Origin of the sequence: Kosakonia sp. R1.Fl (assembly GCF_023516815.1) — a bacterium.
In the GTDB taxonomy this organism is placed as follows: Bacteria; Pseudomonadota; Gammaproteobacteria; order Enterobacterales; family Enterobacteriaceae; genus Kosakonia.
Genome location: NZ_JAMGSQ010000001.1, coordinates 341830 through 399321, shown reverse-complemented (window position 1 = coordinate 399321; position 57492 = coordinate 341830). Strand labels below are relative to the sequence as shown.

Genomic DNA, 57492 nt, shown 5'->3' with positions numbered 1-57492 from the left:
CTGAACGTGCCGGTTAAAGATGGCAAAGTGACCAGCGACGCGCGTATTCGTGCTTCTCTGCCGACCATTGAACTGGCGCTGAAGCAGGGTGCGAAAGTAATGGTGACTTCCCACCTGGGTCGTCCGACCGAAGGCGAGTACAACGAAGAATTCTCTCTGCTGCCGGTTGTTAACTATCTGAAAGACAAACTGTCCAACCCGGTTCGCCTGGTTAAAGATTACCTGGACGGCGTAGAAGTTGCTGCGGGTGAGCTGGTCGTTCTGGAAAACGTTCGCTTTAACAAAGGTGAGAAGAAAGACGACGAAGCACTATCTAAAAAATATGCTGCACTGTGCGACGTGTTCGTGATGGACGCATTCGGTACTGCGCACCGCGCTCAGGCGTCTACGCATGGTATCGGTAAATTTGCTGATGTCGCTTGCGCAGGCCCGCTGCTGGCAGACGAACTGGAAGCGCTGGGTAAAGCGCTGAAAGAACCGGCTCGTCCGATGGTTGCTATCGTTGGTGGTTCTAAAGTTTCCACTAAACTGACCGTTCTGGATTCTCTGTCCAAAATCGCTGACCAACTGATTGTTGGCGGCGGCATTGCTAACACCTTCGTTGCTGCGCAAGGCCACAACGTTGGTAAATCCCTCTATGAAGCCGACCTGGTTGATGAAGCCAAACGCCTGCTCGGTACTTGCGATATCCCGGTCCCGACAGATGTTCGCGTTGCGACTGAGTTCTCTGAAACCGCAACTGCGACCCTGAAATCTGTTTCTGACATCAAAGATGATGAGCAAATTCTGGATCTGGGCGACGTTTCTGCACAAAAACTGGCTGAAATCCTGAAAAACGCCAAAACTATTTTGTGGAACGGTCCGGTTGGCGTGTTTGAATTCCCGAACTTCCGTAAAGGTACCGAAATTGTGGCTAACGCGATTGCAGACAGCGACGCGTTCTCCATCGCAGGCGGCGGTGACACTCTGGCGGCGATTGACCTGTTTGGTATCTCTGACAAGATTTCCTACATCTCCACTGGCGGTGGCGCGTTCCTCGAATTTGTGGAAGGCAAAGTACTGCCGGCAGTAGCCATGCTCGAAGAGCGCGCTAAGAAGTAAGACATTCAAGGGCAGGGAAACCTGCCCTGTTTTCAGCGCGCTTTCGGGCTCGCTTTAATTCTCTACACAAAATCATTCAAGTTGCATCAAGGCGGCAACGGAGTGAATCATCAGGAACTGAATGCAATAAGTCTCTGATGTAAGCGAAGGCAGCCAGCGCCGAGTCAGCTTGAAGGATGATGTGTACAACGGCCGAAGATACAGGACTACGTAACATGTCTAAAATTTTTGATTTCGTAAAACCTGGCGTGATCACTGGTGATGACGTTCAGAAAGTGTTCCAGGTAGCTAAAGAAAACAACTTCGCTCTGCCTGCGGTTAACTGCGTGGGTACTGACTCCATCAACGCCGTTCTGGAAGCTGCAGCGAAAGTTAAAGCGCCTGTTATCGTTCAGTTCTCTAACGGCGGCGCAGCGTTCATCGCGGGTAAAGGCGTGAAAACTGACGTTCCTCAGGGCGCGGCAATTCTGGGTGCTATCTCTGGTGCGCATCACGTACACCAGATGGCAGAGCACTACGGCGTGCCGGTTATCCTGCACACCGACCACTGCGCGAAAAAACTGCTGCCGTGGATCGACGGACTGCTGGACGCGGGTGAAAAACACTTCGCAGCTACCGGTAAACCGCTGTTCTCTTCTCACATGATTGACCTGTCTGAAGAGTCTCTGGAAGAGAACATCGCGATCAGCTCCAAATACCTGGCGCGTATGGCCAAAATGGGCATGACGCTGGAAATCGAACTGGGTTGCACCGGTGGTGAAGAAGACGGCGTAGACAACAGCCATATGGACGCGTCTGCACTGTACACCCAGCCGGAAGACGTTGATTACGCATACACCGAGCTGAACAAAATCAGCCCGCGTTTCACCATCGCCGCTTCCTTCGGTAACGTACACGGCGTGTACAAACCGGGTAACGTGAAACTGACTCCGACTATCCTGCGCGACTCTCAGGAATATGTTTCCAAAAAACATAACCTGCCGCACAACAGCCTGAACTTCGTATTCCACGGTGGTTCCGGTTCTTCCGCTCAGGAAATCAAAGACTCCGTAAGCTACGGCGTTATCAAAATGAACATCGATACCGACACCCAATGGGCAACCTGGGAAGGTATTCTGAAGTACTACAAAGAAAACGAAGGCTACCTGCAGGGCCAGTTGGGCAATCCGAAAGGCGCAGACCAGCCGAACAAAAAATACTACGATCCGCGTGTATGGCTGCGTGCTGCGCAGACCAGCATGGTGACTCGTCTGGAGCAGGCTTTCAAAGAGCTGAACGCGGTAGACGTTCTGTAATTTGTACTGCTTTTGTCTGAAAAGGCCCGCTAAATGCGGGCCTTTTTTATTGCGAATTCAACGGAATGCCTACGATCACAAAACGTGATCGACTTGGCGAAATGGCGGCTTTTTGTTTACCCTTTAGGGATCTCTCCTTACTGGAAGGGGTGGTTTTCCCGTTTTGGAACAATATAAGGAAGCTCGAATGGAAGATCTTGACGTTGTCGACAGCATTAATAATGCAGGTTCATGGCTGGTAAACAACCAGGCGCTGCTATTGAGCTATGTCGTTAATATCGTGGCCGCTATCGCTATCATCATTGTCGGGATGATTGTGGCGCGTATTGTCTCGAATACCGTTAATCGCCTGATGGTGGCGCGACACATCGATGCTACGGTGGCGGATTTTCTTTCCGCGCTGGTGCGCTACGGTATTATCGCGTTTACGCTGATTGCTGCGCTGGGGCGCGTTGGCGTGCAAACCGCCTCGGTGATCGCGGTTCTTGGTGCCGCCGGTCTGGCTATCGGTCTGGCGCTGCAAGGCTCGCTCTCTAACCTTGCTGCTGGCGTGCTGCTGGTAACTTTCCGCCCGTTCCGCTCAGGCGAGTATGTTGATCTGGGTGGTGTGGCCGGTACGGTATTGCAGGTGCAGATTTTCTCCACCACCATGCGCACTGTCGATGGGCGTATTGTGGTTATTCCGAACGGCAAAATCATCGCCGGGAATATTGTTAACTTCTCCCGTGAACCGGTGCGGCGCAACGAGTTTATTATTGGCGTGGCGTATGATTCAGATATTGATGAGGTGAAACGCATCCTGACTGAAATTATTCAGGCTGACGAACGCATTATCAAAGATCGCGAAATGACGGTACGCCTCAATGAATTAGGACCTTCATCGATCAATTTTGTAGTCCGCGTCTGGAGCAAGAGCAGCGATCTGCAAAACGTTTATTGGGATGTACTGGAACTTATCAAACGCCGTTTTGACGAACACGGTATCAGTTTCCCGTATCCACAGATGGACGTGAATTTCAAACGCGTGAAAAAATCCACAGAGCAGTAAATATCAAGGCCGGGGTTCCGGCCTTATTTGTGCTCTTCGTTATTAGGAAAGCTTATTAACGATTAGTATTATCCATTTCATCTAATGATTGTCCCGCGCTATAGTCAGTGTTCGAAACAACTCTGATGGAATCACCTCGTGCTATCTTATTATTTTCAAGGCCTTATGCTTGGGGCTGCGTTGATCCTGCCGCTTGGGCCACAAAATGCTTTTGTTATGAATCAGGGCATCCGCAGGCAGTTCCATATCATGACCGCAGCGCTTTGCACGCTCAGCGACGTATTACTGATTTGCGCGGGTATTTTCGGTGGGAGCGCATTGCTGATGCAGTCGCCGTGGCTGCTGGCACTGGTGACGTGGGGTGGCGTGGCGTTTCTGTTGTGGTACGGCTTTGGTGCACTGAAAACGGCGTTCGGTAGCACTATTGAACTGGCGAGTACTGAAGCAATGCGCCAGGGGCGCTGGCGCATAATCGCCACCATGCTGGCGGTTACCTGGTTGAACCCCCACGTTTACCTCGATACGTTTGTGGTACTCGGCAGTCTTGGCGGTCAGCTCGATGCGGAGCCAAAACGCTGGTTTGCACTGGGCACGGTGAGCGCCTCCTTCCTGTGGTTTTTTAGCCTTGCTTTACTTGCGGCCTGGCTTGCTCCTCGTTTGCGCACGGTGCAAGCACAGCGGGTGATTAACACCCTGGTGGGGTTGGTGATGTGGTTTATCGCTTTCCAGTTGGCGCGCGAAGGGGTACACCATATGCAGGGATTATTCAGTTAAGGTAAGTCCGATGGACAATTCACGCTTAGCCGCTAAGCTTGCTGCCAGGCGTCCTGCAATTCTGGGCGTAACAAAAGCACCATGGAGGAGCAACTGTGAAATTTAAAGTGATGGCCCTGGCGGCAATGGTTGGTTTCAGCGGGATGGTGGTACAGGCGAGCGAATTGCCGGATGGCCCGCATATTGTCACCTCGGGTACGGCAAGCGTGGACGCGACCCCGGACATCGCCACGCTGGCGATTGAGGTCAATGTCGCCGCGAAAGACGCTGCCTCAGCCAAAAAACAGGCCGATGACCGTGTTGCGCAATATCTTAGCTTTCTTGAGCAAAACGGCATTGCCCGGAAAGACATTAATTCCGCGAACTTACGCACACAACCTGATTATGACTACCAGAACGGCAAAAGCATCCTGAAAGGCTACCGTGCAGTGCGTACTGTGGAAGTCACGCTGCGTGAGCTGGATAAACTTAATTCACTGCTGGATGGCGCACTGAAAGCGGGGCTGAACGAAATTCGTTCTGTATCGTTGGGCGTTGCGCAACCAGAGTCATTCAAAGATAAAGCGCGCAAAGCGGCTATTGATGATGCAACGCACCAGGCGCAGCAGCTAGCGGCGGGCTTTAACGCTAAACTCGGCCCGATCTACAGCGTGCGCTACCATGTTTCCAATTATCAGCCGAGCCCGATGGTACGCATGATGAAAACGGATGCGCCAGAAGCCGCTTCTGCGCAGGAAACCTATGAGCAACCGTCGATTCAGTTTGCTGATCAGGTAGATGTTGTGTTCCAGCTGGAACCGACTCAGAGCCAGCCGCAGACTGCGGCACCGGCGAAGTAATCTTTTTCGCCCTCTCCCGGCCGGGAAGAGGGCGTTTTATTAATCCTGCCTTAACACCCGATGCCCATATTCCAGCAGCGCGTCCGTGACGTTGCGCATCATCCGGCTTTCCGGCGCAAAACGGTGCCAGTACAGCATCCGGCGCTGCAGCAAACCGGGCGTCAGGTCGATCAGATCGCCGCTGTTCAGCTCTTTTTCGATTTGCAGATGCGGGATCATGCAGCAGGTCGTCCCCTGACGCGCCAGTTGTACAAACGCTTCGGAAGAGTTGACGATATGGCAAGGCACGCTACCCGGCGGTAAGTCGAAATACTGCTGTAAAAAAGCCTGATGCATATCATCGAGATGATCAAACGCGACCGCCGGTGCTTTGAGCAATGCGGAGCGCGTGACGCCGTTCGGGAAATAGCGCTCGGCGAACGCTTTCGAACCGACGAACAGGTAATCCAGCGCGCCAAGTTGGTCGACCAGGCAACTGGGCAGCGCCTGTGGCTGAATACTCACCGCGCCAACGACCTCACCGCGACGCAAACGCTCCTGAGTGCGGGTTTCGTCTTCCACCTGCAGATTCAGGCGAATTGGTGAGTCGGCCAGTACCGGGGCTAATGCAGGCAGCAGCCAGGTCGCCAGGCTGTCGGCGTTGACCGCCAGCGATAATAACAACGGCGTGGAGCCGGTTTGTTCGTCGCCAAGCCACTCCTCTTCCAGCAGTTCGACCTGGCGCAGTAATGCCAGCAGTTTTTGCCCCTGCTCAGTGGGACGAGGTGGAACGGTACGCACCAGTAGCGGCTGACCAAACATATTTTCCAGTTGCTTAATGCGCTGCGACACGGCGGACTGGGTAATACACAGCTTTTGTGCGGCACGTTCAAATCCGCGCTCACGAATAACCGCATCAAGCGCCTGTAATGTTCTGTAGTCCGGACGTTTCATTGCTCGGGCATTCTCCTGAAAAAATCGTACTCAGCACTATGACATAATTTTTTGTTCGGTACAGACGAAATTGGACGTCGCGTAATGTGACACTGGTCACAGGGACATTTAGGGTAACGCTGGTCTATAATGCGCCTGAAATTTCACACCACAGGCAAACGACCATGACGCAGGATGAACTCAAAAAAGCAGTGGGCTGGGCAGCGCTGAAGTATGTAGAACCTGGCACCATTGTAGGGGTTGGCACCGGTTCTACCGCTGCACATTTTATTGACGCGCTGGGCACGATGAAAGGCCAGATTGAAGGCGCGGTTTCCAGCTCGGACGCGTCCACCGAGAAACTGAAAAGCCTTGGCATTACCGTGTTCGATCTCAACGAGGTGGACCGGCTTGGCATTTATGTGGACGGCGCGGATGAGATTAACGGCCAGATGCAGATGATCAAAGGCGGCGGCGCGGCGCTGACGCGTGAAAAAGTTATCGCCTCGGTGGCGGATAAATTCATCTGTATCGCGGATGCTTCCAAGCAGGTTGATATCCTCGGTAAATTCCCACTGCCGGTGGAAGTGATTCCGATGGCGCGTAGCGCTGTTGCTCGCGAGCTGGTCAAGCTGGGCGGTCGTCCGGAATATCGCCAGAACGTGGTGACGGATAATGGCAACGTCATCCTGGATGTTTATGGTCTTGAGATCATCGACCCGATCGCACTGGAAAACAGCATCAATGCGTTGCCAGGCGTAGTGACTGTGGGGTTATTTGCTAATCGTGGCGCGGATGTGGCGCTGATCGGCACCGCTGACGGCGTGAAAACTATCGTGAAATGATCTGACAGGGAGGCGTATGCCTCCCTGTAAAAAATCTGCAATGGGCAAATTTGGTGATATCTGTCACGTTTTCGCCCTCGTCATGCGTTACCTGCCGCTTGCGTCTTGTTTTTTAGCATTTTTCTCTGCCATTTCCCGCTGTATGACATTTCTTCAGATACCTGACGCAAACGTTCATATTGCCGCGATAGTTTTTTTTGATATGTTGACTAACGCGGATTGCAATCTGCACAACATCACAGTCAAGACAAAAAACAGGGTCGGGTAAATGGCAAAGGTATCACTGGAGAAAGACAAGATTAAATTTCTGCTCGTCGAAGGGGTGCACCAGAAAGCTCTGGATAGCCTTCGCGCTGCAGGTTACACCAACATTGAGTTTCACAAAGGCGCGCTGGATAGCGAGCAACTGAAAGAGTCCATCCGTGATGCCCACTTTATCGGCCTGCGATCCCGTACTCAACTGACTGAAGATATCATCGCTGCGGCGGAAAAACTGGTGGCTATCGGCTGTTTCTGTATCGGTACCAACCAGGTGAATCTGGATGCAGCGGCGAAGCGCGGTATTCCGGTATTCAACGCGCCGTTTTCCAACACCCGTTCGGTGGCGGAGTTAGTGATTGGCGAACTACTGCTGCTGATGCGCGGTATCCCTGAAGCGAACGCCAAAGCCCATCGCGGTATCTGGAACAAGCTGGCAGTAGGTTCGTATGAAGCGCGCGGTAAAAAACTCGGTATCATCGGTTACGGCCATATTGGCACGCAGCTCGGTATTCTGGCGGAATCGCTGGGGATGCACGTCTATTTCTATGATATCGAAAGCAAATTGCCACTCGGCAATGCAACGCAGGTGCAACATCTCTCCGACTTGCTGAATATGAGCGATGTCGTGAGCCTGCATGTGCCGGAAAACGCTTCTACAAAAGATATGATTGGGCCGGAAGAACTGGCGCTGATGAAACCGGGCGCACTGCTGATCAACGCCGCACGCGGTACGGTGGTGGATATTCCGGCACTGTGCGATGCGCTGAAGCGTAAACATCTGGCGGGCGCGGCAATCGACGTGTTCCCGACTGAACCGGCGACCAACAGCGATCCGTTCGACTCTCCGCTGTGTGAATTCGATAACGTCCTGCTGACGCCGCACATTGGCGGTTCCACGCAGGAAGCGCAGGAAAACATCGGTCTGGAAGTGGCCGGTAAACTGATTAAGTACTCCGACAACGGTTCGACGCTTTCTGCGGTGAATTTCCCGGAGGTCTCTTTGCCGCTGCACGGGGGCCGTCGTTTACTGCACATCCACGAAAACCGCCCTGGTGTGCTGACCGCGCTCAACCAGATTTTCGCCAGCCAGAATATCAACATTGCAGCGCAGTACCTGCAAACCACGCCGTATATGGGGTATGTGGTTATTGATATTGAAGCGGATGAAGATGTGGCGCAGAAAGCGTTGCAGAGCATGAAAGCAATTCCGGGCACCATTCGTTCCCGTCTGCTGTTCTAAACGTTGCGCTTTCCTCTCCCGCAAGGGAGGGGAAAGTTACCACTGCCATATTCTGGATGGCGTAACCACCGCAGGCAGCGGGATATCCCACTCTTCCACTGGCAGCTTCTCCACACCCTGGCAGTCATGCGCGTAACCCACCGGTTGCAGGCTATATTCGCGCCAGTTTTGTAACGTGCGATCGTAAAAACCACCGCCCATTCCCAGGCGCTGCCCTTGTTCATCAAAGGCGACCAGCGGCGTAATCAGCACGTCGAGTTGGCTGAGCGGCAACACATCGCGCACATCCAGCTTCGGTTCCTGAATTTTCAGACGGTTAACAACCAGCTCGCTGTGCGGATGGTAATGCAGAAACAGCAAATTACCGGGGCTAAAGGGATGCAACACCGGCAGGTAAACGCGTTTACCGCTACGCCAGAGTTGCTCAATCAACGGTTGGGTATCCAGCTCGCCATCAAAAGAGAGAAACAACGCTACGCTATGTGCCATCACAACTGGCGCATACGCCATCATGCGTGCCGCAGCCTGCTGGGCGAAGTGCGTTTGTTGTTCAGGAGTGAGTTCACGCCGGCGCTGGCGAATAACTTTGCGGATTTCTTGTCGTGACGAAGGAAAATCAGGAAGTTGCGTCATGATGGTTGTAAAAAAGAAGGGAATCTCCGAGATGCCGCCGCTGGCTGTAACCCTTGAACCCTTGGTTCAAGGTGAATGCGTCGTCATAGCTTTAAGGCTTCTCGGACGGACCGAGCATGCTCACCAACCATGGATCGCCACATTCTTGTGGTATGAAATATCGGCTCAGGGGACTGGCCCGCTTGCAAACATCTCAGAGATATTTTTTGGCTTCACGATCACTCTAACACAGATGACCCTGAAGCGTTATTCAAACTTTGGTCCCGGTCTTTCTGTTATGCGACCTTGATCAAGCAATGCCTGTTCGATGGTCTGCTGTAACATCCGAATACGCTGTTCCATGCTGGCGGCGTATTCGCGGGTCTTTGCTTTTTCCTGAGTCAGCTCGTAACTAATGTTCAACGCGGCGATAAACACCAACTGCTCAGTATTTGTGACTCTAGTGCGAACCTTCAGATCTTGCAACCGCTGATTCAGATCCTCCGCGGCCTGATTCAGAGCATCTCTCTGTTCAGGCGGGCAATTCACTCGCAGTGAACGGCCAAAAATTTGGATATCGACGGGTTGTGCAGACATGCCACCTTCCTGCTGTTTGACTGCGCTCTGCCTTCGCATCCGAGCCCTGGGCTGCGAAGGGGCGACACTATAAGCTACCCTGGCGCGCGCTTTCAAGCTTTTTGCGTCTATACCTTAATGATTCGGTGTGCATGCAAACGCATGGAACGTGAAGCATCACGGGTATATCACCAGGGGCCAAAGTGGTAGCATATCATGAATATTCCCCCCAACGACGACGAATGCGCATGTCTATACAGAACGAAATACCTGGTTACAACGATGTAGCCCAGCTACTCAACCAACAGGGCGTGGGATTACTTCCTGCTGAAATGCACGGGCTTATCGCGGGGATCCTCTGCGGCGGTAACAACGATAGTTCCTGGCAGCCGTTGCTGCATGATTTAACCAACGACGGTCTGGCATTCGGTCACGAGCTGGCGCAAGCGCTGCGCAGCATGCATTCAGCCACCAGCGACTCGCTGGAAGATGACGGTTTCTTGTTCCAGCTCTATCTGCCGGATGGCGACGACGTTAGCGTTTTCGACCGCGCCGACGCGCTGGCGGGCTGGGTGAACCATTTTCTGCTGGGGCTGGGCGTCACCCAGCCGAAACTCGATAAAGTGACGGGTGAAACCGGCGAAGCGATTGACGATCTGCGCAATATTGCGCAGCTGGGTTATGACGAAGACGAAGATCAGGAAGAGCTGGAAATGTCGCTCGAAGAGATCGTCGAGTACGTCCGTGTCGCGGCGCTACTGTGCCACGACACGTTCACGCGCCCGCAGCCTACCGCACCGGAAGTGCGTAAGCCCACGTTACATTAATTCACCTTGTAGGGAGTCGGTGTCATGACACAGCTTGAATTTCTCCGTCGCCGCCAGGCATTACTGGCGCAGATGGTTCCGGGCAGCGCAGCGCTAATTTTCGCCGCACCGGAAGCCACTCGCAGCGCAGACAGTGAATACCCGTACCGCCAGCACAGCGATTTCTGGTATTTCACCGGTTTTAACGAGCCGGAAGCGGTGCTGGTGCTGATCAAAAGTGATGACACCCACAACCACAGCGTGCTGTTCAACCGCGTGCGCGACAAAACCGCCGAGATCTGGTTTGGTCGTCGCCTGGGTCAGGAAGCCGCGCCGGAAAAGCTGGGCGTCGATCGCGCACTGGCTTTCCCGGAAATCAACGAACATCTTTATCAATTGCTTAACGGTCTTGATGCCGTGTACCACGCGCAGGGTGAATTCGACTATGCCGACACCATTGTGTTCACTGCGCTGGATAAGTTGCGCAAAGGTTCGCGTCAGAATCTGCTTGCGCCGCCAACGTTAACCGACTGGCGACCAATGGTGCATGAAATGCGCCTGTTTAAATCTGCCGAAGAGATAGACGTGATGCGTCGCGCCGGGGAGATCTCCGCGCTGGCGCATACCCGTGCGATGCAGGTTTGCCGTCCGGGGATGTTTGAATATCAGCTTGAAGGTGAGATTCAGCACGAGTTTAACCGCCACGGCGCGCGTTTTCCCTCCTATAACACCATTGTGGGTTCCGGCGTCAACGGCTGCATTCTGCACTACACGGAAAATGAGAGCCAGATGCGTGACGGCGATCTGGTGTTGATTGATGCCGGTTGTGAATACAAAGGATATGCCGGTGATATCACCCGTACCTTCCCGGTAAACGGCAAATTCAGCCCGGCGCAGCGCGACATCTACGATATCGTGCTGGCCTCGCTGGAACGAGCCCTTGCGCTTTTCCGCCCAGGCACGTCTATTCAGGAAGTGACCAGCGAAGTGGTGCGCATCATGATTACCGGGCTGGTGAAGCTCGGCATCCTGAAAGGTGAAGTCGATGAACTGGTGGAAAAAAACGCCCACCGCCCGTTTTTTATGCACGGCTTAAGCCACTGGCTCGGGTTGGATGTGCACGATGTCGGTGTCTATGGCAAAGATCGCTCGCGTGAGCTGGCACCAGGCATGGTGCTGACGGTTGAGCCAGGTCTTTACATCGCGCCGGATGCCGATGTGCCGGAGCAGTATCGCGGTATTGGTATTCGTATTGAAGATGACATCGTCATCACTGAAGACGGCAACGAAAATCTGACCGCCAGCGTCGTGAAAACCGCGGACGAGATTGAAGCGCTGATGGCGGCATCACGTTCATGAGTGTGATTATCGTTGGCGGTGGCATGGCTGGCGCAACGCTTGCGCTGGCGATTTCTCATCTTACTCACGGCAAATTACCTGTTCATCTGGTAGAAGCCAGTGTTCCCGGTGCATCCGCGCATCCGGGGTTTGACGCCCGCGCCATTGCGTTAGCGGCAGGCACGTGCCAGCAGCTGGCGCGTATCGGCATCTGGCAAGCCATCGCTTCCTGCGCAACGCCAATTTCAACGGTTCATGTCAGCGATCGCGGCCATGCAGGCTTTGTCACGCTGGATGCACAGGATTACCACATCGATGCGCTTGGCTACGTTGTCGAACTGCACGACGTTGGGCAGCGGCTGTTCACGCTACTGCAAAACGCGCCCGGCGTGACACTGCATTGCCCGGCGAAAGTCAGCGCGGTTGCCCGTGATGAAGGGCAGGTGAGCGTAACGCTGGAAAGGGGGGAATCGATTACTGGTCAGTTATTGGTAGCGGCAGACGGCTCCCGTTCACGCATTGGTGAGCAACTGGGTGTGGACTGGCAGCAAGCGCCTTATCACCAGGCGGCGGTCATCGCCAACGTCACCACCTCTGTGGCGCATCAGGGGCGGGCGTTTGAGCGTTTTACCCAACATGGCCCGCTGGCAATGTTGCCGATGTCACAAGGTCGCTGTTCGCTGGTGTGGTGTCATCCGCTGGAAAAACAGCAGCAGATTGCCGCCTGGTCTGACGAACGTTTCTGCCACGAGTTACAAAAAGCCTTTGGCTGGCGGCTTGGGCGCATCCTGCACGTGGGCAAACGCAGCGTTTACCCGCTGACGCTGACCGCGGCCTCTTCGCCTGTCTCGCACCGCGCGGTGCTGGTCGGCAATGCCGCGCAAACGCTGCATCCTATCGCCGGACAGGGTTTTAACCTCGGCATGCGCGATGTGATGACGCTGGCGGAAACGCTGGCTGAGGCGTGGGCGGCGCAGCGAGATGTTGGCTACTATCCCGTGTTGACGGGCTATCGCGATCGCCGCCATGCGGACAAAAAAGCCACTATCGGCGTCACCGATGGGCTGGTGCATCTGTTTGCCAATCACTGGATGCCATTGGTCGTTGGGCGGAATGCTGGGCTGATGGCGATGGAATTATTTACTCCGGCGCGCGATGCGCTGGCGCAGCGTACCCTCGGTTGGGTTGCCCGTTAAAGACAAAAGGAGCGAAGAGTGCAGAGTGTTGATGTTGCGATTGTCGGCGGCGGTATGGTCGGGCTGGCGCTGGCCTGTGGTTTACAGGGCAGTGGGTTGCGCGTGGCGGTGCTGGAGCAGAATGAACCGACACCGCTGGCGGAAGATGCGCCTCCGGCGCTGCGCGTGTCAGCGATCAATGCTGCCAGCGAAAAGTTACTGACGCACCTTGGCGTCTGGTCAAACATTATTGCCCAACGTGCCGGGCGCTATCACGGCATGGAAGTGTGGGACAAAGACAGTTTTGGCCGCATAGAGTTTGACGATCAGAGCATGGGCTACAGCCATCTTGGTTACATTATCGAAAACGCGGTGATCCACCAGGCGCTGTGGGATAAAGCCCGCCAATGCAAGGATGTCACCCTGATGGCTCCGGCTGAGTTGCAGCAGGTGGCGTGGGGCGAAAACGACGCGTTTCTGACCTTAAAAGATGGCACCATGCTTACTGCACGGCTGGTGGTTGGCGCAGATGGCGCGAACTCCTGGCTGCGCAACAAGGCCGATATTCCGTTGACGTTCTGGGATTACCATCATCATGCGCTCGTGGCGACCATTCGCACCGATGAGCCGCATCAGGCGGTAGCGCGCCAGGTGTTTCACGCCGACGGCATTCTCGCGTTTTTGCCGCTTAACGATCCGCATTTGTGCTCAATTGTCTGGTCGCTGCCGCCTGAGCAGGCGAAAGCTATGCAGCAGGCGAGCGATGAAGCATTCAACCAGGCGCTGTGTGTGGCGTTCGATAATCGCCTTGGACTGTGCCGTGTTGAGAGCGAACGTCAGGTCTATCCGCTCACCGGACGTTATGCACGCCAGTTTGCCGGGCACCGCCTGGCACTGGTTGGCGATGCTGCGCATACCATTCACCCGCTGGCGGGGCAGGGTGTGAATCTCGGGTTTATGGATGTCGCTGAGTTGATCACTGAACTGAAGCGTCTGAGCCGCGAAGGTAAAGACATTGGTCAACATCTCTATTTGCGCCGCTATGAGCGCAGCCGTAAACACAGCGCGGCGCTGATGCTGGCCGGGATGCAGGGCTTTCGCGAACTCTTCTCAGGTGCAAACCCGGCTAAGAAACTGCTGCGTGATATCGGCCTGAAACTGGCAGATACCCTTCCCGGTGTGAAAACGCGATTGTTACGCCAGGCGATGGGTCTTAACGATCTGCCTGAGTGGTTACGTTAACTGCGTCACACTTTCCCTTCCCGGCTCCGGGAAGGGATGCCTCCTCCTCATTTGAAATATTCTAATTTCACCGCATTTTTCGGATTAGATTTTCTCATGTCGCGTTTTTTTCTTTTCGGGAAAATTCACTCTTTTGCAGAGTGAAATGCTGCACTCTTTTCTGGTTTGTCGTTGATAATGATTTTTTATGAAGGGTGAATCGTTATTCACCAGAATAATGCTCTGATGGCATTTTGTGCGTGACGGGTCATAAGCTAATGTGATGGACCATTTTTCTTTATGGTTAAGCACTGCTTTCGGTGATAAGTTCAGGCCAAAGAGAACGTTTGCGTCGACGCCGTAAAACGGTGTCGGCACCAGTTGTTTTGGCGCAAATCACGCCGCCGAAAAACGTGATGGCTCAGCTTATTCGACGAGGAAAAGATGGCTCAGCAGACCCCTTTATACGAACAACACACGCTAAACGGCGCCCGCATGGTGGACTTCCATGGCTGGATGATGCCGCTGCATTACGGCTCGCAAATTGACGAGCACCACGCGGTGCGCACCGATGCCGGAATGTTTGATGTGTCGCACATGACCATCGTCGATCTCAAAGGCAGCCGTACCCGGGAGTTTCTGCGTTATTTGCTGGCAAACGACGTCGCTAAACTCACCAAGCCCGGTAAAGCGCTCTATACCGGTATGCTAAATGCTTCGGGCGGCGTGATTGATGACTTAATCGTCTATTACTTTACCGAAGATTTTTTCCGCCTCGTTGTAAACTCCGCCACCCGCGAAAAAGACCTCTCCTGGATTTCCCAACACGCTGAACCTTATGCCATCGACATCACCGTCCGTGATGATTTGTCGTTGATCGCGGTACAAGGCCCGAACGCGCAGGCGAAAGCCGCCAGCCTGTTTACTGACGAGCAGAGCCGCGCCGTTGAAGGTATGAAACCGTTCTTTGGCGTTGAAGCCGGTGATCTGTTCATTGCGACCACCGGTTATACCGGTGAAGCAGGGTATGAAATTGCGCTGCCTAACGAAAAAGCGCCCAGCTTCTGGCAGGCGCTGGTTAATGCAGGCGTGAAACCTTGCGGCCTGGGCGCGCGCGACACGCTGCGTCTGGAAGCGGGTATGAACCTGTACGGTCAGGAGATGGATGAAGGTATCTCTCCGCTGGCCGCCAACATGGGCTGGACGATTGCCTGGGAGCCGCAGGAGCGAGACTTTATTGGCCGCGACGCGCTGGAACTGCAGCGTGAAAAAGGCACTGAACAGCTGGTTGGCCTGGTGATGACGGAAAAAGGCGTTTTGCGTAATGAGCTGCCGGTGCACTTCACCGATGCGCATGGCAATGTGCAAAAAGGCGTGATCACCAGTGGTACGTTCTCGCCTACGCTCGGCTACAGTATTGCACTGGCGCGTGTTCCGGCGGGGATCGGCGAAAATGCCGTTGTACAGATCCGCAACCGTGAAATGCCGGTCAAAGTCACTAAACCTGTTTTTGTACGCGCTGGCAAAGCTGTCGCGTAACCTTTTTATCTGGAGAGAATGAAATGAGCAACGTACCAGGCGAACTGAAATACAGCAAAGAACACGAGTGGCTGCGCAAAGAAGCGGACGGCACCTACACCGTTGGCATCACCGAACACGCACAGGAACTGTTGGGCGATATGGTGTTTGTCGATCTGCCGGAAGCGGGCACGACCGTTAGCGCGGGCGATGATTGCGCTGTTGCCGAATCGGTAAAAGCGGCTTCTGATATCTACGCGCCAATCAGCGGTGAGATCGTGGCAGTCAACGATCAACTGGCGGATTCACCAGAGCTGGTCAACAGCGAGCCGTATGGCGAAGGCTGGATCTTCAAAATTAAAGCCAGCGACGAAGCAGAAATTGCCGCCCTGCTGGACGCAACAGCCTACGCCGCACTGCTCGAAGACGAGTAAATACGCCTCATCCTTCGCGTGGCAAACATGCTGGCTTCCTCATTCACCCCAGTCGCTTACTGATGTCTGCGCCTGGGGATATGCTGCGTCGCCGCCTTCCTGCCACGCGAAGGGCTTAGCGTATTCAGGTAATTTCTACATCGATTCACTGCACGTTTCAGGAACCATCGCTCATGACACAGACTTTAAGCCAGCTTGAAAACCGTGGCGCTTTCATTGGACGTCACATCGGGCCGGATGCTCAGCAACAGCAGGAGATGCTGAACACAGTTGGCGCGGATTCGTTAAACGCACTGATTGGCCAGATCGTGCCAAAAGACATCCAGCTTGCAACACCGCCGCAGGTTGGGGAATCGACCACTGAGTTCGCGGCCCTGGCCGAGCTGAAAGCGATTGCCAGCCGCAACAAGCGCTTTAAGTCTTACATTGGCATGGGCTACACCGCCGTGCAGCTGCCGCCAGTTATTCTGCGCAACATGCTGGAAAATCCGGGCTGGTACACCGCTTACACCCCGTATCAGCCAGAAGTGTCGCAGGGTCGCCTTGAAGCGCTGCTCAACTTCCAGCAGGTTACGCTCGATCTCACCGGGCTGGATATCGCTTCCGCGTCGCTGCTGGATGAAGCCACTGCGGCGGCTGAAGCAATGGCCATGGCGAAGCGCGTCAGCAAACTGAAAGGTGCCAACCGCTTCTTCGTCGCCGCCGATGTGCATCCGCAAACGCTGGACGTCGTGCGCACTCGTGCCGAAACCTTCGGTTTTGATGTGATTGTTGATGACGCGGCCAAAGTTCTTGATCACCAGGATGTGTTCGGCGTACTGCTCCAGCAGGTCGGCACCACGGGTGAAGTGCATGATTACAGCGCGCTGATTAATGAGCTGAAATCCCGCAAAATTGTGGTTAGTGTCGCCGCTGATTTGCTGGCGCTGGTGCAACTGACTGCGCCGGGCAAACAGGGCGCCGACATTGTGTTCGGCTCCGCGCAGCGCTTTGGCGTGCCGATGGGCTACGGTGGCCCGCACGCGGCATTCTTTGCCGCAAAAGATGAATTCAAACGCTCCATGCCAGGCCGCATTATCGGCGTGTCGAAAGATGCCGCCGGTAACACCGCGCTGCGCATGGCGATGCAGACGCGCGAGCAGCATATTCGCCGCGAGAAAGCTAACTCCAACATCTGTACCTCGCAGGTTCTGCTGGCCAACATTGCCAGCTTGTACGCGGTGTTCCACGGCCCGGCCGGGCTGAAACGCATTGCCGGACGTATTCATCGCCTGACCGATATTCTTGCTGCCGGTTTGCAGCGTGGCGGCCTGAAACTGCGCCACGCGCACTACTTCGACACCCTGTGTGTTGATGTCGCGGACAAAGCCGCCGTGCTGGCCCGCGCCGAAGCGCAGGAGATCAACCTGCGTAGCGACATTCTCAACGCCGTTGGCATCACGCTGGATGAAACCACCACGCGTGAAGATGTGCAGGTGCTGTTTAATGTGCTGCTGGGTGATAAACACGGCCTCGATATTGACGCACTGGACAAAGAGGTCGCGCTCGACAGCCGTTCTATCCCGCAGAGCATGCTGCGCGAAGACGCTTTCCTGACACATCCGGTATTTAATCGCTATCACAGCGAAACCGAGATGATGCGTTACATGCACTCGCTGGAGCGTAAAGATCTGGCGCTGAACCAGGCGATGATCCCGCTGGGGTCCTGCACCATGAAACTGAACGCGGCGGCGGAAATGATCCCGATCACCTGGCCGGAATTTGCCGAACTGCACCCGTTCTGTCCGCCGGAACAGGCAGAAGGTTATCACCAGATGATCGCCCAGCTCTCCGACTGGCTGGTAAAACTGACAGGGTATGATGCGCTTTGCATGCAGCCAAACTCCGGCGCGCAGGGCGAATACGCAGGCCTGCTGGCGATTCGTCACTACCATGAAAGCCGCAATGAAGGTCACCGCGATATCTGCCTGATCCCAAGCTCTGCGCACGGCACCAACCCGGCATCGGCGCAGATGGCGGGGATGCAGGTTGTGGTGGTTGCTTGTGATAAAAACGGCAACATCGATCTGGCCGATCTGCGTGCGAAAGCAGAGCAGGCGGGCGACAACCTCTCCTGCATCATGGTGACGTACCCGTCCACCCACGGTGTGTATGAAGAGACGATCCGCGAAGTATGCGAAGTGGTGCATCAGTTTGGCGGCCAGGTTTACCTGGATGGCGCGAACATGAACGCTCAGGTGGGCATCACGTCGCCGGGCTTTATCGGCGCGGATGTGTCGCACCTCAACCTGCATAAAACCTTCTGCATTCCGCACGGCGGCGGCGGTCCGGGCATGGGGCCGATTGGCGTGAAAGCGCATCTGGCACCGTTTGTACCGGGTCACAGCGTGGTGCAGATTGAAGGGATGCTCACCCGCCAGGGCGCGGTCTCTGCGGCACCGTTTGGCAGCGCGTCGATTCTGCCAATCAGCTGGATGTATATCCGCATGATGGGCGCGGAAGGGCTGAAACAAGCGAGCCAGGTGGCGATCCTTAATGCCAACTACATCGCCAGCCGTCTGAAAGAGGCTTTCCCGGTGCTGTATACCGGACGTGATGGTCGCGTCGCGCACGAATGTATTCTCGACATTCGCCCGCTGAAAGAAGAGACCGGCATCAGCGAGCTGGATATCGCTAAACGTCTGATCGATTACGGTTTCCATGCGCCGACCATGTCCTTTCCGGTTGCCGGTACGCTGATGGTGGAACCGACTGAATCAGAAAGCAAAGTCGAACTGGATCGCTTTATCGATGCCATGCTGGCGATTCGCGCGGAAATCGAACGTGTGAAACAGGGCGAGTGGACGCTGGAAGATAACCCGCTGGTTAACGCTCCGCATACACAGAATGAGCTGGTGGCTGAATGGAACCACGGTTACACCCGCGAACTGGCGGTGTTCCCGGCTGGTTTTGCCAACAAATACTGGCCGACCGTGAAGCGTCTGGACGATGTGTACGGCGATCGTAATCTGTTCTGTTCCTGCGTACCGATGAGCGAATATCAGTAATACGCTGATTCGGCTATCTTTTAAGGGCGCTTCGGCGCCCTTTTACTTTTCAGGAGACACAGATGGCGATTGCATTAGTCACCGGCGGCAGTCGGGGCATTGGCCGCGCAACCGCGCTGCTGCTGGCGCAGGAAGGCTACACCGTTGCGGTTAATTACCACAGCAACAAGCCCGCTGCCGACGGCGTGGTGGTGGAAATCATCGCACAGGGTGGTCATGCGTTCGCGGTGCAGGCCGATATCAGCGATGAAGCGCAGGTACAGGCCATGTTCGCGTGTATAGATGAAAAACCGGAACCGCTTACCGCGTTGGTCAATAACGCCGGGATCCTGTTTCAGCAAAGCCGGGTGGAGCAACTGAGCGCAGAGCGTATTAATCGCGTGCTGGCGACCAACGTGACGGGCTACTTCCTGTGCTGTCGCGAAGCGGTCAAACGGATGTCCACTCAACATGGCGGGCACGGCGGCGCGATTGTTAATGTTTCTTCGGCTGCGGCGCGCCTCGGTTCGCCCGGTGAATATGTGGATTATGCGGCCTCCAAAGGCGCGGTCGATACGCTAACGACCGGGCTGGCACTGGAAGTTGCGGCTAATGGTATCCGCGTGAATGGCGTGCGTCCGGGGTTTATCTATACAGAGATGCATGCCAGCGGCGGTGAGCCAGGGCGTGTGGACCGGGTGAGCAGCGCGATCCCGATGCGGCGCGGTGGGCAACCGGAAGAAGTGGCGCAGGGAATTGTCTGGCTGTTAAGTGACAAAGCGTCGTATGTTACCGGCAGTTTTCTGGATTTAGCCGGTGGCAGATAAGCACTCCTCTCCCGCCAGAGAGAGGAGTTAACAACGTCAAAGATTTTCGCCGTTGCTGGCAATCACTTCTTTATACCAGTTAAAGCTCTTTTTACGGGAACGCGACATATCGCCAGTGCCGTCATCGTGCTTGTTCACGTAGATAAAGCCGTAGCGTTTGCTGTACTGGCCAGTGGTAAAAGAGACGCAGTCGATACAGCCCCACGGGGTATAACCCATCAGATCCACGCCATCGTGGGTCACCGCTTTGACCATCTCTTTAACGTGTGCCCGCAGGTAATCAATGCGGTAATCGTCGTTGATGCTGCCGTCAGCTTCGACGTTGTCGTACGCGCCGAAGCCATTCTCGACGATAAACAGCGGTTTCTGGTAGCGTTCATACAGCTCGCACAACGCATAGCGCAGGCCAACCGGATCAATCTGCCAACCCCAGTCAGACGCTTTAACATGCGGGTTCGGGACGCTGCCCTGGAAACCGGAGAGCGCATCGCCAGCGCCGCCTTCCGCTTTCACCGCGTTAGTCATGTAGTAGCTGAAACCGAGGTAATCGCAGCACCCTTCGCGCAAAATCGCCTCGTCACCGGCTTCCATGTTGATGGTAAAACCACGGCGTTCCCATTCGTTCAGCACATAAGAAGGGTAGTAGCCGCGCAGTTGCACGTCGGTAAAGACATAACGCTCACGCATTGACTCCTGCGCGTACATCACATCGTCCGGCTTACAGGAGAAGGGATACAGCGGCACCATCGCCAGCATGCAGCCAATTTTCATTTCCGGGTTAATACGATGGCCGATTTTGACCGCCATGGCGCTGGCCACGAACTGGTGGTGCAGCACCTGGTACATGGTCTCTTCCGGGTTTTCATGTTCGGTGTAGACCACGCCGGAACAGCAGTAGCCAAACAGCGGCGCGCGCCAGTTGCGCTGGTTGTTGATTTCGTTGAAGGTCATCCAGTATTTGACCTTGCTCTTATAGCGCTCGAAAACCACTTCGGCGAAGCGTACAAAGAAATCGACCACTTTACGGTTGGTCCAGCCGCCGTATTGCTGGACCAGATGCAGCGGCATTTCGAAGTGGGACAGCGTGATAACCGGCTCGATGTTGTATTTCAGCAGCTCATCAAACATGTCGTCGTAAAACTTGAGCCCTTCTTCATTCGGCTGTTGCTCATTGCCCAGCGGGAAGATGCGGGTCCAGGCGATGGAGGTGCGAAAACATTTGAAGCCCATTTCGGCAAACAGCTTGATGTCTTCTTTATAGTGACCATAAAAATCAACGGCTTCGTGGTTCGGGTAATATTTGCCCGCGACGACTTCCTGCGTGATTTCACGTGGAACACCGTGCGCGCCGCCTGTCAGAACATCGCAAATGCTCGGGCCTTTGCCGCCTTTATTCCAGCCGCCTTCAACCTGGTGCGCGGCAACCGCGCCGCCCCATAAAAAGTCTTTCGGTAAGGTCAATTTTTTCATTGTTGCTATTCCCGTTATATTGGCTGATAACGAGTCTAACAAAGGCGAATTAAATGTCACGATATAACAAATTGCCGCTGGGGTAATTTGTTACACCGAAAAAACATACTGTTTTTTTATGCTATTTTCTTCGCCAGTTTACGTCCCAGCGACTCGAGAATATAAATAACAGGGATTTGCGTGGTGATATCGTAGCCGCCGCTAATGCGCATTTGCGGCACATGCCAGGAGATATTAAAGTCCGCCAGTTTTGCCAGTCGGGAGTGTTCGTGGCTGGTGATCGACAGCACCTTGCAGTGGTGCAGGCTGAACTGACTGGCAAAGCGCAGGATCTCTTCCGTCTCACCAGAAACTGACAGGACAATTGCCAGCGCGTTTTTCGCCATATCATTGGTGACCGGGAAATAAGGGTCGTCGATATGGTTACTGAATTTACCGATATTTGAGAAGAATCTTGCGCCATATTTCGCCAGCGCGCCAGATGTGCCTGCGCCGACAAATATAATACGCTCGGAAGATAATATAATCTCAACGGTGTTATCTAATAATTTATCAAACTCATCATTGTTGACGCTTTTAAAAAAGCTGATCACTTCGCTGGCGCCAAAATTCGCTTGTGGCGGCTCATTTTGCTCTAAATATAATTTAAAACGTACGCGAAATTCAGAGTAGCCTTCGCAGTTGAGCTTGCGGCAAAAGCGCAACACGGTCGTGGTGGAGACGCCCGCTGCATCGGCCAGTTCACGAATGGTCATGTACATCACTTTGTCGCGATTTTTGATGACAAAGTTGTAAACCAGCATCTCCAGAGTATTCAGGCTGGCGATGGTGGAGTGAGTAAACATTGTCACGGCGATATCCTTTGCTTGCTGTAAACGTAGCCCAATGCAACCCGGCAGGCTTTTTGCGTGCTCACATGCTGCCATAACTCCGGCACCGTTTCCCTGACTTTCGCATTCATGGAGGGCTGCCCGCGTCATGAAACATTCATCAACGATATTTATTTTAGCGTACAGGTGTGCACTGGAATCATTCTCAGTTACTCTAGTGTTGCGACGTTTTTTTGAGTTTTCCCGGAGTTACCATGGTTAAGAAACCTTTAATCGCGCAGGGATACACACTGGCAGAGGAAATTGCCAACAGCATCAGTCACGGTATCGGACTGCTGTTCGGTATTGTCGGCCTGGTACTGCTGCTGGTACAGGCGATAGACAGCAACGCCAGCATGACGGCGATTACCAGCTACGCACTTTATGGCGGCAGCATGATCCTGCTGTTTCTGGCCTCCACGCTGTACCATGCGATCCCCCATCAGCGCGCAAAAGTATGGTTAAAGAAATTTGACCACTGCGCCATTTATCTGTTGATTGCCGGAACCTATACGCCTTTTTTATTGGTCGGGCTGGATTCACCGCTGGCGCGTGGGCTGATGATTGTTATCTGGGGCCTGGCCTTACTGGGGATCCTGTTTAAGCTCACCATTGCGCACCGGTTCAAAGTGCTGTCGCTGGTGACATACCTGACGATGGGCTGGCTGTCGTTGATTGTGATTTATCAGCTTGCGACGCGGTTATCGGTGGGCGGCGTGACGCTGTTGGCTGTCGGCGGGCTGGTGTACTCGCTGGGCGTCATTTTCTACGTCTGTAAACGTATCCCCTACAATCACGCGATCTGGCACGGCTTTGTGCTGGGCGGCAGTGTGTGTCACTTCCTGGCAATCTATTTGTACGTCGGACAAGTTTAAACGGTAGCGCCGGGCGGCTTGTGCCGGCCCGGCTGTAGCATGCGCGGATGTTTTAACGCGGATTATTCTTCTTCCAGCGAGTAGGGCAGCGGCTCAATGCTTAACGTATTGGCGTCGTCGCGTACGCGGAACACGCTGTCTGGTTCCATGTCATTATTCATCACGACCTGAACCAGTACGCGGCCGTCATCCAACTGAGTCGATGCCAGCACCGTACCGGTTCGACGCCAGTTTTCACCCATTTTTAACTCAAGATCTTCACCCGCTTCCGGCGTGCGGCTGGCAGCGCCTGCCAGGTACCACAGCGCACGTTTGTTGGCTCCGCGGAATTTCGCGCGAGCAACCATCTCCTGCCCGGTGTAGCACCCTTTTTTGAAGCTGATGCCACCCAGCGCCTGCAGGTTGGTCGCCTGCGGAATAAACTGTGCGCTGTTTGGCTCGTCAATTACGGGTAACCCGGCTTCGATATTCAGCGCCAGCCACTGTTGGCTGTTATTAAGCTGTGCTTCACCGCGCAGTTTATCCGTCACCTGTTCTGCTGTTGCGACATCGGTAACCAGCAGGAACCGTTCGCCCGGATGTTCAAACCACAGAATGGTTGTTTCACCGTCTTGTACAACCTGCTTTTCGCTATCCGGCAGCGTTGTGAAGAGATTAGCCAGCGCGGCGCGAGCCTGAAAACCAGCAACGCCCAGCAGCACATGTTCGTCATCTGCGGCGATAGTGACTTTTGAAAATACGGCGTATTTTTTCAGTTCGCGAAGCTGTGATTCACGCACGCTGCGGCGTAAAATCCAGGCAAACCCTTCCTGATAGTGAAACAACCGCATATTGCTCCACATTTTGCCTTTAGAATCGCAATGCGCCGCCAGCAGATGCTGATCCGCCGCCATCTTCGACACGTCAGCGGTAACCTGGCCTTGCAGGTATTTCTCGCTATCCGCACCGGTAATGGTTGCCAGCGCCCAGTCATCGAGCGTCATAAGCGTCAGCGGCAGACGGGCGGATGCGGTCGGCTGACGCGGAGGAAATGGAGTAAAAGCCATAATAATGTCCTGATTAGCTTAACGCTGTATTGGTACTTAATGGTAAAAGAGCCATTGTTCAATGCAAGCGATAAAGCATGCGATTTGTGCCATTGTGCGAGCATTGCGAGACGCTACGCAGCACAGTGATAATTTTGCAGACGATGCGATTTATTCTGGAAGCTGGTCCGGGAAGCGAAATATTCCGCAAAAGGAATATTAAAAACACGTTACAATAGGCCCTCATGCCTATGAAGGGAGAAGAACATGGATATTAATAATAAAGCCCGTATCCATTGGGCCTGTCGCCGCGGAATGCGCGAACTCGATATCTCCATCATGCCTTTTTTCGAACACGAGTACGACTCGCTCAGCGACCATGACAAGCACCTGTTTGTGCGTCTGCTGGAGAGTGATGATCCGGATTTATTCAACTGGTTGATGAATCATGGCAAACCCCAGGACGCGGAGTTGCAGCGAATGGTGCAGTTAATTCAGACACGGAATCGGGATCGTGGTCCTGTGGCAATCTGATTTACGCGTCTCATGGCGCGCACAATGGATTTCGTTATTACTGCACGGATTGGTGGCGGCGTTCATTCTTTTCATGCCCTGGCCGTTGAGCTATACGCCGCTGTGGCTTTTGCTGCTGTCGCTGGTGGTTTTCGACTGCGTGCGCAGCCAGCGGCGGATCAACGCCTGCCACGGCGAGATCAAATTGCTGATGGATTCCCGCCTGCGCTGGCAAGGTGTGGAGTGGGATATTGTCGGTACGCCCTGGATGATCCGCGGCGGCATGATGTTGCGTTTACGCCGTGCGGAAGATGGGCGGCGCCAGCATTTATGGCTGGCGGCAGACAGTATGGATTCGCAGGAGTGGCGCGATCTACGCCGGATGATCACCCAAAATCCGGCGCAGGGGCTGCATTAAGGCGGGTGATGGCTCAGCCGAGCCGTTCCGCCATTTCCGTGAGTATTTGCTCGCACCAGCCTTGAATACGTTCATCGCTTAAATCGTACTGATTGGTTTCATCCAGCGCCAGCCCGACAAAGAGCTGCCCATCGGCAATGACGGGTTTGTTACTGGTAAACTCATAGCCTTCTGTCGGCCAGTAACCGATGAATGTCGCGCCTTTGGGGGCCAGTTTGTCATGGAGCATGCCGAGTGCGTCGAGGAACCATTCGCCGTAACCGAGCTGATCGCCCATGCCGTACAACGCAATGATTTTTCCGTCGAGATTGAGGTTATCAAGCTGATCCCAAATCGCTTCCCAATCTTCCTGCAGCTCGCCGAAATCCCAGGTTGGAATGCCCAGAATAAGCGCATCGTACTGTTCCATCAGGGCGGGAGCATCGTCTTTCAGGTTGTGCAGCGTCACCAGTTCCGGGCCGATAATATCGCGAATTTTTTCTGCCGCCATTTCGGTGTAGCAGGTGCTGGAACCGTAAAACAGACCGATATTCATAACGTAAACTTCTCGATTCTTGATGTGTCTTTTCACGCAGTGTACCAGAATCGTACATCAATCAGGCATAATGCAGCGTTTGAGTAAAGGAGACGCTGGATGGAACAGGATCTCGCACGTATCGAACAGTTTCTCGATGCTCTCTGGCTTGAGAACAACCTGGCGGAAAATACGCTAAACGCTTACCGCCGCGATTTGAAAAGCGTAGTGGAGTGGCTGCACCACCACGCCAGCAGTCTTGAAAAAGCGCAAAGCGATGATTTACAAGCGCTGTTAGCTGAAAGGGTGAGCGGTGGTTATAAGGCTACCAGCTCGGCGCGCTTGCTGAGCGCCGTGCGGCGTTTTTTTCAGTACCTTTATCGGGAAAAAATACGCAGCGACGATCCCAGCGCTTTACTCGCATCACCTAAATTGCCGCAACGTTTACCGAAAGACTTGAGTGAAACGCAGGTAGGCAGGCTTTTGCAGGCGCCGGTGGTTGACCAACCGCTGGAGTTACGCGATAAAGCGATGCTTGAGGTGTTGTATGCCACCGGCCTTCGCGTCTCGGAACTGGTTGGCCTGACGATGAGTGATATCAGCCTGCGCCAGGGCGTGGTGCGAGTGATTGGTAAAGGCAATAAAGAACGCCTGGTGCCGCTGGGCGAAGAGGCGGTGTACTGGGTCGAAAACTATCTGGAGCATGGTCGCCCCTGGCTGCTAAACGGTGTCTCAATTGATGTGCTGTTTCCCAGCCAGCGCGCGCAGCAGATGACGCGCCAGACTTTCTGGCATCGCATCAAGCACTATGCGGCGCTTGCGGGCATCGACAGTGAAAAGCTCTCGCCCCACGTTTTGCGCCATGCGTTTGCCACTCATCTGCTGAACCACGGCGCGGATCTGCGCGTGGTGCAAATGCTTTTAGGCCACCAGGATTTATCGACCACGCAAATTTATACGCATGTCGCTACCGAGCGGCTGCGCAAGCTTCATCAACAGCATCACCCGCGGGCGTGAATGCTGACAATCTAAGGATGTGTTATGAAAAAAGGTTTAGTGATGTTCACCCTGCTGGCAGCGTTTACCGGCGCGGCGCATGCCGATGATGCGGCTATCAAACAGTCGCTGGCAAAACTGGGTGTACAGAGTGGCGAAGTGCTGCCCGCACCTGTTGCCGGAATGAAAGCCGTATTGACCAACAGCGGCGTGCTGTATGTGACCGAAGATGGCAAACATATCATCCAGGGCCCGATGTACGATGTCAGCGGCGCGCAGCCAGTGAACGTCACCACGAAGATGCTGTTACCGCATCTGAACGCGCTGGAAAAAGAGATGATTGTCTACAAAGCGCCGCAGGAAAAACATGTCATTACCGTGTTCACCGACATCACATGTGGCTACTGCCAGAAACTGCACAGCGAAATGGCAGACTACAACGCGCTCGGCATCACCGTGCGTTACCTTGCCTTCCCGCGTCAGGGTGTGCCGAGCGAAGTTGAAAATCAGATGAAAGCTATCTGGTGTGCAAAAGATCCTAAAAAAGCCTTCGATAATGCGATGGAAGGTAAAGAGGTGAAACCCGCCAGCTGTGATATCGACATCGCCAATCACTACGCGCTGGGCGTGCAGTTTGGCGTCAACGGCACGCCAGCCATCGTGCTGAATGACGGCTACCTCGTTCCGGGGTATCAGGCTCCGGCGGAAATGAAAGCCTTCCTCGATCAACATCAAAAAGCGACCGGCGGTAAATAATTCGCGTGAAAGCTCAGATACAACTTCGCCGCCGTGAGGTGGATGACGCAGCAGAACTGGCCGCAGACTTGCCGCCGCTGCTGCGTCGCTTATACGCCAGCCGCGGTGTGCGCACGGCCAGTGAACTGGAACGCAGTGTTAAAGGCATGCTGCCGTGGCAACAACTTACCGGTATCGATGATGCAGTGACGCAGCTTTATAACGCCTTGCGTGAAGGGCTGCGCATTATTGTGGTAGGCGATTTCGATGCGGATGGCGCAACCAGCACCGCCCTTAGCGTGCTGGCATTGCGTGCGCTCGGTTGCGAAAACGTCAGTTACCTGGTGCCGAACCGTTTTGACGACGGCTATGGGCTTAGCCCGGAAGTGGTTGATCAAGCGCATGCGCGCGGTGCGCAGCTTATTCTGACGGTGGATAACGGTATCTCCTCACATGCCGGCGTGGCGCGGGCGCATGAACTCGGCATTCCGGTGGTAGTGACCGATCACCACCTGCCGGGTGACACGCTGCCAGATGCCGAAGCGATTGTTAACCCGAATCTGCGCGACTGTGATTTTCCGTCGAAGTCGCTGGCTGGGGTTGGCGTCGCGTTCTATCTGATGCTGGCTTTGCGTGCCTTTTTGCGTGACAACGGCTGGTTTGAGGCACGCGGCCTGGCGATGCCAAATCTGGCGGAGCTGCTCGATTTGGTGGCGCTGGGAACGGTGGCGGACGTGGTGCCGCTGGATGCCAATAACCGCATTCTGACCTGGCAAGGGCTGAGTCGTATTCGCGCCGGACGCTGCCGTCCGGGTATTAAGGCGCTGCTGGAAATTGCCAACCGCGACCCGCAAAAGCTGGCGGCAAGCGATCTCGGTTTTGCGCTCGGGCCGCGCCTTAACGCGGCGGGCAGGCTGGATGATATGTCGGTAGGGGTTGCGCTGTTACTGTGCGATAACCTTGGCGAAGCGCGCCAGTTAGCCAGCGATCTTGACGCGTTGAACCAGACGCGCAAAGAGATTGAGCAGGGGATGCAGGCAGAAGCGCTGACGCTGTGCGAGCAGCTTGAACGCAGCGGTGAAACGTTGCCCGGCGGCTTAGCGATGTACCATCCCGAGTGGCATCAGGGAGTGGTCGGCATTCTCGCTTCGCGCATTAAAGAGCGCTTTCACCGCCCGGTGATCGCCTTTGCGCCAGCCGGAGACGGGGTGCTGAAAGGCTCGGGGCGTTCGATTCAGGGGCTGCATATGCGTGATGCGCTGGAGCGTCTGGATATGCTGTTTCCTGGCATGATGCTCAAATTCGGCGGTCACGCAATGGCGGCCGGTTTGACGCTGGAAGAACACCGTTTTGAAGAGTTCCGCCAGCGCTTTGGCGAGCTGGTGACTGAATGGCTGGATCCGGCGTTATTACAAGGTGAGATTGTCTCTGACGGCCCGCTGTCGGCGCAGGAGATGACGCTGGAAGTCGCGGAGATGCTGCGGGAAGCTGGCCCCTGGGGGCAAATGTTCCCGGAACCGCTGTTTGACGGTGAGTTTCGCCTCCTGCAGCAGCGGTTGGTGGGTGAGCGTCATCTCAAGGTGATGCTGGAGCCGGTTGGTGGCGGTCCGCTGCTTGATGGTATCGCTTTTAACGTCGATACCTCCTGCTGGCCGGACAACGGTGTGCGACAGGTAAATATTGCTTATAAACTGGATGTGAACGAGTTTCGCGGCAATCGTAGCGTACAGCTGATCATCGAGAATCTCTGGCCACTTTAGCGCCAGTATTCGCTATAAAACAGGGCGGGAATCCGGTAAACTTCCGCCCTTATCACCGCATTTTGACTAGTCCATTAAAAGAAATCAGACCATGTTTGAAATTAACCCGGTAAAAAATCGTATTCAGGACCTCACGGAGCGCTCCGACGTTCTTAGGGGGTATCTTTGACTATGACGCCAAGAAAGAGCGTCTGGAAGAAGTAAACGCCGAGCTGGAACAGCCGGACGTGTGGAACGAACCTGAGCGCGCACAGGCGCTGGGCAAAGAGCGTTCCTCACTCGAAGCTATCGTTGATACGCTGGATCAAATGCGTCAGGGGCTGGAAGATGTCAGCGGCCTGCTGGATCTGGCGGTTGAAGCCGAAGACGAAGAAACTTTTAACGAAGCGGTCGCCGAACTGGATGTGCTGGAAGAGAAACTGGCGCAACTGGAGTTCCGCCGCATGTTCTCTGGCGAGTACGACAGCGCCGACTGCTACCTGGATATTCAGGCCGGTTCCGGCGGCACCGAAGCGCAGGACTGGGCGAGCATGTTAATGCGCATGTACCTGCGCTGGGCGGAAGCGCGCGGCTTTAAAACCGAGATTATTGAAGAGTCCGAAGGTGAAGTTGCGGGCATCAAGTCCGTCACCATTAAAATCATCGGTGATTACGCCTACGGCTGGTTGCGTACCGAAACCGGCGTTCATCGCCTGGTGCGTAAGAGCCCGTTCGATTCCGGCGGACGTCGCCACACCTCGTTTAGCTCCGCGTTTGTCTACCCGGAAGTGGATGACGATATTGATATCGAAATCAACCCGGCGGACCTGCGCATTGACGTGTATCGCGCATCCGGCGCGGGCGGTCAGCACGTAAACCGTACGGAATCCGCGGTGCGTATTACCCACATTCCAACCGGGCTGGTCACGCAGTGCCAGAACGACCGCTCCCAGCATAAGAACAAAGACCAGGCCATGAAGCAGATGAAGGCGAAGCTTTATGAACTGGAAATGCAGAAGAAAAATGCTGAGAAACAGGCGATGGAAGACACCAAGTCGGACATCGGTTGGGGCAGCCAGATCCGCTCTTATGTCCTGGATGATTCCCGCATTAAAGATCTGCGCACCGGGGTTGAAACCCGCAACACGCAGGCGGTGCTGGACGGCAGCCTGGATCAATTTATCGAAGCAAGTTTGAAAGCAGGGTTATGAGGAACCAACATGTCTGAACAACAAGCACAAGGCGCTGACGCGGCAGTCGATCTTAATAATGAACTGAAAACTCGCCGCGAGAAGCTGGCGCAACTGCGTGAGCAGGGCGTGGCGTTCCCGAACGATTTCCGTCGCGATCAGACCTCTGACAAGCTGCATGCGGAATTCGATGCCAAAGAGAACGAAGAGCTGGAAGCGCTGGGCATTGAAGTCGCCGTTGCGGGCCGTATGATGACCCGCCGCATCATGGGTAAAGCCTCTTTCGTAACCTTGCAGGACATGGGGGGCCGCATTCAGCTGTATGTCTCTCGTGACGATCTGGCGGAAGGCGTCTACAACGAGCAGTTCAAAAAATGGGATCTCGGCGATATCCTCGGCGCACGCGGCAAGCTGTTCAAGACCAAGACCGGTGAACTCTCTATCCATTGCACCGAGCTGCGCCTGCTGACTAAAGCGCTGCGTCCGCTGCCGGACAAATTCCACGGTTTGCAGGATCAGGAAGCGCGCTATCGTCAGCGTTACCTGGATCTCATCTCGAATGATGAATCCCGCAACACTTTCAAAGTTCGCTCGCAGATCCTGGCCGGTATCCGCCAGTTCATGGTAGGCCGCGACTTTATGGAAGTGGAAACGCCGATGATGCAGGTGATCCCGGGCGGTGCGTCTGCGCGTCCGTTTGTCACCCACCATAACGCGCTGGATCTCGACATGTACCTGCGTATCGCGCCGGAACTGTACCTTAAACGTCTGGTGGTTGGCGGTTTCGAGCGCGTGTTCGAAATCAACCGTAACTTCCGTAACGAAGGTATCTCCGTTCGCCATAACCCTGAGTTCACCATGATGGAACTCTATATGGCGTACGCGGATTATAAAGATCTGATCGAGCTGACCGAATCTCTGTTCCGTACGCTTGCGCAGAACATCCTCGGCAAAACCGAAGTGCCGTACGGCGACGAAGTGTTTGATTTCGGCAAGCCGTTCGAAAAACTGACCATGCGCGAAGCGATCAAGAAATACCGTCCTGAAACCAACATGGCGGATCTGGATAATTTCGACAGCGCGAAAGCAATTGCTGACAGCATCGGTATCAAGGTTGAGAAGAGCTGGGGCCTGGGCCGTATCGTCACGGAGATCTTCGAAGAAGTGGCCGAAGCGCACTTGATCCAGCCGACCTTCATTACCGAATATCCGGCGGAAGTTTCGCCGCTGGCGCGTCGTAACGATCAGAACCCGGAAATCACCGACCGCTTTGAGTTCTTCATTGGCGGACGTGAAATCGGTAACGGCTTTAGCGAGCTGAACGACGCGGAAGATCAGGCGCAGCGCTTCCAGGATCAGGTCGATGCGAAAGCAGCGGGCGACGACGAAGCAATGTTCTTCGACGAAGACTACGTGACCGCGCTGGAACACGGCTTACCGCCGACTGCCGGTCTGGGTATCGGTATCGACCGTATGGTGATGCTGTTCACCAACAGCCATACCATTCGCGATGTGATCCTGTTCCCGGCGATGCGTCCGGTGAAATAATCGCTCAGCGATAAAAAAAAGCCCCGGCGTTTGTCGCGTCGGGGCTTTTTTATTGTGCTAATTCTGCGGCAAATTGTCTTAACTGCTTTTCCGCGCTTGTGGCTTCCGCCGCCATCCACGGGCTGAAAGCCCAGGGCGCAGCATTGAGCGCACGTAGCAATGCATCCAGTTCAACCCACTGATATTCCATTACTTCATCACTGTTTATTTTAAGCGGCGATACGATCTCTGCGGCAAAGACCGGGCAGATCTCATTTTCGACAATGCCTGAAGGATCGGTTTCCCGGTAGCGAAAACCCGGTGCGATAGTGGTGATAGCGGCGATTTCGGCTCCCACTTCGTAGCGGCAGCGGCGGACAATCGCCTGCTCAATGGTTTCACCCATTTGTGGATGGCCGCAAACGGAGTTGGTCCAGACGCCGGGCCAGGCTTTTTTACTCATGGCGCGACGGGTAACCAGACATTCGCCTGTCGGGCGAAAAAGCCAGGAGGAGAAAGCCAGATGCAGCGGTGTATGCGATGTGTGCGCGGCATATTTCTCCTTTGTGCCGAGTACCTCTCCCTGGTCGTTAACTAAAATAACGTGCTCTTGTATAACCATAACGACTCCCGAACATAACAACGCCGGGTGGCGCTATGCCTGACTTACCGGGAGAACGCGATCTCACGGACCTGCCAGGCACAGCGCCACCGGGCAAACGCTAGTATATCCGAGGCTCAGGCAAAAAGAGTGGCCCAGAGAGCGGAAAAGGGCATCACCAGCACCAGACCGGGAAGCATGTTCGCCACCGGAAAGGGCTTGATATTACAAATTCGCAGCCCGGTCGCCACCATGATTAAACCACCCGCGCAGGAGAAGTCGCCCATCATATCCGGGGTGATCATATGCAGGATAAAGACCGCGAGCGTAGCCAGCGCCACCTGGACGATGATCAGCGGAATACCGATAGTCATCACCGAGAAGCCGAGCATGGTGGCAAAAATCGCCGCCGTGAACAGATCCAGCACCGTCTTGATATACAAAATCGAGGGATCGCCGGTCATGCCTTCATGCATCGCACCGAAAATCCCCGTGCCGCTGGCGCAAAACAGCACCAGAATGGCGACGAACTTCTCGGTGAATTCATCATGGGTAAGACCCTGAACCGGCGGGAAAATACGGTTGATTAAACCACGCGTGGTGCCGGCCGCTTTGCCGATCTGTTTTTCGAGGAAAAACGCTTCGCCGATCACCGCGCCGATCACCATCGCCAGCACCACGGCGGGCATAAATTTCACTTTAATAACGAGATTGATACCCAGACCAACAGAGCACAAACCAAATGTCAGCGGCAGCGCCACTTTCACGCGTTCGGGAATGCGCGTACCAACCAGTGAACCGAGCAGACCACCAACAATGACGGCGGCGCCGTTCACATAAGGACCGATTAACATAATGTTTCCTGCATGTTACGCGTGCTGAGCGAGGTTTCCCTCGCCCCAGCGCGGGAGATTTTTCACATCAATACCAAACAGATCCAGCGCACGGCTGACGCTGTGGGTAATGATCTCATCAGTGGATTGCGGGCGCTGGTAGAGCGCCGGGACCGGCGGGAAAATAATCCCACCCATTTCCGTCACTGCCTGCATATTGCGAATATGTCCGAGATTAAGCGGCGTTTCGCGCGCCAGCAGCACCAGACGGCGGCGCTCTTTTAGCACCACGTCGGCGGCGCGGGTTAGCAGGTTATCCGTCAGGCAGTTGGCAATAGATCCCAGCGTTCGCATGGAGCAGGGCGCAACCAGCATGCCCATGGTTTTATACGATCCGCTGGAAATGGCAGCCCCAAGATTGCCGACAGGATGCACCACATCCGCAAGCGCCATCACCTCATCTAGCTGATAATCCGTCTCCAGCGCACAGGTTTTTTCCGCCCCTTTCGAGACAACCAAATGGACTTCCAGCGGCTGCCCGCGCAAAAGCTCAAGTGCTTTCACGCCATACTGAAAACCGGAAGCGCCGCTGATGCCAACAATGATGCGTTGCAATGTGGTCACACCGGCCCCCTTATTCGAAATCTGGCAGGAAGCGTTTCACATCCACCGCTTTGAATTTCGAGCGTTCAAAGTGGCTTTTCAGATGGAACGGCACCGTACAGTCAAAAATGGTTTTGCAGGACATGCCCTGCTGCAAAATGCTCGGGCTGTATTCCGGCACCTGCGATGGATCGAGCGGGTGACAACGTACGCCGGGAATGGTGACGGTATCGACATCTCCCTGATAACGGGTTTGCATCGCCCACAGCACATCGTCGCTGTCGAAAATGTCGACATCTTCATCAACCAGAATCACATGTTTCAGTTCCGGGAACGCGGAGAATGCAAGCAGCGCGGCCTGGCGTTGACGGCCTTCATCCGCAGGCGAGAATTTTTTGAATTGCATCACTGCCAGCAGCTTGCCGCCGCCCGCTGAGTGCGCGAAGACGTTAAGCAGTTTACCCGGCATGGCGCGCCCCACCATATCAAGGATGCTGGCTTCGGTTGGAATACCTGCCATGTTAACGTGTTCTTCACCCGGGCCAACTGTGGTGCGCCAGATCGGGTTATAGCGATGGGTCACCGCTTTTACCTTGATAACCGGCAGGGCTTCTTTGGCTTCGCCGGTGTAGCCCGGAAACTCAGGCATCGCTTTGCCGGTATCGGTGTTCTGATCTTCACGCAGACGCACATGCGGCAGCAGTTCGCCTTCAATAACGATTTCCGCATGGGCAATGGCGCGTTCGTTGATGGTTTTACACTGCACCATTTCCACAGCGTGCCCGCGTAGCGCACCGGCAACGCTCAGTTCGTCATAACCCAGCGGTGTGGTCGGGCTCAAAACAGGCGGCAATTTCAATTGCCGGATCGACACCGATACTGATGGAGATCGGCAGCGGTTTCCCTGCGGCTTCCGCTTTCATGCGAAATGCGTCGATATGGCGACCCGGCGTTAGCCACATCGACAGTTCATCGCGGCTCTGCACGCACAGGCGGTGAATGGTGATATCGGATTCACGCGTTTCTGGATCAGAGGCGTAACACAGACCCATGGTGATGTAGGGACCAGCATCTTCTTCGGTGTTTGTTGGCGCAGGTAGCAATTTGCGTAGGTCGAAATTCGCATCACTTGCCAGATGCACCACTTCCTGGCACACCGCGTGGTCTTGGGTCAGCACTGGCGGAATCGGGTTTTGTACCGAATCTTTCAGCAGGTGGCCAAGTTTTTCCGGCGCGCAGTTGAGGAAGTGGCTGACGCGTTTGCGGGAACCGTTGAGGCCAATCGCGACGCTGATATCCTGAAAACCTTTTACCTTGTTGAACACCATCACCGGGCCGTTTTTCCGCGTCGGGCGCTGGCAGGTTCCGCCTGCGCCAACATAACGATAAACCCCGGAGAGCTCCGCGTGTGGATCCACTTCGGTGTCGGTTTCCACATATTCGCCGGGCAATGTTTTGAGTAATTCAAGAGCAGAACGTAAATCGCAAACGCCGCTGGCATTATTATTTTTGCTATTTGACATGGTCTTTTCCATTTTTAGATGGGAATTTACTGACTGCCGTTACCTTATTTTTCCTGTGGTGATTAAACAAATACCGTTTTCCTGAGGCAGACCAGATCAAAAAAGTACTCTTTATAAGAATGTTAAATTCAGGTTGATAAATGACATAAAACGGCGTGCTTTTCCTTTTTTACGCCAGGTGTGATACTGAGCGCTCAGGTATAGCGGAGAAAAGCGGTATGGATTTGAAAAGATTGCGTTATTTTTGCCGTGTGGTAGAGCAGGGCTCCGTAAGCCAGGCGGCGAAAGTGCTGAATATGGCGCAGCCGCCGCTCAGTAAACGGATCCAGGAACTGGAGGAAGAGTTACAGGTTTCCTTATTTTTGCGGCAGGGAAATCGAATAGAACCCACCGAAGCCGGTTATTTTCTTTATCGTAAAGCCTGTGAAATATTACGTCAGGTTGAAGATACGGCACGGGAAACTGTAGCAATTGCCAATAAAGAAAAATTCCAGCTAAGACTCGGCTTAACCCATCTTTTTCAATGCTATTTTAAACCGTTATTACTGGAGCTTTATAAGCGCCACCCCGACGCTGAAATTAATATATCCGTTACTGATTCCAGCCATTTAGAAACCATGCTCAATGAAGGCACGATCGATCTGGCGATGATCCAGCGGCCTTATCGCAGCGAAGGCTTCGATTATGTCTCTTTTGATCCGGTGCGGCTGGTGGCGGTGATCAGTAAGCAGTGCCTGGCGCAAGCTCCTGTGAGTCCGTTTGATTACCAGGCGCTGGCGGCGTTCCCGCTGGTGCTGCTGCACCGGGCAAAAGACGCCGGTACTTACGAGATGCTGATCGATCTGTTTCGTAAAGCGGGTGGTAACCCGAAGGTGATTATGCATATTACCCAGCCGGGAGTGATCCTGGAGTGGCTGGAGTCTGGTCTCGCCGCGGCAACGCTGCTGCCCTCATCGGAAGTCGACGCCCGTAAACTCAGCCATTGCCATGTGGTGGATGTGTTTCCCTCACCGCAGGTATTTTACCCGGCGCTGGTAAAGATGCCCTCCACTCCTTATTTGCCGGAGATAATGGAAATTATCGCGCAGGGTTACCCGATTCCGCGCAAGTCAGTTTGAAGGGTTTAGCAACCGGCGAGTGGCTGGTATGATATGTCGCCATTTATTCTATTCGAGGATCTGTTTTGCGCGCAGGATGCCTGACGAAAAGCCCGTTTCGTATTGTCATTTGCCTGGCAATCAGTTTGCTGCTGGCGAGCTGCGCCGGAAGTAACTCTACTTATTCCGGCTCCGTTTATACGGTGAAGCGGGGCGATACCCTGTACCGCATATCCCGTATTACCGGCACCAGCGTAAAAGATCTGGCCAGCATGAACGGTATTTCACCGCCGTATACCATTGAAGTGGGGCAGCGATTGAAAGTGAATGGCGCGTCGAAAACCACCTCATCCTCGACAAAATCCGGTACTAAGACTGCGAAAGTGGTGCCTTCCTCGCAGGTTCCGCTCTCGTCGTGGCCACCAGTGGGGCAACGCTGCTGGCGCTGGCCGACAACCGGAAAAGTCATCATGACCTATTCCACCTCTGATGGCGGGAACAAAGGCATTGATATCGCTGGTACACGCGGTCAACCGGTTTATGCCTCCGGCGCCGGGAAGGTGGTCTATGTCGGCAATCAACTGCGCGGCTACGGTAACCTGATCATGATTAAGCACAGCGAAGAGTACATTACCGCTTACGCGCACAACGATACGCTGCTGGTCAATAACGGGCAGAGTGTGAAAGCGGGTCAGAAGATCGCCACCATGGGCAGCAGTGACGCGGATTCCGTGCGTTTGCACTTCCAGCTGCGCTATAAGGCGACGGCTATCGATCCGCTACGTTATTTACCGCCTCAGGGTAGCCCGCCGAAATGCTGATGAGTAAAGCTAACAGGCGGTTGCCCGGCCTGTTAGCTTGTGTATTGGTGTGGAATTAATTGTTTTGCGTATCCTGGCCGCCGAAGATATTTGCGCGGCTGGTTGAGGATTTACCGTTGCTGTAGTCCGTATCCTGGCCGTCGAAAATGTTGGCCCGGCTGCTCGAATGGGTACCGTCGCTGTAATCGGTATCCTGGCCACCAAAGATATTGGCTCTGCTGCTGGATGATTTACCGTCATTGGACGTCGTATCTTGCCCACCAAAAATATTGGCTCGGCTGGTTGTCGTTCTTCCGTCGCTGTAGTTAGTATCCTGCCCGCCGAAAATATTGGCCCGGCTGCTGGATGTTGTGCCATCGTCATAGCGGCAATCCTGTCCACCAAAAATGTTGGATTGGCAACTATCCGCCAGTGCAGTATTCAACGAACCCGTCAAAATAATAAATCCTAAAACCAACGGCTTAGCGTTCATAGCAATTCTCTGAAATGAGTGGGAACAACGGGAGCTATGCTATGCCTGAAAGCGTAACGCGGGAGGTGATGTTGTCCTAATTTTCGCAACAAAATGATGGCGCTAGACCAGAGAAGATTAATTGCTTAAAACTCCAGCGGTTACCCGCAAACTCGCCTTGCTCTCACGCGCTAAGAGGTTATAATGCCTGTCGCATCTCAATGCGGGCGTAGTTCAATGGTAGAACGAGAGCTTCCCAAGCTCTATACGAGGGTTCGATTCCCTTCGCCCGCTCCAGAATTCTCTCCCCTTTCTTATAAAACACCGCCAAAAGTTGGTTTGCATGTGTTTAGCTATCAACATTACCGGGCACAAGTTGTTTTTGAACGTTCTAACATTGAATAACGAACCACCCACTGGCATTCGGCTTGTATGGTTTAAATTCAGGAAGAAAAGGAAAGGCTGGATCTCTTCCAGCCTTTGGCGGTCATCTTACTTTCTTGAAAATGAGCAAGATCAGAGGCACACAAATAGCGAAACCCACAATAGACGCTAACGCCGAATCACCATGATTTTGCGATAGCTCCATAACAAACCAGGTCAACTGAGAGGGGGTAAAATCCCACCCCTGGCTTAATGTTTCTGAAAAGTTCACTGCAAATACAAGATCGAAGTAAAGCACGATAACGTAATACGCAGCGCAGATGAGCGCGATACTCGCCCACCTGATCCAGTACTTCTTATTCATTATCGTACCGTTTTAAAGATAATTAAGATCAGCGGGACACAGATCGCAAAGCCAAAGAAGGCGACACTAAAAACGCCATCAGTGGCTTGCATGAGCGAGTCTATTGATGCTTTGTATTCTTTTAATGGGATTGGGCCAGAAAAACGCATACTTTCACTCTCACTGAATGCACTATAAGCGAATGTTGATGCTATCAATGTAATAAAGTAGCAAAGTGATACTATGCTAATTCCACCCCATCGGAGGATGGTTTTAACTCTATTCGTCATTGTCATAAGATCCCCTTAATACACCGCCTACAGTACCGCCTGAATAGGGAGATAATGAATCTCCTGTGGCTGCACCTTCTGCTAAAACATGCTCGACTACGCCGCCGGGAGTTTCCTGTTATGGTTGCAAATGACCCGAATTTGGATACTGTTCTTTGAACACAACCGTCATCTCAGCAACAAGCATTGGGCTCACTTTCTTGAAGATGAGCCGGATCAGAGGCACACAGATAGCGAAACCCACAATAGAAGCTAATGCCGAATCATCATGATTTTGCGATAGCTCCATAACAAAACAAGTCAACTGAGAGGGAGTAAAATCCCACCCCTGGCTTAATGTTTCAGAAAAGTTCACTGCAAATACAAGATCGAAGTAAAGCACGATAACGTAATACGCAGTGCAGATGAGCGCGATACTCGCCCACCTGATCCAGTACTTCTTATTCATTATCGTACCTTTTTAAAGATAATTAAGATCAGCGGGACACAGATCGCAAAGCCAAAGAAAGCGACATTAAAAACGCCGTTTGTAGCTTGCATAAGTGAATCAACCGCTTGGTAATACTCTTTTAATGGAACAGGGTTTGAAACAATAGTTTGATTTTCAGAGAAAATAGCGAATGCTTGAAAGGCCACAAACAGCGCGAAGAAATAGCTTAAGGTGACAAAACAAATTCCTCCCCATCGGAGGATAGTTTTGGTTCTACTCGTCAACGTCATAAGATCCCCCTAATACACCGCCAAAAGTACCGCTGGAATACTGCGATAATGAATCGCCAGTAGCGGCGACTCCCGCTGCAATGTGCCGAATTTTGCTCTTTGGCGACTCTTGGTAGCGCGGTAAATTGTCCTTATTGGGATACACTTTTTTAAACTCGTCCGTCATTTCAACAACTGTCATTGATGAGAAATCAGAACTTTTTGTCTCGAGATAACGCTGCAATGAGAGAGGAATAGTGAAATCTTCTTCTAACTCGATAGGAATCTGCGTCGTGGTGGATGTGTAGCTGTGTTCGAATACCGTCGATCCAGCAAACTTGATCCCCTCCACAGAGTGAGTGGTACAGTTATTCCCCGTTACGTCGTATTCATCGATAGTGTGGCCTCTTCGCTTGGTTGTTTCTTTCATCTCTGATGTTTGAATCGCTGGTTCACCCTTGTTCCAAAGATATTCAAAAAATTGCCTCGTTTTCGTCGGGTCAGCGTCACCTATACGGAATGCTCTTGCGCCCATCCGATACAGTTCGACTCTGTAATAAACCCTTGCATCTTCACCTTGCAGAAAGTCTAAAATCCCATCGCCAGTTAGATTCCCTGGGCCTGTCCTGCCGTAGCGACCATAGGTGTAGAGATAAAGCGAATTATTCTGATGTACGGATACGAAAGCGTGTCCTGCGTCGGTAGTTTCAGTCCAGATATAAACGCCGTTCAATAGCGGGTTATCTTCTGGCTTACAGATGTCAGCAAAGTTATTTTTCTTCTTCACTGTCTGCGCATGTTGTTCAGGCTCTGCAATTTTTGCAGGTTGAGGCGGAGGAGTGGCTGCAACTAACGGGGCAGCAACAGGAGTGGTTTTAGCTGATTTTGTGTCTTCAAGCCGGTAAGAAGCATATGGAAATGATGAAATAAATTTTGCTCTACAGGGACATGTGCTTCGGCTATGCAACGTTCCTGCTGTTGCAACGCCATGAATCCAGTAATGGGGTATACCACCCGCGATGTGGTAGATCTTTCCATCCTTACCACACGATACAGAATCACCATTTCTCGCAGTCGCAATCCCTCCAAGGCTATGATGCGGAGAGCCTGAAAGAATACGACCGCCGCATGTTGTCTTATCGCCAATACGAAGCAAATAACCCTTTGGCATAGAATCATCCTTAATAAAATTTATTTACAGGAATACTTACGAAAGCATTTCGATTTACCTGTTATTTTCATCCTGACCATTCAGATAACCACTAATTGTGCCGCCCTAATAGCCAGCTGAAGGATATAAACTAGCGACGTATTTCGTCAGTTATTGTTCATTATATTTCCCTCCTTTGCGTTTGGTTTGTTCACTCTCCTGTCGGTGGATTATTCTACAAACACGTATTCTGATTTTTATAGAGAATATGCTTACGTTAAATTCTGATTTTTAAATATCATCAGAATAGATATTTCAATTGTTGCGTTAGGTTCTCTGTTAGACCACAAACGCCGGTCATCACGTTTTTACGCGTAAAGTTTTATTCGCTGCTGCCGTTAATATAAACAATGGACTTCAGGAGTATTGCGCATGCTTCGCCCCACTTTTACTGGCTCTCTCGATCTTTACGCGTCCTCTTCGGCCAAAGGAGGGACGACTCGTACTCAGGAGACCACCCGCACCAATGAAACCATCAACGCCACGCCTGCCAGCATCGTGACGCTCAGCCCACAGGCGAAAGAGTATTACGAAAATTTGCAGGAAAACCTCAATACGCTTAATCGTTTTACGCAGGAAAATGCGCAGAACAGTAAAGCGAATGCGCGCGCCAAACTTGAGGCATTGAAACGGGAAATCGCACGCCTGAAAGCGTTGGCCATGTTGTTTGGCGGCTCCGGGGGCTACATTATGAAACAGCTCAAACAGCTATCATCTCAGCTTGGACAACTCGCTTCGCAACTTGGGCAAAGTGATAACACCGGTGCAGGAACCAGTGCCGATGCTAACGCTGCTGGCGCAGTCCAGGTTTCCTCCGGGGAAAGCGATGAGCCTGCCGTCAAAGCGCAGGCTGCTTCTGACGCTGACGTCAACGACGAAGAAAATCCGACCGAAAAAGAGAAAACAGAAGAGGTCGCGGGCGTACAATCTACTATCGATAACGTTATCAATACGCTACAAAACGCCAGCCAGCGGCAGGAAGATGCGCGTTCCCTGAAAGAAGCGCTCCGGGAACTAAAATCGCTGCTGTCGCTGATTAAAAGCAAAATGCGGGAAGAGGGGAAAGCGTCTGACAATGAGCGCAACGATATTGCCTCTGTTGAGCAGAATCTTAACGACAGTGGAAATGTCATTTCGCAGATGGAGCTAACCCCAGGAATTTAAGCGCGCGGAACCATGTCGTGAAATGCTGAATGTAGTGCGCGCTTATGCAACTATAGATATTTACTTTTGTCGTGTAACTTTCTGTTTTTCATTTATAAAGAATGTATTATGCGACACTATAAAACAGTGACTCCTGTTTTCTTTGATAAGTTTAAATGCGTTGGCCCGGATTGTTTAATTTCCTGCTGCCATAGCTGGAAAGTATCTATCGATAAAAAAACGCACCAAAGCTATTTATCCTCATCTAACCCTATTATTGCGACTATCGCGAAAGAAAATCTAATTCCGGTGCATAACGGAAAACATGAATACTCGGTCATTAAATTGAATGAAGATAATCAGTGCCCGTTTATTGATGAAAATCGGCTTTGCATGGTTCATCGTGATTTAGGCGAAAAAGCGTTATCTCACACCTGTTCATCCTACCCGCGCGGCGTACGGAAATATGCCGATGAAATGCGTCTCTGCATGACCTTCTCCTGCCCGGAAGTGGTACGCCAGGTGCTTTTCGACCCGCAAAGCATGCTGCTGCAAGAGAAAACAGCACTGATTGTTCGATCAAAAGTGAAGCTACAGGAACAGCGAAAACCACGTGACCAGGTGAGCCAACTGGTCCATCTTTTCGCCTGGAATTTGGCTCAGGCGCAGAGCAACAATATCGAAGAGAATTTGATGGCGCTGGCGCAATTTATTCTCTATCTGCAAATGCTCAACTTTGATCTGCAGAATAATCTGGCTGAAGTGGAAAACTTTTATGCAGGGCTGATCGATGAACTACAGAACGGTCGAACGCTGCTTCGTGCGCAAAACAGCGCTCGCTCCGTCACTATGAAAATAAACGCGTTAGTTGTGATGGGTACGCATGTGGCGACATTTTCGTCGCGCGATCCGCTGATTTCGCAAGGGCACCTGCAAATTGCAGACTACCTGGCCATTACACCACAGATGGGAACCGCAGAGCTGAGTGAGAAATTTACTGCTCTTGAGCAGCAGTGGGAACAGCTGTGCAAGAATTCCTGCCTGGGCGAACCGCATGTATTGAGAAATTACTTGTTGTACAAGCTCTATGAAAGTGATTTTCCCGGCACGAATACGGCGACAATCTTGCGCCAGTTTTATCGCATTGTTATGGATTATTTTTATCTCAAAACGTTCCTCAGCGTACAGTCGCTGCATGTTGAGGTAGACCAGCCGCTGGTGATGAAAACGATCGCCACATTTTCTGAAAAAACCATGCATAACAGCACTATCAACAAACGCATGGATGCCGCGATCGATACGATCAACGGTGGCGACGATCTCTCCTGCCTGTTGCTGATCGGCTAACAACGCTAAGTCCCACAAAGACAAAACCGTTGGCAACGGGGAAGGTTTGCTGCTACGTTGCCAACATGACTGTTAAATATTCATCCCATTTATCTATTGCGAGCATTATTCGCACCGTCAATCGACCGGTGGGATAACGTTCGTCCATTTTCCCGCCAGCACGGCGGGGCCTTGCTGGCAGCAACCTGCGAGGTCATTTTATGAATGTTTGCTCCACTTCTCCTGCCACACTCCATCTTCTGTGCGGCAAAATCGCATCGGGTAAATCGACGCTTGCCAGCGAGCTGGCAAAAACGCCATGCACGGTGGTGCTGAGCGAAGATAGCTGGCTGTCGCTGTTGTTTAAGGACGCGATGACCACCGTTGAGGACTATGTTTTCTACTCCGCTAAATTAAAATCCGCCATCAAGCCGCACGCCATCGCGCTGCTGCGTGCAGGTGTCAATGTGGTTCTCGATTTTCCCGCCAACACGCTGGCCAGCCGCCAGTGGATGATGTCTATCGTTAAGGAGTCCGGCGCGCCGCATTTGTTGCACTACTTGTCGGTTGACGATGAGATTTGCAAAGCGCGCTTACGTCAGCGAAATGCCGCAGGCGACCATGATTTTGCCGCCACCGACGAGCAGTTTGCGCTTATTACCCGTTACTTTGTCGAACCGACTGAACAAGAAGGGTTTCATATCGTTCGTTATTGATAAAACGCCGGAGGGTGCGTAAAAGTAGAGCGGCTATGCTTACTTTTCCAACACCAAAAAGAACAGAGGCAATGTCATGGATAAGGAACTGCTGGACGCGGGTTACCGCGTCTATACGGGTGAAAAGATTGATGTTTATTTCAATACGGCGATCTGTCAGCATGCGGGAAACTGCGTGCGCGGCAGCGCGAAGCTTTTTAACCTGAAACGCAAACCGTGGATCATTCCCGACGAAGTGGATGTCGCAACGGTGGTGAAAGTCATTGATACCTGCCCGAGCGGTGCGCTGAAGTACCGCCACAACTAAGTGAGAAAACCATGGAAATTCTGGAAGGCCACAACAAGTTTTATGTGAATGACGCCCAGGGAACGCAGGTTGCCGAAATCGTCTTCGTTCCCACCGGGGATCATTTAAGCATTATTGAACATACCGATGTCGACCCGAGCCTTAAAGGGCAAGGCGTAGGTAAGCAACTGGTCGCCCGGGTGGTGGAAAAAATGCGTGCGGAAAACCGTAAAATAATCCCGCTGTGTCCCTTTGCCAAACACGAATTTGATAATACACGCGAATATGACGATATCCGTGCGTAAATAAAAATACCGGCGCTGCCGGTATTTTTTAATAATTTTATAAATTATTAACGGGCAATCCAGTAAATAGCTTTTGGTTTTTTTGCTTTATTAATTCACAATTTCAGAGTTTATCCATTTTTAGCAAAATGCTTGTTTCTTTATTGGTGAAGGGGTACGTGTTTCATTGCTAATAACCATGAATAACCCATTGTGCGCTGGCTGCGTTTATCGTCGCAGTATGCGTTTTTCCTTGTAATTTATTTATGGTAGAACCAGGCTAAAATTTACTTGATGAATCAAGGATGTAGTGTGTCTGTAAAAAAGGAAAATTAAAATATACTGTTATATTTTCCTGTTCGATTGTTTTTGCTTGTTTGTTATTTATTTCGGGCGACCCATTGTTTGCGCTGAACAATAGTAAAGAGAGCGTGGCTGGCTTCGCGCTGAGGTTTTATCAATATGATTCGCTTGCTCAGACGAGCGCGCGTTTGCGGCTTGATGGCCTGACGCCGGAAGCTAAAAATGCGGCGCTGGTCGAGCAGTTGGCGGAGATCGCGAAAAGCATGGATCAGTACGCGCAGCAACTGGCCGATGTTGTGTCGTTCTTCACGCTTGATGAGCGTCAGTTCACTGACTATGCAAGGGTTTCTGCAAACCTGTATTAATTTACCCATCCGCTCCCTGCGCAGCGAAAGTCTCAGGGAGCGAAGCGCAGGCAACATTCAGGCTTCGCCAAATCGTTTATCCAACGGAAAGACAATGGCCTGTGGCGCGTTATCCGAACATTTTATCCACGCGCAGTCGTCCGATGGCTGCTCTGCCAGAACGACGCCTTGTTCACGTAAAAAAGCAACGAACTCGCTGAATTCATGCTTATAAATCGCTCTGGGTTGCCAGAACGTTTGCAGGTTATCGGAAAAGATCGGTTGCAGCGTCAGCGTTGGCTGCTTGCCGCCTAATTGCAGGCTTGCCACCAGGCTATAAGGCGGCACATTACGCGTCTGGTATTCGCCGTTACTGTTAAAAACCGCATTTCCCAGGCTGTAAATTACCCAGCTTTCGCCAACGCGTTCCATATCGCCAGACATATGCGCACCTGCGCCGATAATCAGATCGGCACCAGCACGGATCAACCGTTCGGCTAACTGGCGTTGTTGGGCAACTGTCCATTGATAATCCAGCCCCCAGTGCGCCAGCACGATAAGTGTGGCAGGGTCTTCGTGCGCTTTTTCACGGCGCAATTGCTCGATAAGTCCACCGCTTATACACGCTACCCCGGCGCGACGCGGCTGGGCGTAATAGGCGCAATCTTGCTCCATATAGCGGCGAAACCAGTAGGCGCCATAAAACATAAACCGCTTACCGCCTACCGTCACTAACAGTGGGACCTCTGCTTGTCGCGCATTCATGCCGGCACCGAAGGTGAATATTCCCTGTTGGCGAAATGCCGCCAGCGTTGTGGCAAGCCCGGCTGTCCCGGCATCCAGTGCATGGTTGTTTGCCAGCGTTACGGCATGAATGCCGTGGCGTTTCAGGGCTGCCGTTGTCGCCGCCGGATCGCCCGTCAGGCAAAAGGGTTTACGACCAATAAGATTGATATCTGCGGTTGGCGCCAGCGCCGCTTCCATATTGGCAATCGTCAAATCGCTTCCCGCCAGCATTGGGGCAAGGCGTTGAAAACTATAGTCATAACCGTAACGTTGCAAGGCATCATCAATGCCTTTTCGCTGCCGCCGTGCGGTATACCACTCGCCAAAATAGGTATCGCCCAGCAGGGTCACCGTGGCGCAGGTTTTTGCCAGGTTCACCTGCGGTATTTCAGGCGATGGTTCGTCTGCTATGCCCGTGGCTTTTGCCAGCAATCCATCCAACAGATAATCGAGATGAAAGGCGTCCGTTGCGCCTGCGACACACGCCAGCCAGAGTTGGTTATTGCTGCGTTGCAGCGCAAACCCCCAGCATGGCGCGCCGCCAGCGCTATAACTGTAGCTGGCCCGGCCGTCGGCCTGAATATTGCCGGCTTTACGATAGTGGCGTCCTGCCAGCACCATTTCACTTTCAGCAAACCAGTGCAGCAAATGGGGAAAGCGCTGGTAGAAGTGGTTTAGTAGCGTTGCGATATCGTGCAATGAGGTTTGTTGCTCTTGCCGCATGCGGCCCGACACATTGTTGATATGCGTATGCGTCAGGCCGATTGTCCGGGCATGGTTATTTAAGCGAACCGCATCTGTGCCCAGCAGGTGCGCCAGATTGACGGCGGCGTCTCTGGCATTGTGGATGAGTAACCCCTGTAACAGCGTTTTCACACTGACCTGCTGCCCGCTTTTTAGCCCCAGCGACGCGCCATTTTGCACAATATTTTTAGCCACCTCACTCACCGCCATTGTCCCTTCAGTCCGCAAGGTTTTTTCCTTCAACCGGCTTGCCAGCAGCGTTGCCAGTAATAAATGGCTGAGATTGCGTGGTGCGAACGTGGCCTGTGCGTGGTGAAGCTCTTGCCGCTCACCGGTCGTGAGATTCATGAGCAGTGTGGCAGTTTGATCCGGCTTTAACGCCGGGACGCGGCGCTGAGCGATGATTTTCATCTGCCCGACAATACGGTGAAAATCGGAGTCGCTGACGCTGCCTTTCACCAGCACGATATCGCCCGCTTTCAGGGTGGTCATTACCGCATCTGCCAGGACATCAATCTGCGAAAAATGGCCGCCAACCCGCCCGGCGGGTAACACATCTTTGAGATAGTGCATTTCTTCGCCGTGCAGCCAGACAGTATCAAACCCCGCATCGAGTAGCGGTTTTGCCAGCGCGATGTGACTCTCTTTAGCCAGTTCGCCAAGGGTTGCCAGCCGTCCAAGCACGGCAATGCGGCGCTGACCGGGCGCAAGAGGGTAAAGTGCGGCGACGGCAATGGCATTGCGCATCGAAATCAGTGTCGCGTTGTAGTTATCGTCGATGAGCGTTGCGCTGCCCCCATCGGGCAACGGAAGTTGTGACGTCTGCAATTTGCCGGGTTTATTGCGAAAATCCGCCAGCCGTTGGGCAGCCTGGTGCGTATCAAGACCGAGTAAATCCAGCGTAATCAGTGCCGCCACGGCGTTTCCCGCCATGCCTTTGCCTGGCGTATTGAGCCGGCAGTGAAGGGGCGCGCCGTGCAGCAGAATGCTCAGGCAAGTGTGGTCAGGCGCGGGCTGATAGTCGACAATGCGCACGTCAGCCTGCGGGTGAAAACCGTAGCTCACCACGCGTGCACCGTAACGCAGCGCTTCCTGATACACGAACGCATACTCATCCATATCGCGGTTAATTATCGCGTAGCCGCCCGGCAGAATACCGTCGCACAGCCGTACTTTAAAACGCGCGGTATCACGCGGCGTTTGCACATCGCGTCCGACCTGCGTCATGCCTATTTCAGTGATCACCACGATATGCGGTTTGATGCGTGGCCCCACGCCGCCGGTGCGCATCCAGAGCGCGGAAATCGCCACTTCCAGCGCCACGTAAGCCGGGTCGGTAATGCAGCGGGCAAGGCTGACCAGGGTGCCTGTGCGTGTGTTGTGATTGCCCTGCGTACTCACCGTGGTGCCTTCTGCCGCCAGAAGCATATGCAACAGATCTTTGGTGGAGGATTTCCCCACCGTACCGGTGATGGCGATGATTTTGCCGTTCATCCGGCGGCGGGCTTCATCGGCGAGCAGCGGCAAGACGTTGTAACTGTTTTCCACCACCAGTTGCGGAAAATCAGGCGGCAGATCAGGGAGGTAACGTTGAACAATCGCGCCACAAAAATGGCGGTAGTGTTTCGTTAACACATCATGTGTATCCTGCCAGCCGGCATAAATACCCCGGTTTCCTGAACCCTGGTGCCAGGTCTTTTCATCCATCGCGATAAACAAACACTGCCCATATTCGTTTTGTTTATCATAGAGCGTGAGCGCGATGTTCTCCGCCCGCCAGCCAGGCGACGGGGCGACACGCCATTTGACGCCCAGTAATGCCTCCAGTTCGGCGCTGCGCCAGCCGCGCTGCCGCCTGTTAGTGATTTGCGCATCTGTTGACATAGCGAATACCCGGATTGCCTTGCAGATTGTGATACTCAGGTGGATACGCGGGGGATTCAACCAACATAACGCGATGCCCTTTTTCGCGTAATGCCCGCGCAAATTTCACCTGAAGTTCAAAAGGGGTGTTGCTGTCGAGCAGATTGCCGATCACCACGATCAGACGCTGCGAGTCCGGCATGATGCCATCAAGGTGATACAGCGGATCGTAAGGTGCCGCCAGCCCGGTGACGTCTTTGTTCTCATTGCTTTTTTCGCCACGTGCCTGACGTAACGTCTCTGCGCGGTTAAGCAGATCCCAGGCACCCGAAGTGAGAATGGCGCAGCGAATATCGCGGCGACCGAGCGTGAGCAATGCCGATGCTGCTGTCGCGCCGCCGCTGTGTCCGGTCAGGATAAATTGTTGAATGTGGTAGCGAGCGCGTAGCGAATCCAGCGCGGCATTCAGCGCGTTGAACTCTTCCGGCTGCCGTCGGCGATAGTGATTACCGCTGGAGCCGTAAGTGCCAGGACGGGCGACAATCACCACCGGCAGTTTTGTCTTTAACGCGAGCTTTTGCGCTTGCCTGCGCTGCGCCGTGGCGGTATTGGCAGGAATATTTTGCGGCGCGCGCGTGATAAACGTTTCGCGATCGCCGCTGAACACCACCACTACGATCGGCGCATTTTGCAAAACGCCGGCCGAAAAATAACGCATACACGCGTGGCCGCCAGCGTAATCGACCCACATTTGATCTGTTGTCGGCGGGCAATTTGCCGCCACGGCTTTTTGATTCCACAACAGGGGCGTATCCGCGTGGGCACACAGCACCAGCAGAGAAAAAAAGAGCATACCTGTGCGTAATATCACCGACATTGCCTGCTCCACGGTCTCAGGATTGATCAACCGAATGTGCGGTTCTGTTATCAGCGATTATTCTGATGAGAGAATCTGTCTGCCAGGACGTCGCTGGTCTGAAGGAGCCAACATGTCACTCAGTCATCTGCTTTTGCAGCTACGCCACGCTGCCGAACAGTTGGATCGTAGCCCGCTTTCCGAACCGCTGCCTGGCTGGGTTATTTTTTTTAGCGCCTGCGACGGTAAAACGCGCGCGTATACCCGCCAGGCGCGCGGTGCCAGTTTTGATGACGCCTGGCAAAAAGGAGCTCAGGCGCTGCAGCACTGGCAGCAAGCGCATGCTGCTGAGGCCTGTTGGCTGCGCATCGATGTTGTAGATCGGGTTGAAGCTCTACGCTGGGGCGAGCTGGTGGAAAAACTAAAGGCAACCAAGCGCAATTACTTCCGTTACGGGCTGAGTTTTGATGCCGCGTTTCACTACGCTGCGCTGGAGCAGGAGATTGCCGCTAACGCCTTGTTGTATGACGGTACACAAGGGGTTGCCACGCCGAATGCTAACAATCTGGCGCATTTTTCCCGCAGACGTTTTGGCGCGCGCATTGAGTGGCCGCAAACGGCAGAACAGCCGATTTGGCGTTTCACCACGCGCGCCTGGTTTTGCGACGGGACAACGACATGGCCTGTCGAGTTTACCGGGCGCAACGCCGGTTATCGCCAGCTTGCGCACTGGCAGGATCAACTGGACCCGATGATCTTCTCGGCGAGTGATTACCTGGCGCGTCAGGTCACGCCTTCCGGGCGGTATGACTATGGCTGGTTCCCCTGCTTTGACCGCGCCATTCCCACCTACAACGCGTTACGCCACGCCAGTTCAACCTATGCGTTGCTGGAAGGGTGGGAAGTGACGCGTAACGAAAAACAGTGGCAGGTCATTGAACGCGCGCTGGCGTACCTCAGTAGCGAGCTGATTCGCCATTACACATTGCCGGACGGCAGCGAAGCGGATTTCCTGGTCGACACTGGCGATGAAATTAAACTTGGCGGTAACGCGGTGTGTATCCTGGCAATGGCGAAATACCACGAACTGACGGGCAGCGATCGCGACATTGCGCAAATGAACCGGCTGGCAAATGGCATTACCTCGATGCAGAACGCGCAAAGCGGCGGGTTTGTACACGTGCTGCATGCCGCCGATCTCTCGGTGAAAGCGGCACAACGTATTATTTACTATGACGGTGAAGCGGCGTTTGCGTTGATGCGTTTGTACCGTATTACTCAGGAACCGCGCTGGCTTACCTGTGTTGAACGTGCGCTGGAAGATTTTATCGCCCGGCAACACTGGCAGGCGCATGATCACTGGTTAGGGTACTGTGTCAATGAGCTGACGCGCTATCAACCGCGCAGACGTTATTACCAGTTTGGCCTCGACAATGTGCGCGACCACCTTGATTTTGTGCTGAACCGGGTGACGACCTATCCAACGTTGCTGGAGTTGATGATGGCGGCCGCACAGATGATCGAAAGGCTTGCCGGATCTGAACACCGTGATTTGCTTGATGGTTTTGATCTGGCGCGTTTTAACCTGGCGCTGGAAACTCGCGCCCGTTATCTGACCAACGGTTTTTTCTGGCCGGAACTGGCGATGTTTTTCAAAAAACCGGCGCGCATTGTCGGCAGCTTTTTTATTCGCCATCACAGTTACCGTGTCCGGATCGACGACGTTGAACATTATCTTTCCGGGTATATCGCATATCGTAAGGCGTGGCTGCAACAGCGGCCGGACTATACTCGTTAGCACGCTACTCCCGGAACCGTAACACATGAACAGGCGCTCTGGCGCAACACTTACAGGCTTCTGTCGACAACGGTGGTTTTCATGCTGGCTACTGGTGTTGCTGGTTATTGCTCCTGGGCTTGGGGCCGGGTGGGATTTCAACGCCATCAGCACCAAAACCCGGCAATTGTACGGCGCATCAACCCCTGCAGCGCAGCAGCGAATCGATCAATGGGCCGCGTTAGTGAATAACCCGCCGCAGGAAACCACCCTGCAAACGCTGGAGCGCGTGAATCAGTTTTTTAATCAGCGCATGGCGTTTCGCGACGATACGCTGGTCTGGGGAGCGAAAGATTACTGGGCTACGCCGATAGAGTTTTTACGCAAAGGCGCGGGCGATTGTGAAGATTTCGCGCTGGCGAAATATTTCACCCTGCGCGAATTAGGCATCCCGGCAAGTCAGCTACGCATCACCTATGTAAAAGCGTTGCAGTTAAATCAGGCGCATATGGTTGTGACATGGTACGCCACGCCGGACGCGATCCCGCTGGTGCTCGATATCCTGAAAAACGCGATTTTACCCGCTACGCAGCGCCCCGATCTGCTGCCCGTGTACGCCTTTAATGGCGAAGGTTTGTGGCTACCGCAGGCGGGCGGCAATAAACGTGTTGGCGACAGCCAGCGGCTTTCCCGCTGGCAGGATCTTCTCACCCGCATGCGTGCGGAAGGGTTTGTTATTAACGAATAGGACGCAGCCATGTCTCTGTATAAACAGTTACTGCTCGGCATCTGTCTGTTCACGCTCGTGCTTTTTTGCGGCAATTTTTTTATTACGCTGGACAGTTCGCGTGAACAGTACAGCGCTCAATTGGGCGCACATTCTCAGGATGCCGCTACGGCGTTGGGCGTTTCGTTAACCGGGAATATTGACGATCCGGCGATGATCGAATTGATGGTGAACGCCATTTTCGACAGCGGATATTTTTACAGTATCCGCGTGGTGGATGTGAACAGCGGTAAGCCATTAATAGAACGGCAAAGCGACCCGCAGAGTGGCACTGTTCCGCAGTGGTTTGAACAGCTGGTGCACCTGAAGCCCGGCGTGGGCGAAGCGATCATTATGCGCGGCTGGATCCAGGCGGCGCGCGTTGAAGTGGTGAGCCACCCGATGTTTGCGCTGATGCGCCTGTGGAAGAGTATGATCGCCAGTTTCCTGTGGCTCACCGGCTGTAGCCTGTTGTGTCTTGTCAGCGCCATGTTGATGCTACGCCGGAGTCTGCGACCGTTAGATAGTATTGCTGTGCAGGCGGCGTCGATTACCCGTCGCGAGTTCCGACACGTTCCCAATGTGCCAAAAACGCCGGAGCTCAAGCGCGTGGTGGAAGCCAGCAATATGATGGTTTCGCAACTGCAAACCCTGTTTAGCGAGCAGGCGCAGCGTACCGTTGCGCTGCGTGAAGCCGCTTACCATGACAGCCTGACCGCGTTGAATAACCGCCGTGCGTTCGACATCCATTTGCAGTCTGTTCTGCGCGATGACGAAATGGCTTTCGGCTATGTGATCCTGCTGCGTGTGCGCGATTTAGCCGGGCTTAACCTGCGCATGGGCGGCGAAAAGACCGATGCGCTGTTGCAGGAAATAGCGGCGATTTTGCGCGAAACTAAGCAAATTCACCTGCATCATGATGGATTTGTTGCCCGTATTCGTGGCGGTGAGTTCGCCATTGTTACTGCTGACATGGTGCCACAGGAACACCAGGCGCTAATGAACGCGCTAACGGCACGTGTAAATGTGCTCTACAAAACCGGGATGAGCGATCGGTCGCCGCTGGCCTATTTCGCCAGCGTGGCTTTCCAGCCCGGTGACACGCCGCAAAATATTATGGCGCAAGCCGATCAGGCGCTTACGGCTGCGGAAACGAACACCCATTATGCGTTACAACCCGGCGTGAACCCGGCGGGTAACCATGACGATCACCACCGTTGGCTTACCCGGCTGGAAAACGTGCTGCTGACGGAAAATTTTGTCCTGTTTGCGCAGCCGGTCGTGACTTGTGACAGCTCGCGCCAGGTGTTACATCACAAAATTCTGGCGCGGATCAAAACCGAAGAGGGGGAGATGATCCCGGCCGGGCGCTTTATGCCCTGGTTTCTGCGTTTTTCGTTAAGCGCGCGTATGGACGCGGTAATGCTGAAACAGACGCTCCGGTTTATGAGTGCTTCGCCTCTGGCGCTGGCGCTCAGTATTAGTGGTGAGAGTGTCGCCAGCGATGAAAATCTGGCGGTTTTACTTCAACTTTTAAAAAACGAACCGCGGCTGGCAAACCGGCTGACGCTGGAGCTGGATGAAAATGAACTGCCGGACCCGGAACGTGTCAGCGTCGTGGTCAATAAACTAAATGAGGTCGGGTGCCGGTTAGGGATTCAGCATTTTGGCGGGCGTTTTCATCTGATTGGTAATTTGCCACAGTGGGGATTGGCCTGGATAAAAATAGATGGCAGCTATATTCACCATATTGATACAGAAGAAGATAAACACTTTTTTATTGAGGCCATGTATTGGGCCGCCAGACAAATTAATCTGCCACTTATTGCAGAACAAGTGGAAACCTCAGAAGAATTAGCAATACTCAATAAAATAGGGATTTATGGTGCCATGGGACGTTATTTTGGCGATCCTTCATCATTAGCAAATTAATAATTAAGGCAATCCTGTATAACAACGGGGGGAAATCATGCACTACATTGAACGTGACGCTGAAGGGAGAATTACGCGGGTTGAGTCTACGCCTTTTGCCGGTATGGTTGAGCAATATGAAGAGGACACCGAGGAAGTCACCGAATGGTTACGTGTCCAGTCGATGCGCGAAGCCACGCTCCAGCGGCTTCAGCAGAGCGATCTGGAGATGGTTCGCGTACTGGAAGATCTTATCGACGTGTTAATGAGTAAAGGTGTTATCAGCATTACCGACCTGCCGCAGGCGGCGCAAAGCAAGCTGATAAACCGCACACAGGCGCGTTTGACGTTAAGTGGGTTGGAACGTTTAATTGATGACGAAGATGAGGGTATTTTTTGATTTTATACTGAAAAAATTAAATGTGATTAAAAATATAACCTTAGCATTGTGAATCTTCTGATATTTAATATTGCCCGTCATATATATATTACTGTTTATTTTAGTGAATCCTCGAAGTTTCTCACCGCGCGTTCTTATTATTCTGCGAACCACTGTGTGATGAATTAATCCGTTATTGCTAGTGCATTGAAAATATTCCTTTTGCAGGTTTATGCCACTTCCCGTTTGCAGGGAAGATGGCAATTTATCAGAGGCACACATCATGAGTGGCGTTGCCGGGATAATTAAAGCGGTAATAGGACAAGTCTTCGCAACCTCTCCTGACGGGAGCAGGCATCTTTTAGTCGAAGGCGATACCCTCCAGGATGGCGATCAGATCGACACGGGTGCCGCAGGCGCTATCTCTATTTTATTGCCTGATGGAAAAACCCTCGATCTGGGCCGCGACAGCCACTGGGATAGCACCGGTTACGCTTTAACTACCGGGACGGAAGCACAGCAAAGCGACGTTGAAGCTGCGCAACAGGCCATTGCCGCAGGGCAAGACCCGACGCAAATCCTTGAAGCCCCGGCGGCGGGTCCCCAGCAGCCTGCCGCTGATCAACCAGGCACCCCCGATGGCGGCGGTCACACAAATGTTACCGTTGATCTTACCGCCGAGATCCTCGATCCCACCGCGGGTTACCCCACGACCGGTCTTGAAACCCCGGACGATGACCGGCGTGATGAGCCCTCTTTTCTTACCCCCGCTGAAAACAACGCGCTGACTGGTTCGGATTCTGATGCAGACGCCGACGCTGACTCAGATGCAGACACCGGTATTCATGATTCGGACGCCGATGCAGATTCGGATGCTGACGCAGATGCAGATGCGGATACCGACGCGGATGCCGATACCGACGCAGATGCGGATGCAGACACTGATGCGGATTTGGACGCGGATGCGGATACTGACGCCGATGCCGATGCCGATGCCGATGCCGATGCCGATGCAGATGCGGATACAGACGCCGACGCCGATGCAGACGCAGATACAGATGCCGATACGGATGCGGACGCGGATGCTGATACGGATGCGGATGCTGATACGGATGCGGATGCCGATACCGATGCGGATGCAGATGCCGATGCGGATACGGATGCCGATGCGGATACGGATGCCGACGCGGATGCAGACGCTGACACCGATGCGGATACCGATACCGATGCAGACACCGACACCGACACCGACGCAGATGCAGACGCAGATACCGATGCCGATACTGACGCCGATGCCGATGCCGATGCCGATGCCGATGCCGATGCCGATGCCGATGCCGATGCCGATGCCGATGCCGATGCCGATACGGATGCGGACGCCGATGCGGATGCAGATGCCGATACGGATGCGGACGCCGATGCGGATACCGATACCGATGCAGACACCGACGCAGATGCAGATGCAGATGCCGACGCGGATGCAGATGCAGACGCAGATACCGATGCGGATGCAGACGCAGATGCGGACGCCGATGCAGATGCAGATGCAGATGCAGATGCGGATGCAGACACTGATGCGGATTCGGACGCGGATGCGGATGCCGATTCGGACGCCGATACCGACGCAGATGCCGATGCGGATGCGGATACCGACGCGGACGCGGACGCCGATGCGGATGCAGATGCCGATGCGGATACAGACGCTGACGCCGATGCAGACGCAGATACAGACGCAGATACAGACGCCGATGCCGATGCCGATACGGATGCGGACGCCGATGCAGATGCAGATGCAGATGCCGATGCCGATGCGGATTCGGACGCGGATGCCGATACCGACGCAGATGCGGATGCAGACACTGATGCGGATACTGACGCCGATGCCGATGCCGATGCGGACGCCGATGCTGATGCCGATACGGATGCAGATTCGGACGCGGATGCCGATACCGATGCGGACACTGATTCAGACGCAGATGCCGACTCAGATGCGGATGCAGACACTGATGCGGATTCGGACGCGGATGCGGATGCCGATTCGGACGCCGATACCGACGCAGATGCGGACGCCGATGGAGATGCGGATGCAGATGCAGACGCAGATTCGGATTCGGATACGGATACGGATGCTGATGCTGATTCTGACGCCGATGCGGATGCAGACGCTGACGCCGATGCAGACGCAGATACCGATGCGGATACCGACGCAGATACAGACGCAGATGTGGATACCGATGCAGACGCAGACGCCGACACCGACGCAGATGCAGATGCCGATGCAGATACAGATGCCGACGCAGATGCGGACGCCAATGCCGATACGGATGCAGACGCAGATGCAGATGCAGATGCCGATACGGATGCGGATGCCGATACTGATGCCGATACCGACGCAGATGCGGATGCCGACGCAGATGCGGACGCCGATGCCGATACTGACGCAGATGCGGATGCCGATGCTGACACGGATGCGGATACAGACGCCGATGCCGATGCGGACACTGATTCAGACGCAGATGCCGACTCAGATGCGGATGCAGACACTGATGCGGATTCGGACGCCGATACCGACGCAGATGCGGACGCAGATGCGGACGCCAATGCCGATACGGATGCAGACGCAGATGCAGATGCAGATGCAGATGCCGATACGGATGCGGATGCCGATACTGATGCCGATACCGACGCAGATGCGGATGCCGACGCAGATGCGGACGCCGATGCCGATACTGACGCAGATGCGGATGCCGATGCTGACACGGATGCGGATACAGACGCCGATGCCGATGCGGACACTGATTCAGACGCAGATGCCGACTCAGATGCGGATGCAGACACTGATGCGGATTCGGACGCCGATACCGACGCAGATGCGGACGCAGATGCCGATACGGATGCGGACGCCGATGCCGATACGGATGCAGACTCAGATGCGGATGCCGATGCTGACACTGACACGGATGCGGATACAGACGCTGACGCCGATGCAGATGCCGATACTGATGCCGATGCAGACGCAGATACCGATGCGGATACTGACGCCGATGCCGATGCGGATACAGACGCCGATGCCGATACCGATGCGGATGCAGATGCAGATGCCGATACCGATGCGGACGCGGATTCGGACGCCGATACCGATGCGGATACAGACGCCGATGCCGATGCCGATACGGACGCCGATGCAGATGCGGACGCAGATTCGGATGCAGACGCGGATGCAGATACCGATGCGGATGCCGATGCCGATGCCGATACGGATGCAGATGCGGACGCCGATGCAGATGCGGACGCAGATTCGGATTCGGATACGGATGCTGATGCTGATGCTGATTCTGACGCCGATGCGGATGCAGACTCAGATGCAGATGCAGATGCAGATGCAGATGCAGATGCCGATGCAGATGCCGATGCAGATACCGATACTCATGATT

At 53.7% G+C, this 57492-nt stretch carries 53 protein-coding genes, 1 tRNA gene, 1 other RNA gene and 1 pseudogene (2 of these 56 cut by a window edge); 37 read left to right on the top strand and 19 right to left on the bottom strand.

Annotated elements, in window-relative coordinates:
* The 5 genes from pgk to M8Q36_RS01855 all read left to right on the top strand — a co-directional run.
* On the top strand, positions 1-1101 hold the 3' portion of the coding sequence (pgk, locus tag M8Q36_RS01875) for a phosphoglycerate kinase (RefSeq protein ID WP_017457593.1). The gene continues 63 nt to the left of window position 1, outside the view; only the last 1101 of its 1164 coding nucleotides appear in the window; its start codon lies beyond the left edge, outside the window; its stop codon occupies positions 1099-1101.
* Positions 1102-1316: 215 nt separating this feature from the next.
* Positions 1317-2396: a class II fructose-bisphosphate aldolase gene (gene fbaA, locus M8Q36_RS01870; RefSeq protein ID WP_020455154.1), complete on the top strand. Its 1080-nt coding sequence runs from the start codon at positions 1317-1319 to the stop codon at positions 2394-2396.
* A 187-nt stretch (positions 2397-2583) separates the two neighbouring features.
* Positions 2584-3444 (top strand): small-conductance mechanosensitive channel MscS, encoded by an 861-nt coding sequence (gene mscS, locus M8Q36_RS01865; protein WP_249879845.1) that lies wholly within the window; start codon positions 2584-2586, stop codon positions 3442-3444.
* Between the two features lie 138 nt (positions 3445-3582).
* A complete protein-coding gene (gene argO, locus M8Q36_RS01860; protein WP_249879844.1) occupies positions 3583-4218 on the top strand; it encodes an arginine exporter ArgO in 636 nt (211 codons plus the stop codon).
* Positions 4219-4313: 95 nt separating this feature from the next.
* The gene (locus tag M8Q36_RS01855) at positions 4314-5057 is read left to right on the top strand and encodes an oxidative stress defense protein (RefSeq protein WP_249879843.1); all 744 of its coding nucleotides are present in this window, start codon (positions 4314-4316) and stop codon (positions 5055-5057) included.
* A gap of 39 nt (positions 5058-5096) precedes the next feature.
* Here M8Q36_RS01855 and argP read toward each other — a convergent pair whose 3' ends face one another.
* Entirely contained in the window at positions 5097-5990 is an 894-nt protein-coding gene (gene argP / locus M8Q36_RS01850) for a DNA-binding transcriptional regulator ArgP (protein WP_017457598.1), read from the bottom strand.
* 164 nt (positions 5991-6154) lie between these two features.
* On the opposite strand from argP, the gene rpiA reads away from it, so the two are divergent.
* Both rpiA and serA read left to right on the top strand, forming a co-directional pair.
* The gene (gene rpiA / locus M8Q36_RS01845) at positions 6155-6814 is read left to right on the top strand and encodes a ribose-5-phosphate isomerase RpiA (protein WP_017457599.1); all 660 of its coding nucleotides are present in this window, start codon (positions 6155-6157) and stop codon (positions 6812-6814) included.
* 268 nt (positions 6815-7082) lie between these two features.
* Positions 7083-8315, top strand: a complete 1233-nt coding sequence (serA, locus tag M8Q36_RS01840) for a phosphoglycerate dehydrogenase (RefSeq protein ID WP_017457601.1) — start codon at positions 7083-7085, stop codon at positions 8313-8315.
* A 36-nt stretch (positions 8316-8351) separates the two neighbouring features.
* On the opposite strand, the gene M8Q36_RS01835 is transcribed toward serA, so the two are convergent.
* The 3 genes from M8Q36_RS01835 to zapA all read right to left on the bottom strand — a co-directional run bounded on the left by M8Q36_RS01835 (position 8352) and on the right by zapA (position 9524).
* The gene (locus M8Q36_RS01835; protein ID WP_249879842.1) at positions 8352-8948 is read right to left on the bottom strand and encodes a 5-formyltetrahydrofolate cyclo-ligase; all 597 of its coding nucleotides are present in this window, start codon (positions 8946-8948) and stop codon (positions 8352-8354) included.
* Between the two features lie 19 nt (positions 8949-8967).
* Positions 8968-9151: non-coding RNA, 6S RNA (ssrS, locus tag M8Q36_RS01830), on the bottom strand.
* A gap of 43 nt (positions 9152-9194) precedes the next feature.
* Entirely contained in the window at positions 9195-9524 is a 330-nt protein-coding gene (gene zapA / locus M8Q36_RS01825; RefSeq protein WP_017457603.1) for a cell division protein ZapA, read from the bottom strand.
* A 227-nt stretch (positions 9525-9751) separates the two neighbouring features.
* Here zapA and M8Q36_RS01820 point away from each other — a divergent pair, with 227 nt between their 5' ends.
* The 8 genes from M8Q36_RS01820 (at position 9752) to M8Q36_RS01785 (ending at position 19848) form a co-directional block, all read left to right on the top strand.
* Complete coding sequence (locus M8Q36_RS01820) at positions 9752-10330, top strand: YecA/YgfB family protein (RefSeq protein ID WP_086873856.1); 579 nt, start codon at positions 9752-9754, stop codon at positions 10328-10330.
* Between the two features lie 24 nt (positions 10331-10354).
* A complete protein-coding gene (gene pepP / locus M8Q36_RS01815) occupies positions 10355-11668 on the top strand; it encodes a Xaa-Pro aminopeptidase (protein WP_249879841.1) in 1314 nt (437 codons plus the stop codon).
* Positions 11665-12843, top strand: a complete 1179-nt coding sequence (gene ubiH, locus M8Q36_RS01810) for a 2-octaprenyl-6-methoxyphenyl hydroxylase (RefSeq protein WP_249879840.1) — start codon at positions 11665-11667, stop codon at positions 12841-12843. Before pepP ends, ubiH begins: the two co-directional genes overlap by 4 nt.
* A gap of 18 nt (positions 12844-12861) precedes the next feature.
* Complete coding sequence (ubiI, locus tag M8Q36_RS01805; RefSeq protein ID WP_249879839.1) at positions 12862-14064, top strand: FAD-dependent 2-octaprenylphenol hydroxylase; 1203 nt, start codon at positions 12862-12864, stop codon at positions 14062-14064.
* A 423-nt stretch (positions 14065-14487) separates the two neighbouring features.
* Positions 14488-15582 (top strand): glycine cleavage system aminomethyltransferase GcvT, encoded by a 1095-nt coding sequence (gene gcvT / locus M8Q36_RS01800; protein ID WP_249879838.1) that lies wholly within the window; start codon positions 14488-14490, stop codon positions 15580-15582.
* 23 nt (positions 15583-15605) lie between these two features.
* Complete coding sequence (gene gcvH / locus M8Q36_RS01795) at positions 15606-15995, top strand: glycine cleavage system protein GcvH (RefSeq protein WP_020455142.1); 390 nt, start codon at positions 15606-15608, stop codon at positions 15993-15995.
* A 173-nt stretch (positions 15996-16168) separates the two neighbouring features.
* Complete coding sequence (gene gcvP, locus M8Q36_RS01790; protein ID WP_249879837.1) at positions 16169-19042, top strand: aminomethyl-transferring glycine dehydrogenase; 2874 nt, start codon at positions 16169-16171, stop codon at positions 19040-19042.
* Positions 19043-19104: 62 nt separating this feature from the next.
* The gene (locus M8Q36_RS01785) at positions 19105-19848 is read left to right on the top strand and encodes an SDR family oxidoreductase (protein WP_249879836.1); all 744 of its coding nucleotides are present in this window, start codon (positions 19105-19107) and stop codon (positions 19846-19848) included.
* A 36-nt stretch (positions 19849-19884) separates the two neighbouring features.
* On the opposite strand, the gene M8Q36_RS01780 is transcribed toward M8Q36_RS01785, so the two are convergent.
* A complete protein-coding gene (locus tag M8Q36_RS01780) occupies positions 19885-21318 on the bottom strand; it encodes a 6-phospho-beta-glucosidase (RefSeq protein ID WP_249879835.1) in 1434 nt (477 codons plus the stop codon).
* A 116-nt stretch (positions 21319-21434) separates the two neighbouring features.
* The gene (locus tag M8Q36_RS01775) at positions 21435-22163 is read right to left on the bottom strand and encodes a MurR/RpiR family transcriptional regulator (protein ID WP_249882709.1); all 729 of its coding nucleotides are present in this window, start codon (positions 22161-22163) and stop codon (positions 21435-21437) included.
* A 239-nt stretch (positions 22164-22402) separates the two neighbouring features.
* On the opposite strand from M8Q36_RS01775, the gene trhA reads away from it, so the two are divergent.
* Entirely contained in the window at positions 22403-23062 is a 660-nt protein-coding gene (gene trhA / locus M8Q36_RS01770) for a PAQR family membrane homeostasis protein TrhA (RefSeq protein ID WP_249879834.1), read from the top strand.
* A 62-nt stretch (positions 23063-23124) separates the two neighbouring features.
* Here trhA and ygfZ read toward each other — a convergent pair whose 3' ends face one another.
* The gene (gene ygfZ / locus M8Q36_RS01765; RefSeq protein WP_020455136.1) at positions 23125-24108 is read right to left on the bottom strand and encodes a tRNA-modifying protein YgfZ; all 984 of its coding nucleotides are present in this window, start codon (positions 24106-24108) and stop codon (positions 23125-23127) included.
* A gap of 246 nt (positions 24109-24354) precedes the next feature.
* On the opposite strand from ygfZ, the gene sdhE reads away from it, so the two are divergent.
* Both sdhE and M8Q36_RS01755 read left to right on the top strand, forming a co-directional pair.
* On the top strand, positions 24355-24621 hold the full coding sequence (gene sdhE, locus M8Q36_RS01760) for an FAD assembly factor SdhE (protein ID WP_020455135.1): 267 nt from the start codon (positions 24355-24357) through the stop codon (positions 24619-24621).
* On the top strand, positions 24602-25018 hold the full coding sequence (locus tag M8Q36_RS01755) for a protein YgfX (protein ID WP_020455134.1): 417 nt from the start codon (positions 24602-24604) through the stop codon (positions 25016-25018). The genes sdhE and M8Q36_RS01755 overlap by 20 nt, the downstream gene beginning before the upstream one ends.
* A gap of 13 nt (positions 25019-25031) precedes the next feature.
* Here M8Q36_RS01755 and fldB read toward each other — a convergent pair whose 3' ends face one another.
* Positions 25032-25553, bottom strand: coding sequence for a flavodoxin FldB (gene fldB, locus M8Q36_RS01750; RefSeq protein ID WP_249879833.1), 522 nt, complete (start codon positions 25551-25553; stop codon positions 25032-25034).
* Positions 25554-25652: 99 nt separating this feature from the next.
* On the opposite strand from fldB, the gene xerD reads away from it, so the two are divergent.
* The 5 genes from xerD (at position 25653) to lysS (ending at position 31740) form a co-directional block, all read left to right on the top strand.
* On the top strand, positions 25653-26549 hold the full coding sequence (xerD, locus tag M8Q36_RS01745; RefSeq protein WP_249879832.1) for a site-specific tyrosine recombinase XerD: 897 nt from the start codon (positions 25653-25655) through the stop codon (positions 26547-26549).
* Between the two features lie 24 nt (positions 26550-26573).
* Positions 26574-27284, top strand: coding sequence for a bifunctional protein-disulfide isomerase/oxidoreductase DsbC (dsbC, locus tag M8Q36_RS01740; protein ID WP_020455131.1), 711 nt, complete (start codon positions 26574-26576; stop codon positions 27282-27284).
* Between the two features lie 5 nt (positions 27285-27289).
* Positions 27290-29023 carry a single-stranded-DNA-specific exonuclease RecJ gene (recJ, locus tag M8Q36_RS01735; RefSeq protein ID WP_249879831.1) on the top strand — a complete coding sequence of 578 codons (1734 nt, stop codon included), beginning with the start codon at positions 27290-27292 and terminating at the stop codon, positions 29021-29023.
* A gap of 91 nt (positions 29024-29114) precedes the next feature.
* Positions 29115-30213 (top strand): peptide chain release factor 2 gene (gene prfB, locus M8Q36_RS01730; RefSeq protein WP_096325398.1). Its coding sequence is split into 2 segments (ribosomal slippage): positions 29115-29189 and positions 29191-30213, totalling 1098 coding nucleotides; the frame shifts between segments, so codons are not numbered across the junction.
* A 9-nt stretch (positions 30214-30222) separates the two neighbouring features.
* Entirely contained in the window at positions 30223-31740 is a 1518-nt protein-coding gene (gene lysS, locus M8Q36_RS01725; RefSeq protein WP_097406128.1) for a lysine--tRNA ligase, read from the top strand.
* Positions 31741-31789: 49 nt separating this feature from the next.
* Here the strand turns inward: lysS and idi are convergent, their stop codons facing one another.
* The 4 genes and pseudogenes from idi to M8Q36_RS01705 all read right to left on the bottom strand — a co-directional run bounded on the left by idi (position 31790) and on the right by M8Q36_RS01705 (position 35279).
* Positions 31790-32341: an isopentenyl-diphosphate Delta-isomerase gene (idi, locus tag M8Q36_RS01720; RefSeq protein WP_249879830.1), complete on the bottom strand. Its 552-nt coding sequence runs from the start codon at positions 32339-32341 to the stop codon at positions 31790-31792.
* Between the two features lie 116 nt (positions 32342-32457).
* Positions 32458-33174, bottom strand: a complete 717-nt coding sequence (locus M8Q36_RS01715; RefSeq protein WP_020455126.1) for a DUF554 domain-containing protein — start codon at positions 33172-33174, stop codon at positions 32458-32460.
* A gap of 15 nt (positions 33175-33189) precedes the next feature.
* Entirely contained in the window at positions 33190-33777 is a 588-nt protein-coding gene (locus M8Q36_RS01710) for a UbiX family flavin prenyltransferase (protein WP_349654599.1), read from the bottom strand.
* A 10-nt stretch (positions 33778-33787) separates the two neighbouring features.
* A pseudogene (locus tag M8Q36_RS01705) lies at positions 33788-35279 on the bottom strand (UbiD family decarboxylase).
* 218 nt (positions 35280-35497) lie between these two features.
* On the opposite strand from M8Q36_RS01705, the gene M8Q36_RS01700 reads away from it, so the two are divergent.
* Complete coding sequence (locus M8Q36_RS01700) at positions 35498-36397, top strand: LysR family transcriptional regulator (RefSeq protein WP_249879829.1); 900 nt, start codon at positions 35498-35500, stop codon at positions 36395-36397.
* Positions 36398-36462: 65 nt separating this feature from the next.
* Positions 36463-37197 (top strand): amidase activator ActS, encoded by a 735-nt coding sequence (gene actS / locus M8Q36_RS01695; protein ID WP_045512762.1) that lies wholly within the window; start codon positions 36463-36465, stop codon positions 37195-37197.
* 55 nt (positions 37198-37252) lie between these two features.
* Here the strand turns inward: actS and M8Q36_RS01690 are convergent, their stop codons facing one another.
* A complete protein-coding gene (locus M8Q36_RS01690; protein WP_249879828.1) occupies positions 37253-37669 on the bottom strand; it encodes a hypothetical protein in 417 nt (138 codons plus the stop codon).
* Positions 37670-37871: 202 nt separating this feature from the next.
* Here M8Q36_RS01690 and M8Q36_RS01685 point away from each other — a divergent pair.
* A tRNA-Gly gene (locus M8Q36_RS01685) sits at positions 37872-37945 on the top strand.
* Positions 37946-38135: 190 nt separating this feature from the next.
* Here M8Q36_RS01685 and M8Q36_RS01680 read toward each other — a convergent pair.
* From M8Q36_RS01680 to M8Q36_RS01665, 4 genes are all read right to left on the bottom strand, one after another.
* Positions 38136-38399, bottom strand: coding sequence for a hypothetical protein (locus tag M8Q36_RS01680; RefSeq protein ID WP_322555431.1), 264 nt, complete (start codon positions 38397-38399; stop codon positions 38136-38138).
* 384 nt (positions 38400-38783) lie between these two features.
* On the bottom strand, positions 38784-39113 hold the full coding sequence (locus M8Q36_RS01675) for a hypothetical protein (RefSeq protein ID WP_249879826.1): 330 nt from the start codon (positions 39111-39113) through the stop codon (positions 38784-38786).
* The gene (locus M8Q36_RS01670; RefSeq protein ID WP_249879825.1) at positions 39113-39385 is read right to left on the bottom strand and encodes a hypothetical protein; all 273 of its coding nucleotides are present in this window, start codon (positions 39383-39385) and stop codon (positions 39113-39115) included. Before M8Q36_RS01670 ends, M8Q36_RS01675 begins: the two co-directional genes overlap by 1 nt.
* On the bottom strand, positions 39369-40535 hold the full coding sequence (locus M8Q36_RS01665; RefSeq protein ID WP_249879824.1) for a PAAR domain-containing protein: 1167 nt from the start codon (positions 40533-40535) through the stop codon (positions 39369-39371). Before M8Q36_RS01665 ends, M8Q36_RS01670 begins: the two co-directional genes overlap by 17 nt.
* Before the next feature lie 411 nt (positions 40536-40946).
* On the opposite strand from M8Q36_RS01665, the gene M8Q36_RS01660 reads away from it, so the two are divergent.
* The 6 genes from M8Q36_RS01660 to M8Q36_RS01635 all read left to right on the top strand — a co-directional run bounded on the left by M8Q36_RS01660 (position 40947) and on the right by M8Q36_RS01635 (position 44997).
* A complete protein-coding gene (locus tag M8Q36_RS01660; protein ID WP_249879823.1) occupies positions 40947-41738 on the top strand; it encodes a hypothetical protein in 792 nt (263 codons plus the stop codon).
* A 108-nt stretch (positions 41739-41846) separates the two neighbouring features.
* Positions 41847-43064: a flagellin lysine-N-methylase gene (gene fliB, locus M8Q36_RS01655; protein WP_249879822.1), complete on the top strand. Its 1218-nt coding sequence runs from the start codon at positions 41847-41849 to the stop codon at positions 43062-43064.
* Between the two features lie 200 nt (positions 43065-43264).
* Entirely contained in the window at positions 43265-43759 is a 495-nt protein-coding gene (locus M8Q36_RS01650) for a P-loop nucleotide/nucleoside kinase family protein (protein WP_249879821.1), read from the top strand.
* A 76-nt stretch (positions 43760-43835) separates the two neighbouring features.
* Positions 43836-44066 (top strand): 4Fe-4S mono-cluster protein YjdI, encoded by a 231-nt coding sequence (yjdI, locus tag M8Q36_RS01645; protein ID WP_249879820.1) that lies wholly within the window; start codon positions 43836-43838, stop codon positions 44064-44066.
* 11 nt (positions 44067-44077) lie between these two features.
* The gene (locus M8Q36_RS01640) at positions 44078-44350 is read left to right on the top strand and encodes a GNAT family N-acetyltransferase (protein WP_017457635.1); all 273 of its coding nucleotides are present in this window, start codon (positions 44078-44080) and stop codon (positions 44348-44350) included.
* A 380-nt stretch (positions 44351-44730) separates the two neighbouring features.
* Positions 44731-44997: a hypothetical protein gene (locus M8Q36_RS01635; RefSeq protein WP_249879819.1), complete on the top strand. Its 267-nt coding sequence runs from the start codon at positions 44731-44733 to the stop codon at positions 44995-44997.
* 57 nt (positions 44998-45054) lie between these two features.
* Here M8Q36_RS01635 and M8Q36_RS01630 read toward each other — a convergent pair whose 3' ends face one another.
* Together M8Q36_RS01630 and M8Q36_RS01625 are read right to left on the bottom strand one after the other, a co-directional pair.
* Positions 45055-48390: a CapA family protein gene (locus tag M8Q36_RS01630; RefSeq protein ID WP_249879818.1), complete on the bottom strand. Its 3336-nt coding sequence runs from the start codon at positions 48388-48390 to the stop codon at positions 45055-45057.
* On the bottom strand, positions 48365-49246 hold the full coding sequence (locus M8Q36_RS01625) for an alpha/beta hydrolase family protein (RefSeq protein ID WP_249879817.1): 882 nt from the start codon (positions 49244-49246) through the stop codon (positions 48365-48367). The genes M8Q36_RS01630 and M8Q36_RS01625 overlap by 26 nt, the downstream gene beginning before the upstream one ends.
* Before the next feature lie 112 nt (positions 49247-49358).
* On the opposite strand from M8Q36_RS01625, the gene M8Q36_RS01620 reads away from it, so the two are divergent.
* The 5 genes from M8Q36_RS01620 to M8Q36_RS01600 form a co-directional block, all read left to right on the top strand.
* A complete protein-coding gene (locus M8Q36_RS01620) occupies positions 49359-51023 on the top strand; it encodes a Mur ligase (RefSeq protein WP_249879816.1) in 1665 nt (554 codons plus the stop codon).
* 25 nt (positions 51024-51048) lie between these two features.
* A complete protein-coding gene (gene lapG, locus M8Q36_RS01615; protein WP_249879815.1) occupies positions 51049-51750 on the top strand; it encodes a cysteine protease LapG in 702 nt (233 codons plus the stop codon).
* 9 nt (positions 51751-51759) lie between these two features.
* Positions 51760-53700: a bifunctional diguanylate cyclase/phosphodiesterase gene (locus M8Q36_RS01610; RefSeq protein WP_249879814.1), complete on the top strand. Its 1941-nt coding sequence runs from the start codon at positions 51760-51762 to the stop codon at positions 53698-53700.
* Between the two features lie 37 nt (positions 53701-53737).
* On the top strand, positions 53738-54079 hold the full coding sequence (locus M8Q36_RS01605; RefSeq protein WP_249879813.1) for a tryptophan synthase subunit beta: 342 nt from the start codon (positions 53738-53740) through the stop codon (positions 54077-54079).
* A 262-nt stretch (positions 54080-54341) separates the two neighbouring features.
* A protein-coding gene (locus tag M8Q36_RS01600; protein WP_249879812.1) for a hypothetical protein crosses the window boundary here: on the top strand, positions 54342-57492 show its 5' portion. It continues 2255 nt past the right edge of the window; only the first 3151 of its 5406 coding nucleotides appear in the window; its start codon is at positions 54342-54344; its stop codon lies off the right edge, out of view.

Excerpts from the sequence above, each read along its gene's own strand:
- M8Q36_RS01660 (WP_249879823.1), top strand. The coding sequence starts at position 40,947 with ATGCTTCGCCCCACTTTTACTGGCTCTCTCGATCTTTACGCGTCCTCT.
- M8Q36_RS01780 (WP_249879835.1), bottom strand. The coding sequence starts at position 21,318 with ATGAAAAAATTGACCTTACCGAAAGACTTTTTATGGGGCGGCGCGGTT.
- yjdI (WP_249879820.1), top strand. The coding sequence starts at position 43,836 with ATGGATAAGGAACTGCTGGACGCGGGTTACCGCGTCTATACGGGTGAA.
- M8Q36_RS01625 (WP_249879817.1), bottom strand. The coding sequence starts at position 49,246 with ATGTCGGTGATATTACGCACAGGTATGCTCTTTTTTTCTCTGCTGGTG.
- fbaA (WP_020455154.1), top strand. The coding sequence starts at position 1,317 with ATGTCTAAAATTTTTGATTTCGTAAAACCTGGCGTGATCACTGGTGAT.
- lapG (WP_249879815.1), top strand. The coding sequence starts at position 51,049 with ATGAACAGGCGCTCTGGCGCAACACTTACAGGCTTCTGTCGACAACGG.
- trhA (WP_249879834.1), top strand. The coding sequence starts at position 22,403 with ATGGTTAAGAAACCTTTAATCGCGCAGGGATACACACTGGCAGAGGAA.
- M8Q36_RS01670 (WP_249879825.1), bottom strand. The coding sequence starts at position 39,385 with ATGACGTTGACGAGTAGAACCAAAACTATCCTCCGATGGGGAGGAATT.
- M8Q36_RS01690 (WP_249879828.1), bottom strand. The coding sequence starts at position 37,669 with ATGAACGCTAAGCCGTTGGTTTTAGGATTTATTATTTTGACGGGTTCG.
- argP (WP_017457598.1), bottom strand. The coding sequence starts at position 5,990 with ATGAAACGTCCGGACTACAGAACATTACAGGCGCTTGATGCGGTTATT.
- serA (WP_017457601.1), top strand. The coding sequence starts at position 7,083 with ATGGCAAAGGTATCACTGGAGAAAGACAAGATTAAATTTCTGCTCGTC.
- M8Q36_RS01820 (WP_086873856.1), top strand. The coding sequence starts at position 9,752 with ATGTCTATACAGAACGAAATACCTGGTTACAACGATGTAGCCCAGCTA.
- M8Q36_RS01700 (WP_249879829.1), top strand. The coding sequence starts at position 35,498 with ATGGATTTGAAAAGATTGCGTTATTTTTGCCGTGTGGTAGAGCAGGGC.
- xerD (WP_249879832.1), top strand. The coding sequence starts at position 25,653 with ATGGAACAGGATCTCGCACGTATCGAACAGTTTCTCGATGCTCTCTGG.
- rpiA (WP_017457599.1), top strand. The coding sequence starts at position 6,155 with ATGACGCAGGATGAACTCAAAAAAGCAGTGGGCTGGGCAGCGCTGAAG.
- M8Q36_RS01605 (WP_249879813.1), top strand. The coding sequence starts at position 53,738 with ATGCACTACATTGAACGTGACGCTGAAGGGAGAATTACGCGGGTTGAG.
- M8Q36_RS01610 (WP_249879814.1), top strand. The coding sequence starts at position 51,760 with ATGTCTCTGTATAAACAGTTACTGCTCGGCATCTGTCTGTTCACGCTC.
- pepP (WP_249879841.1), top strand. The coding sequence starts at position 10,355 with ATGACACAGCTTGAATTTCTCCGTCGCCGCCAGGCATTACTGGCGCAG.
- M8Q36_RS01715 (WP_020455126.1), bottom strand. The coding sequence starts at position 33,174 with ATGTTAATCGGTCCTTATGTGAACGGCGCCGCCGTCATTGTTGGTGGT.
- lysS (WP_097406128.1), top strand. The coding sequence starts at position 30,223 with ATGTCTGAACAACAAGCACAAGGCGCTGACGCGGCAGTCGATCTTAAT.
- sdhE (WP_020455135.1), top strand. The coding sequence starts at position 24,355 with ATGGATATTAATAATAAAGCCCGTATCCATTGGGCCTGTCGCCGCGGA.
- gcvT (WP_249879838.1), top strand. The coding sequence starts at position 14,488 with ATGGCTCAGCAGACCCCTTTATACGAACAACACACGCTAAACGGCGCC.
- M8Q36_RS01785 (WP_249879836.1), top strand. The coding sequence starts at position 19,105 with ATGGCGATTGCATTAGTCACCGGCGGCAGTCGGGGCATTGGCCGCGCA.
- gcvP (WP_249879837.1), top strand. The coding sequence starts at position 16,169 with ATGACACAGACTTTAAGCCAGCTTGAAAACCGTGGCGCTTTCATTGGA.
- M8Q36_RS01775 (WP_249882709.1), bottom strand. The coding sequence starts at position 22,163 with ATGTTTACTCACTCCACCATCGCCAGCCTGAATACTCTGGAGATGCTG.
- fldB (WP_249879833.1), bottom strand. The coding sequence starts at position 25,553 with ATGAATATCGGTCTGTTTTACGGTTCCAGCACCTGCTACACCGAAATG.
- M8Q36_RS01675 (WP_249879826.1), bottom strand. The coding sequence starts at position 39,113 with ATGAATAAGAAGTACTGGATCAGGTGGGCGAGTATCGCGCTCATCTGC.
- ygfZ (WP_020455136.1), bottom strand. The coding sequence starts at position 24,108 with ATGGCTTTTACTCCATTTCCTCCGCGTCAGCCGACCGCATCCGCCCGT.
- mscS (WP_249879845.1), top strand. The coding sequence starts at position 2,584 with ATGGAAGATCTTGACGTTGTCGACAGCATTAATAATGCAGGTTCATGG.
- gcvH (WP_020455142.1), top strand. The coding sequence starts at position 15,606 with ATGAGCAACGTACCAGGCGAACTGAAATACAGCAAAGAACACGAGTGG.
- M8Q36_RS01650 (WP_249879821.1), top strand. The coding sequence starts at position 43,265 with ATGAATGTTTGCTCCACTTCTCCTGCCACACTCCATCTTCTGTGCGGC.
- M8Q36_RS01665 (WP_249879824.1), bottom strand. The coding sequence starts at position 40,535 with ATGCCAAAGGGTTATTTGCTTCGTATTGGCGATAAGACAACATGCGGC.
- fliB (WP_249879822.1), top strand. The coding sequence starts at position 41,847 with ATGCGACACTATAAAACAGTGACTCCTGTTTTCTTTGATAAGTTTAAA.
- M8Q36_RS01620 (WP_249879816.1), top strand. The coding sequence starts at position 49,359 with ATGTCACTCAGTCATCTGCTTTTGCAGCTACGCCACGCTGCCGAACAG.
- M8Q36_RS01835 (WP_249879842.1), bottom strand. The coding sequence starts at position 8,948 with ATGACGCAACTTCCTGATTTTCCTTCGTCACGACAAGAAATCCGCAAA.
- M8Q36_RS01640 (WP_017457635.1), top strand. The coding sequence starts at position 44,078 with ATGGAAATTCTGGAAGGCCACAACAAGTTTTATGTGAATGACGCCCAG.
- zapA (WP_017457603.1), bottom strand. The coding sequence starts at position 9,524 with ATGTCTGCACAACCCGTCGATATCCAAATTTTTGGCCGTTCACTGCGA.
- M8Q36_RS01630 (WP_249879818.1), bottom strand. The coding sequence starts at position 48,390 with ATGTCAACAGATGCGCAAATCACTAACAGGCGGCAGCGCGGCTGGCGC.
- ubiH (WP_249879840.1), top strand. The coding sequence starts at position 11,665 with ATGAGTGTGATTATCGTTGGCGGTGGCATGGCTGGCGCAACGCTTGCG.
- dsbC (WP_020455131.1), top strand. The coding sequence starts at position 26,574 with ATGAAAAAAGGTTTAGTGATGTTCACCCTGCTGGCAGCGTTTACCGGC.
- idi (WP_249879830.1), bottom strand. The coding sequence starts at position 32,341 with ATGGTTATACAAGAGCACGTTATTTTAGTTAACGACCAGGGAGAGGTA.